Here is a 40802-nt window from a genome sequence, read left to right as displayed (position 1 = left end):
CCCAGGACGAGGACAACAAGGTCGCCATCCTCAAGGTCCTGTTCGCCAACCCGTCCACCGGCAAGGCGGTCATCCGCGAAGCCAACGCGGCTCTGAACGGCACCCCCGCCGACCGGACCGCGTTCCTGACCACCGGCCTCGCCAAGGCCCAGGACGAGGACAACAAGGTCGCCATCCTCAAGGTCCTGTTCGCCAACCCGTCCACCGGCAAGGCGGTCATCCGCGAAGCCAACGCGGCTCTGGACGGCACCCCCGCCGACCGGACCGCGTTCCTGAAGACGGGCCTGCGTCTCGCCCAGGCCGAGGACGACCGCGTGTCCGTCGTACGGATCCTGGCCCGCCCGGGCATCAGCGACGCGCTGCGCGTGGCGGCGGAGAAGGCACTGAACGGCACCCCGGAAGAGCTGCGGTACTTCCTCACGGTCGGCCAGTACCAGGTCTGACCGGTCGCGGCAGCCCCCCCGCCGGGGGGGCTGCCGCTCGGCCGTACGGTCAGATGCTGCGGACGAAGGCGGTGAAGGCCTCCTGGCCGACGGCGAACAGGGGCCCGTCGGGCCGCTTGGAGTCCCGCACGGCGACCCGGCAGGACTGGGCAGCCACCTCGACGCACTCGCCGCCGTTGGACCCGCTGTACGAGGCCTTGCGCCATGCGGCCGTGCCGAGGGGGGCGCACTCGACACACTTGCCGCCGGTGGTCCCGCTGTACGACGACTTACGCCACAGCGCGCCCGCCGGGTTCTGGTTGCTTCCCATAGCGTTCCTCCATTACGCGAGCGATCAGCGTGGCCGAGCGCTCTGGAGAGAGCGCCGCGGCTTGCAGCCGTGCGTAGCCGGCCGAACGCTCCTCGATCACTGATGGGTTGGCCGTCATATGCCCTTGGGCGTAGCCCTCCTGGTAGATCAAATCCGGGTCGCCGTCAAAGCGGAGGAGGGTGAACGACCCGAGCATTTCCAGTGTGCTGTCCAGCCGAGAAGGGCAACACCTGGATCTGCACCCACGGCTCGTCAAGGAAACTCAGGAGATGGGTGAGCTGGCTCCGCATGACCTCGCGACCGCCGACCTCCTGATGCAACACGGCCTCGGTGAGTACCACCCACAAGGCGGGCGGGTGCTCGCGTTTCAAGGCGCGCTGCCTATCCATGCGGGCCGCCACCAGCTCGTCGACCTTGCCAGGTCGGTCGACGCCGAGTAGGGCACGCGCGTAGGCCTCCGTCTGGAGAAGCCCGTGCACCAACTGGCACTGGAACGTGGAAATGAAGGTCGCCCGGGCCTCCATCTCCGCATAGGCCTGGAACCACGTCGGCAGCACACTCCGCAGGACCAGCCCCACCAGCCGGGAGAACGTCCCGTCCGTCCCCAGCGCCGCGTCCACCCGCTCCGAGAAGTCCCGGGTCGGCACCCGCTTCGTACACTCCACCTGGCCGATCAGGGAGCCCGTGCAGTAGATGATGTCGCCCAACTGCGCCTGTTTCAGGCCCGCGGCCTCTCTCAGCCGACGCAGTTCGTAGCCGTAGTAGTCCAGCGGAGAGGCGCTGGGGTCGAGGTCGCGGGCCAGGACCATCTAATGGTCACCCCCATACAGACGCATCGGATCAGCCGTAGCCGAGCGTATCGATGCCGACACGCAGCAGGATCGGGAATCCAGCAACCATGTGACACACCTCCGCCCCGCATCCGGGGACACCGGAACTGCGGGGCGGGGTGTCGCTCGGCGCGGGGTGGGGGGAGATCAACAGGCGCCGAGGTCCTTCCAGACGCCCCATTCACCGGTGGTGCCGGGCTCCTCGTTCTGCGTCCACCACTGGGCCTTCCACTTGTGGCCCTTGTGCGAGACCTCGTTGCCGCCGGTGTAGACCGTGCCCGCGACGTACGCCGGGGCGGTGCAGCCCGAGGGGGGCGGCGGGGTGGTCGGCGGCTGCGAGGTCGGCGGGGTCGTGGTCGGGGGCGGCGTGGTGGGCGGCTGCGTGGTGCCGCCGAGGGCGTCCGAGATCTGGTTCAGCAGCGTGGCGTTGGCATCCAGGCCGAGCAGCGAGTACATCATCGCGCCGGCGAGGCCGCGGCTCTTGCCGTAGTCGACGCGGGCCTGGATGGACTTCTGGTTCAGGCCGGTGAAGAACTCGCCGTCCTTGTAGAAGTACGAGGCCTTGGCCTGGTCGTCCCAGAAGGTCGTCGCCGCGTTGTCGACGATCCCGCCGAGCTCCTTGTAGTTGGCGATGCCGGCCTGCTGGCTGGTGGGCCGGGCGGCGGACGGGCCGGTCGCGCTCTGGGCGAGGCCGCCCGCGGTGCCCGCCGGGACGCCCTTCCAGCCGCGGTAGTAGAACTCGTAGCCCAGCGTCAGCTTGTTGGCGGGGAAGCCGCCCGCGATGCCGTAGGCCGCGTTCCCGTCGAGCCAGGAGTCGATGGCGTTCTTGATGCTGTACTTCTCGGTGCCCGGCGCGATCGGGTCGGTCGGGTCGGCCGCCGAGGGGTTCAGCGGGGACTGGTGGTACGTCGGCCCGTCGCCGTCCCAGGCGCCGTGCATGTCGTACGTCATGATGTTCGCGTAGTCGAGGTACGCGCCGATCTTGTTCGTCTCGATGTACTTGATCTTATCCTGGCCAGCCGGGAGGGCCGCGGTCAGCAGGTACTTCTTGCCGCCGTTGGCCGCACCGTACGCGTCGAGCTGCTCGCGGAACTCCTTGAGCAGCAGCGTGAAGTTCTGCTTGTCCTCGGGGGCGTAGTGGTTGCCGAGGTGGCCGCCGGGGGATCCCGGGTACTCCCAGTCGATGTCGATGCCGTCGAAGATCCCGGCCGCACTGCCCGCGCCGCCGTAGCCGCCCTCGACCGGCAGGTTGCCCTTGATGTACTGGTCGATGCAGGAGGACACGAGCTTCTTGCGGGAGGCGTCGGTCTTCGCGGCATCGCTGAAGTACTTGGAGTACGTCCAGCCGCCGACCGAAATGTTGATCTTGAGGTTCGGGTACTTGGCCTTCAGCTGCTTGAACTGGTTGAAGACGCCGACGATGGGCTGGTCCCACCTGTCGGCGACGCCGCTGACGCTGTCCGCCGCGCTGAAGGACTTCTGGTAGTCGGCGTACGAGTCGCCCGCCCCGTCCCCCGCGTTCGGGTTGTTGTCGTCGCCCGCCTCCTTGTTCGCCTCGAAGCAGGTGAGGTTGGTGGGGTGGATGTTGCCGAACGAGTAGTTGATGACATCCAACTTGCCCGCTATGCCGCGGGTGTCCAGGTGCTTCGGGTAGAAGGCGTTCCCGTACACGCTCCACTGGTCGTAGTACGCGATCTTGACGTTGCCGCCGCCGCCCGCCGCGGCGGCGGAGCCGGCGGCCTGGGCGGCGGGGAGCCCCGTGAAGCCGGCCAGCGCTCCGGCTGCCAGCGCGGCCGTGGCGGCGGCCGCGATGAGGGGTTTACGGATGTGCATGAACTGCCTCCGGGGGGTGGGAGGGAGAAGCAAGAGGTCGGGTGGGAGAAGTGATAGCGATCACTCCGGGCCCTAGTCAATGGTTTGGACCAAAGAAGGACTAGACCACTCGCCACGCAAACCCGCTCGTCAGAGACGTGAAAGCACAGCAGAAACCGCCCGCCACCCCGGGTGACGAGCGGTTTAAGGATGCCTTAGGCCATCCCCGCGCAAGCTTTCGGCAACAAACCAGCCGAAGTCCGCATCCGCGGACTCCGTCAGCTCAGCCCTCGCGCACCGGCATCCCGTACACATCTGCGATCAGTCCGTACGAGCGCACCCGGGCCGCCCCGCCGTGCGCGTTGGAGGTCAGCATCAGCTCGTCGGCACCCGTCCTCTTGGCCAGGCCGTCGAGGCCGGAGCGGACCTCGTCGGGAGTCCCGTGGACCACGTTCGCGAGCCAGCTGTCCACGAACTCCCGCTCCAGCGGGGAGAACGCGTACGCCGCCGCCTCCTCCGGCGTCGGGATCAGCCCCGGTCGGCCGCTGCGCAGCCGCAGCATGGACAGCGCGCCCGTGAGCACCTGCGCCCGGGCCTCCTCCGCGGTGTCGGCGGCCAGCGCCGAGACCCCGATCAGGGCGTACGGGGCGTCGAGGACGGCCGAGGGCCGGAAGCTCTGCCGGTAGAGGTCGAGGGCGGGCAGCGTCCCGGCCGCGGAGAAGTGGTGGGCGTACGCGAAGGGCAGGCCGAGCTCGCCCGCCAGGCGGGCGCTGAACCCGGAGGACCCGAGCAGCCACAGCGGCGGCCGCCCGGCGGGACCCTGCACCGGGCCCGGGACGGCGTGCACGCGGGCGTACGGATGCCCGTCGGGGAAGTCGTCGTCGAGGAACCGGGTGAGCTCCGCGAGCCGCCGCGGGAACTCGTCCGCGGCCTCGTCGAGCCGCCCGGGCCCGCGCAGCGCGGCGGCCGTGCGGCCGTCGGTGCCCGGCGCGCGGCCGAGCCCGAGGTCGATCCGGCCCGGGGCGAGCGCTTCCAGCGTGCCGAACTGCTCGGCGACGGCGAGCGGGGCGTGGTTGGGCAGCATGACGCCGCCCGAGCCGAGCCGGATCCGCGAGGTGTGGGCCGCCAGGTGGGCCAGGATCACGGCCGGGGAGGAGCTGGCGACCCCGGGCATGGAGTGGTGCTCCGCGACCCAGTGCCGGTGGTAGCCGCGGGACTCGGCGAGCCGCGCGATGTCGACGCTCGTACGCAAGGAGGCGTAGGCGGTGCTGCCGCTGCCCACGGTGACCAGGTCCAGCACCGAGAGCGGCACCGGGGCCAGTCCGCGCACGGCGCCGCGGACCGGGTCGGCGCCGCCGGCGTCCCTGCTCCCGCTCCGGTCGGCCTCCGCGGTGTCACTCATGGTCGCTCCCGTCTCCTGCCGCCCGTTCGGCGGCCGTACGAGAAAGCGAACCCGGGGCGGGGTCCGGGCATTCCCCGACTCCTCGGGATCACTCCCATGACCATATGCATGACCTTGGCATATGCCAGGCGGGTAGATCGAGGCGAAGGGACATGATTGAGCCATCAATCTCATCAACAGGCGCTCCACGTGGGCCTCTTGGTGGCTATCGTGGTAGGGCAAGCGGTAACAACCTGCTAGGGGGAAACCGTGGCGCTGAAGCCCGAGCCGACCGCGCCGTTCCACTCGGTGCAGTACGCCCTGCGCGTACTCGAAACGATCGCCCGCCACACCGGCGGTGTGACCGACGTACAGATCGCGCGCGAGACCGGGCTGCCCGCGGTCCATCTCGCCCCCATGCTCCTCATGCTGCGCCGGGAGGGGTACGTACTGCAGGTGACCGACGGCGCCTACGCCATAGGGGACTCGCTCGTCCTGCTCGGCTCGGGCATAGACAGGCAGCAGGCGCTCCAGAGCAAACTCCAGGAGACCCTCGACCGGCTCCGCGACTCGGTGGGCGCGGCGGTCTACATCAGCCGGTACGTCGACGGCGAGGTCAAGATCACGCAGTTCGCGGACAGCCCCCGTACGCCGAAGGTGCACGAGTGGGTCGACTTCCGCTCGGCGGCGCACGCCAGCGCGGTCGGCAAGTGCCTGCTGACCCAGCTCGACCAGAACGGCCGACGGGACCACCTGTCCCGGCACAAGATCGCCCGCCTTACGTCGAAGACGATCGTGAACGAGCGGATCCTCTTCTCCAAGCTCGACAGCCAGCCCGCCACGGTGCCCGTCCTCGACCTCCAGGAATACGCGGTCGGCACGGTCTGCGCGGCGGTTCCGATCACCGCCGGCGCCTCGGTGGGATGTCTGGCGCTGTCGATGCCGGTCGAGCACGCACACCGGCTGAGGGCCGCCGCGGACGCGCTGAACCGCAAGGCCGCACCGCTGCTGCTGTCCCTCACGCTGTGACCCGGAGGATCGGAATCCCAAGCACCCCGAGCCGGGGGCAGAGCCCGGAAAACACTTCGGGCGGCTCCCGGTGAACCGGAAACCGCCCGAAGGACAGGTGCGCCGCCAGGGACTCGAACCCCGGACCCGCTGATTAAGAGTCAGCTGCTCTAACCAACTGAGCTAGCGGCGCCTGCTGACAGAGAAAATACTACCTGGTCCCCGGGGGTGCTCAAAACCATCACCCGGGCCACCTTGATCAGCGCTCCAGGAGCGCCGCCCGGCCGTGTGCCGCATACGCCTGCAGGAGGCCGGACAGGGCCGCCCGGTCCAGCGGGCGGTAGCCCGCGGTGCCCGGCGGACGCCACCAGACCGGGTCCGTGCACCGGAAGCCGGACCGGCGCAGCGCCACCCGGTGGACCTTGTTCGTCGCCGTGGTCGGCAGGGAGTCCATGATCCGCAGGTAGCGCGGGGACATCTTGGTCCCCAGGTCCGGCTGGGCGGCGAGGAAGGCGCAGAAGGCGTCCGGGTCGAAGGCCGCCCCCTCCCGCAGGGCGATCGCCGCCATCACCTGATCACCGGCGGCCTCGTCCGGGACCGCGTAGACGGCGACCGAGGCCGCCGCGGGCCAGCGGGCGAGGATGTTCTCGATCACGGCGGCGGCGAGGTTCTCGCTGTCGACCCGCAGCCGGTCGTCGGTGCGGCCCGCGAAGTAGAGGAAGCCGTCGGCGTCGCGGAAGAAGAGGTCCCCCGTCCAGTACCACCCGGCCCGGGTGCGTTCGGCTTGCGCCTGCGGGTTGCGCCAGTAGCCCTCGAAGAGGCTGCGGCCCCGGTTGACCAGCTCTCCGATGGCCTCGGAGCCGTTGAGCAGGCGGCCGTCCGCGTCCAGGACGGCCGGCGGGCACTCCTGTCCCGTCTCCGGGTCGACCACCGCCAGGTCGTCGCCGGCGCCGGCCCGGCCGAGGGCGCCCGGCGGGGTGTCGGGGGTCCTCTGGACGGAGGCGCCCCCCTCGGTGGCCCCGTACCCCTCCACCAGCCGGACCCCGAAGCGCTCGGTGAAGCGCGCCGCGTCCACCGCCCCGGCCTCGGTGCCGAAGCCGAGCCGCAGGGTGTGCTCGCGGTCGTCGGGGCGGGGCTCGGTGGCCAGGAGGTACTGCACGGCCCGGCCGACGTAGGTGAAGTACGTCGCCCCGTACGCGCGTACGTCGTCCAGGAACGCGGAGGCCGAGAAGCGGCGGCGCAGCGCCACGGACGCACCCGCCGCGAGCGCGGGGAGCCAGTCGGCGATCACCGCGTTGCCGTGGAACAGCGGCATGCAGATGTAGTGCACGTCGTCCGGGGTGACCGAGAAGTGCCGGGCGAGCGAGTCCCCGGCGGCGGCCAGCCGGCCCTGGGAGCAGACGGCCGCCTTGGGGGCGCCGGTGGAGCCGGAGGTGAAGTAGAGGAGGAGGCGGGAGGCGGGCTCGGGGGCGCGGAGCACCGCCTCGCCGGGCTTGGCGGCGGCGTACGGGACGAGGAGGTCCGCGTACTCCGCGGTGTCGGTCACGAGGATCCGTACGCCCGGCAGGTACAGGCCGCGCAGCAGCGGCAGGTGGGCGCGCTCGGTGACCAGGATCCGGCAGTCGGTGTGCAGGATGTCGCGCGCCAGCTCGGGACCGCGCCGGGTGGGGTTGATCCCGGCGACGGCGGCCCCGGCGAGGGCCGCCGCGCCGAGCCAGAGCGGGAACTCCGGGGTGTTGTCGAGCAGCACCCCGATGTGCGGTTCGGCGTCCCGCGGCAGGAGGTCGACGAGCAGCGCGGCGCGGGCCGCAGCCTCCTGGGCGGCCCGGTGGTGGCTGAGGACGGCGGGGTGCGTGCCGCCGTGCTTCAGGCCGGGCCGGTGGTCGCCCCATTGGCGTGCGATGAGCTCCGCGACGGTTCCGGGTGTCGTCCGCATGCCGCCGGAGGGTAGCTGACGTACCGTCAGAACTGAACGTCGGAGCAGGCGTAGAAGGCGTTGCCGGTGTCGTTGATCGTCCAGACGGCCAGGATCATGTGCCGCCCGGTCTTGCCGCTCGGCATGGCACCTTGATGGACGGTCGTCATCGGGGGCCGGGCACCGTTGTAGGCGACCGTGAGGAAGGGCTGGGATTCGAGGGCGGCGCGGGTGAGGGGCTTGGTGGGGTCCCAGCCGTTCTTGGTGACGTAGTACCGGAAGTCGGTGGTGGAGTGGTTGGCGGTGAACTGCCAGCGGAAGCCGTAGCTCTGCCCGCTGGTCACCTTGGTGGTGGGCCAGGCGCCCCCGCGCGGGTCGTCGAGCTGCGCGAACTCGCTGTGCCCGCCGGAACAGATGTGCCCGTCGGCGGGTCCGGCGGCCGGGAAGCCCTTGAGGCCTTCGACGCTCTGCGGCTCCCACTGGATGGGCCCGCAGTCCGCGACCGTCTTGTTGGCGCAGAGCTTCTGGCGGCTGATGGGGGTGTCGGTGTAGCCGTGGCTGCTCGCGGTGGGGGCGCTGAGCAGGGTGAGCCCGGCGACGACGCCGAGGCCGAGGGCGGCGGCGCCGAACCGTCCGGGGCGACGGGACGGCAGGGGTATGGGCATGCGGACGGGCATGCGGATGGGACGCATGATGCTCCTTGAACGTGGGGGGAGTTCGGTGAGAGCGTGCGCACGCATGGGGATGGCTGCGGTCTAGACCAAGTCCCAGCGTATGGACGAGAGTTGGCCATGTCCATACCAATGAGGGAACGGGTGGTCCGGTCGGTTCCGGCCACCCGTTCCGCTCCTGTGCTGCTGTTCGGACCGTGCTCGGGCTGCTAGTCGGAACGCCCCGTGTAGAAGGCGACGGTGAGGTCCTTCACCAGAGCTTTGCGCTCGTAGTCGTCGAGCTCGACGAGCCCGCGCGTGGTCAGCCGATGGACGGTGTCGTCGACGGCGTCCACGATCGAGGTCAGCACCGTGTCCCGGTGCTTGGCGTCGATCGCGGCCACCCGGCGCCGCCGCATTGCCTCGGCGACCTCGGGGGCGTACTCGATCCGGGTCGGCTGCGCGGAGTACACCTCGATCCCGACCGCCTCGGTCTCGGCCGCGAGCATCCGGGTCAGCGCGTCGCCGACGGCCTCGGCGTCGCGCAGGGTGGGGGCGTCCTCGTGGAAGGCGTCGGCAGGGAGCTGGGACAGGACGCGGGCCATGGCCGATTCCACCTGCTCGGCGAGGTACCCCGTGTGGTTCGCGACCCCCAGGGTGGCCCTGGCGGTGTCCTTGACCTGCCAGACGACCTGGACGACCACCTGGAGGGCGAGCCCGCCCGCATCCACGGCGGGCATGGGCTCGCTGCGCCAGTGCCGCAGGCGCACGTCGACCCGGCGACGCAGGAGGAGGGGGCTGACCCAGGTCAGGCCGGTCCGCCGGACCGTGCCGCGGTAGCGGCCGAAGAGGGTGAGCACCCAGGCGTAGCCGGCCTTGCCGCGGCCGAGCCCGCCGAGGGCGAGGAGCGCCACGATGCCGAGGAAGGCGAGCGGGGGCCAGTGCGTGGGGCGCAGCCCCTCGTACGGGCGGGGGGTCGCGCCGAAGGCGGCCACGAAGGCGGCGGGGACGGCTCCGGCCCGCCAGAGCACGGCCAGGCAGCCGGCGAGGGCGAGCCCGCCGACGGCCACGGCGACCCAGCCCGGCAGCACGGGGCCGTAGTGCTCCCGCAGGCGGTCGTCGCCGCGGGGCGGCCGGCGGCCGGCGGCCGTACGGGGGGCCCATCCCTGCGGATGCGGCTTGCCCGACTTGGGCCGCTGCTTCTGCTTCTGCGTCGGCTTCGGCTTCGAGGTGGGCTTCGCCTTGTGGTGGCGGGGCTGGGGCTGCGCCTGCCCGAGGAAGGGCAGGTGCACCGGCACTTCGGTCACCGCGACCCCCCGGCCGGGCGCGGAGTGGGGGAGGTCCCCGGTGTCCTCGGCGCCGCCCTTGTCGATCACCCGGTCCATCGCCTGGGCCACGGCTCGGGCGACGGCCCCGGGGAGGCCGGGCCCCGGCACCTTCGCGGCCGGGGCGCCGTCGCGCGCAGGGTGCGCAACGGCTCCGCCGTCGTCTGCCGGGTGCGGGAGGTCCGGGGCGGCTGCCGTCGGTTCGGCGGCGGGCGCGAGGTCCGGGGCCGCCGTCGGCCCGGCGGCGGGCGGGGCCTCGGCGTCCACGGGGGCGGCGGCGGGCTCGTCCGCCGGGGACGCGGTCCGCTCCTCTGCCACCGGCTCCGGCGCCCCGCCCTGCTCGGGCTGCGGGACGACCTCGTCCACCGACACCCGTGCGGGCAGGCCGATGTGCACCACCGGCGGCGGGGCCGGGGTCTGCGCCGGGGCCGGGGTCTGCGCCGGGGAACCGGCCGGCGCGGCGGCCGTCACCGCCTCGGGCTGCGGACGCGCCCGGGCCGTGTCGACGGACACCCGCGCGGGGAGGCCGATGTGCACCGCCGGGGGCGGGGCCGTTGGCGCCGGCGACCCGGCCGCCGGGGTGTCGAGGGCCGCCTCGGGCTGCGGATGCGCCCGGCCCGCGTCCACCGCCGCCGGCTCCGGGTGGGGGGTGGGCAGCGCTGCCGGAGCCGGCTCCGGAGCACCGTCGCGGGCCGGCAGCACGGGCCCGGCAGGACCCGGCAACGGCTCCGGTACGTCGGCATGGGCCGGGTGCGGGATGTCGGCGAGGGCCAACGGCCCGGGATCCGCGAGCGGCTCCGGTGCGCCGGCGTGGCCCGCGTGCGGGACCTCCGCGGACGGGCGGGCCGGGCTCGCCGCCGCAGCCGCGTGGGCGGCGGGTCCGACCGCCACCGGCTCCGGCGCGGGTTCGCCGGTGCGCAGGCGCAGCGTGGCCGGTCCCTCGGACGGGCCGCCGTACGCCGGATGCGGGATGTCGAGCACCCCGGGCGGGCGGCCGTGCGGCAGGGCGGCGGCGGCCGCGGATGCCGGGGCCGGGGCGGGGGCGGGGGCGGGGAACAGTTCGCCGGTGGCCCGCGGGGCCGGAGCGGCCGGGGCAGGGGCCGGGGCGGGGTGTGCCGGGGGTGCCGGGGGTGCCGGGGGTGCCGGTGCCGGCGGGTCCGTCCGGGTCATGGCCGCCGCGGGGGGAATGCGGAGGGTGCCCGTCGTAGAGGTGGTGTGGGTGGGGAACATCGTTGCCTCCGTCATGCGAACAGCCGGCGCCAGGTTTCCGGGCCCGGGTAGCCGTTGGCCAAGGCGCCGCGCCAGCCCTGGGCGCGCTGGAAGGCCTCGACGTTGCGGCGGTCGGCCTCGCTCCAGCGGGACGCCGGACCGGACGTGTGGTTCTTGCCGAAGCCCTTCTTCGCCAACCGGCGGCCGAGGGCGGCGATGGACGGGTGGGACGAGCCCGGCCGGAACACCGAGACGCCCGGGTAGGCCGGCACCCCGGCGGGCCCCGGCGCGGCGTCCACCGTCGGGCGGATGTCGTTGCCCTTGTGCTCGGTCAGCAGCTGCCAGGTGTGCGGGCCCGGAATGCCGTCGGCTTCGGCGCCCGTCCAGCCCTGGGCGGTCTGGAAGGCCTGGGTCGCGAGCTGGTCGGCGTCCTTCCAGAGGGTGCTGGCGCCCTTGGGGTAGAAGCGCCGGCCGCCCCGGTCGATCAGCATCCGGCCCAGCTCGGCGACGTACGCGTTGTTCGCGCCGGGACCGAACTTCGCCGCCCCCGGGAAGGTGCTCGGCACCGCGGGCTTCGGGTCGGTGGCGGGGCCCTCCGGGACGAGCCCACCGGTCACCCCGTTGAACCGGTACGGCACGTACTTCGTCGCGTTGGTCCAGTAGCCGTAGGGCGCCGGCGCCTTGCGCGTGTTGGGGCGGGTCTGCTCGTAGGCGATGTAGGCCGTGCGCGTCTCGTCGGCCCATCCGCCGAAGAGGACGACGTGCGAGCCGTTGTTGGGGTTCGCCGGATTGTGGAAGAGCAGCATGTCGCCCGGCAACAGCTCATCCTTGGTGATCTTGGTGGCGAACTTGTCGAGGCTGCCGGTCCATTCGTTCGTCCCGAGGTTCCAGGCCATGGAGACGTAGCCGGAGCAGTCCTGCCGGTACCCGTCCGACCAGTACTCGGACATGCTGTACGGGACCTGCGCGTCCACCCACAGCTTCGCCCGGTTGATGATCGTCGTCCGGTCGATCCGCTTCACCGCGGAAGGCGCACCCGGCGCACCCGGCGGTCGCGCGTGCGGGGGGCGCCCGTGCAGGGGGGCTCGGCCGCCCTGGGGGGAGCCGGGGGCCTCCGGAGCGGGCAGGCCATGCCCGGACGGCCCCGGCCCGGACCCGACACCGCCCGAGTGCCCGGCCCCCTGCCCGCCACCCCCCGCCCCGCCACCGGATACCTGCCCGGCACCGGGGGGCGGGGGCGGGGCGGTGCCCGCGGCCGTGCCCGCGGCCTGGCCGGTGCCCGTACCCGGGGCCGGGGCCGGGGCCGTGCCCGTACCTGCTGCCGAGCCCGGCGCCGTGCTCGTTCCCGTACCCGAAGCCTGGCCCGTGCCCGTGCCCGTACCCGAAGCCTGGCCCGTGCCCGTGCCCGTGCCCGTGCCCGTGCCCGTGCCCGTACCCGAAGCCTGGCCCGTGCCCGTGCCCGTGCCCGTACCCATACCCGAAGCGTGGCCCGTGCCCGTGCCCGTGGCCGTACCCGAAGCCTGGCCCGTGCCCGTGCCCGGGGTCGGGGCCTGGCCGGCGACCGTACCTGGTGCCGACCCCGTGGCCTGGCCCGCGCCCGTAGCTCGACCCGCACCCGCACCCGCACCCGAAGTGTGGGCCGGAGCCTGGGCCGTGCCCGCACCTGCTGCCGAGGCCGGAGCCTGGTTCATGCCCACACCCGAAGGCGAAGTCCGGCCCGTGCCGGTGCTCGTACCCGGGGCTGCACCCCCGGTCTGGCCGGCGCCCCTACCCGGGCCCGGAGCCTGGGCCGTGCCCGCACCTGCTGCCGAGCCCGGAGCCTGGCCCGTACCCGGCCCCGTCCCCGCAGCCTGGCCCGTGCCCGGGGCAGCGCCGGCCTGGGCCGGGCCCGACGCCGTCCCCGCGCCCGGGGCCGGGGTCCGGACCGGGCGGTCGGGGTCGGGGCTCGCCGGGGCCGCGGCCGGGGCCGTATCGGCGCCCGAACCAGAACCAGGGACCGGGCTGGGGGTCGGGGTCGGGGCGGCGGCCGCCGGTGCGGCCGCGCCGCCGCCGCTGAGGACCACGCCCACCGCCGCCGCCAGAACCAGCGCCCGCCGGGCCCCGCGCGCCGCGGGGTGCCCGCCGTCTCGGAGCGGTATGGCCAGGGCACGGCGCCGCAGCGCACATCCCACGCACACGCAGTCGGGCGCGGGCTCGTACTCCTCGAAAACGGGCGTCGGCATCGGCATCGGCTGCGGCGCCGTCATCGGCACATGCACCGGAGGCTGCATCGTCATGCGGTTCCGTCCACTCCCCTGCTCGTCCACTGGTCAGGCGGGCCGCACATCTGGCGGGGCATCAGATTCGGCTCGGCCCAGACATATCGTGCACGATAAACCCCTCAAACATGGGTTAATCGGACAAGGCGGGCGCGGCTGGTCACGAGCACCACTCCACGTGGGGTAGAGTTTTCCTCGTCAGCAGGCGCCGCTAGCTCAGTTGGTTAGAGCAGCTGACTCTTAATCAGCGGGTCCGGGGTTCGAGTCCCTGGCGGCGCACAGACAAGAGGAAGCCCCTCGCAGCGAAAGCTGCGAGGGGCTTCTTCGTCATACGGGTGTACCGGCGTACCGGCATATAGCCGTACCGGTGTGTCGCCCTCTCGGCGAGTCGCCCGCCCGCGGGCGGGCCCCTCACACCGCCGTCGTGCCGGTCCGCCCGCCCACGTCCGTCCCGGCCGCCGTTCCCGTCAGGTACGCCGACACGACCACGTTCGCGGTGTAGGCCTTGGCCGCCTTGTCGTAGGTACCGCCGCAGGTCACCAGCCTCAGCTCGGCCCGGCCCTTGACCCGCGGCCCGTACGCCTTGTGGGGGTCGAAGCCCGCGCGCTCGTAGACCCGTACGTCCTCGATCGTGAACTCGGCGAGCGAGCCGTCCGCCCGGACCACCCGCACCCTCCCGCCCTTCTGCGCCGTGCTCAGCCCGTAGAAGACCGCCGGTTTGGAGGCGGTGTCCACGTGCCCGACCATCAGCGCCGTCCCGGCCTCGCCCGGCTTGGCCCCGTCACCCCACCAACCCACCGTGCCGGGCCGGTCGTACGGCGGCGGGTCGATCGCCCCCTGCCGGTCCAGACCGCGGGAGATCACCGGTGCCTGGATGCCCATGGACGGTACGTCCACCCGCACGGGCACCGACGCCTCCAGCGGGGGATGCGCCGCCGGCAGGCCCGGCGCGGGGATCGCCGTGCCGCCGGCCCGGCCCGCGAACGAGCCGGGCGGGACCTCGGTGATCTCGCGGCCCCACAACCACAGGCCGAGCACCAGCACCGACCAGGCGGCGAAGGTCAGCAGCCGGCCGGTGCCGGAGGACTTCGGTTCGTCCGAACCCGTCACCGCCGGGCCCTCCTCACTGACCGCTGCGGCGCCGGCGCAGGGTGAGCGCGCGTCCGGCCACCGCCAGGGTGGCGGCGGCGGCGAGGACGGCGCCGATCACGGTGTGCGGCAGGCCGGGGCCGTCACCCTCGTGGCTCTTCTTCGCGGCCGCCGCCTGCCCCTGCTCCTTCAGCTGCGCCAGCCGGGCCGACTCCGCGAGCTCGGCGGACATGCCGCCGCCGCCCGCGTGGACCGGCCCGACCGGGCTCTGGTGGGGGTGCGGGTCGGGGTCGGGCTTGGGACGGTCACGGTCGCGGTCGCGGTCGTGGTCTTGGTCGCGGTCTTCCTCGCGGTGGCGGACCACCTCGATGGAGCCGCGGACGCGGTCGTCCTCCCCGTCGCAGCGCACGCGGACGTCGTGCCGGCCCGGCTGGGCGTGCGAGCTGATCACCGCGTCGCCCCGCAGGGACCCGTCGCCGTCACGTCCGGAGGACAGGTGCACCTCCGAGACGAAGACGGAGGACTTGGCGGACGCCCATTTGCCTTCGCAGCCGCGGACGCGCAGTTTGACCTGCGCCCCCGGCTCGGCCTGGTGCGGCTCGGCCGAGACGCTGCCGCGGTTGTCCTCGGCGGCGAGGGCGGTGGGCGCGGACACGACGGCGAACGCCGTCAGGGCGACGGCCACCCCGCCGGCCCGGAAAGCGATCGGAACACTGCGCATTGGTGAACCTCCTCTCAAGGAGGTTCACGTGCGGTGCGGCGCTCCGCATCCGGAGCGCCGCCCGCTTGACCCGTTCGGATCAGACGAGATCGACCAGGTCAGCGATGGAGCTGACCGTCCTGGTGGGCCGGTAGGGGAACTTCTCGGTGTCCGCGGTCGTGGTGAGGCCGGTCAGCACGAGGAAGGTCTGCATGCCCGCCTCCAGTCCGGCCAGGACGTCGGTGTCCATCCGGTCACCGATCATGGCGCTGCTCTCGGAGTGCGCGCCGATGGCGTTCAGTCCGGTCCGCATCATCAGCGGGTTCGGCTTGCCCGCGAAGTACGGCTGCTTGCCGGTCGCCTTGGTGATCAGCGCGGCGACGGCGCCGGTGGCGGGCAGCGGGCCCTCGGTGGAGGGGCCCGTCTCGTCCGGGTTGGTGCAGATGAAACGGGCACCGCCGTTGATGAGGCGGACCGCCTTGGTCATCGCCTCGAAGCTGTACGTCCGGGTCTCGCCCAGGACCACGTAGTCGGGCTCGTGGTCGGTGAGGATGTAGCCGATGTCGTGCAGGGCGGTGGTCAGTCCGGCCTCGCCGATCACGTAGGCCGTGCCGCCCGGACGCTGGTCGTCGAGGAACTTGGCGGTGGCCAGGGCGGAGGTCCAGATGTTCTCGACGGGGACGTCGAGGCCCATCCGGCTGAGGCGGGCCTGGAGGTCGCGGGGGGTGTAGATGGAGTTGTTGGTCAGGACGAGGAAGGGCTTTCCGGACTCGCGCAGCCGCTTGATGAAGGCATCGGCGCCGGGGATGGGGGTGCCCTCGTGGATGAGGACCCCGTCCATGTCGGTGAGCCAGGATTCGATCGGCTTGCGCTCTGCCACGGGACTGTTCTCCGCTCTCGGTGACCGGACTTCTCTGGTCTGTACCACCCTATCGGGGTGGGGCCGCGGACGTCGGGGGCGTCCACAGCCCGGACTCCGAAGGGCCCGGCTCAGCCCGGTGCACGTCGTCCACGGTTCCAGTACCAGGTGTTGCTGCCGGTGTAACGGAAACGGATCCGGACGTCGGTGGCGCCGGGGTGGAGTCGTGGCTGCCGGTGTGCGTCTTGTCGTCCCACTCGTCGGAGTCGGCGAGCGGGACGGCGACGGCGACGGCGACGGCGAGCACGCACGGCAGGGGACGTTCGGGCCGGTGCGGTGGGCGCGAAGTCTTTCGCGCACCCCTGGGATGCCGGTCTCGTTCACCCCCGCTTGCAGGTTGGGGCGCAGGGCGTCGAAGGCGTCGTTGTCGTCGGGGGTTTCAGGGGGATGCTGTCGACGGCGGCGCCGTCGTCGTCGGCGCCGACCCGGGCGGGCGCGGTGGCCGCCACGTCGACGAACCCGGGTGGAATTCCTGCGCCCTTGGCGATGAAGAATTTGCCGTGTTCGAAGGTGCCGTGTTCCTGGACGGTCGAGCCGCCGTGGCCGCCCGCGTCGGTGGGGAAGACCGGGCCGTTCCGGTCGGTGGAGGTGAGGGGCTCCGGTCGGCTGCCGCGTGGGTGTTGAGCGTCGGCTCGGCGTTCTCGGTGCGGGCCGGGAAGTCCGGGTGGGCGGTGTGGTTCTTGCCGATGAAGGAGTTGCGCAGAGCGGTCAGACCCCGGGCCATCAGGCGTTCGTGTTCGGAGGTCGGCGGCGTCGACTCGGTCGAGGACCATGCCGTCCAGGCCGATGACAAGGACCTTGTCGGTGGAGGCCGGGATGGCCGTGGCGGAGGCCGTCGAAGCGGATGCCGCTCACCTGCCCGGCGAGTGCCTCGCGGTCGTGGGCACCGGTCTGGACCCCGGCCACGATGCCGGCGCCGGAGCGGCGGCTGCGCCCGCCCTCCGCTCGCGGCGCCCGTGCGCAGGAACGCCGCGTTGCCGAGGCGCTCGCCGTGTTCCGGAAACCCGGAGCGGACGGGCGAGCCGGGACGGTGGGGCGGCCTCTGTTCCTCCGGTCTGTTCCTCCCCCCGGGACTGTACGCAGGCGGGGTGTACGGAGATCAGCGGGCCGGAGATCAGCGGGCGCGAGAACAGCGGCGGGAGATCAGCGGGCGGGAGTGCGCCTGCTCAGGCGCCGGGCCCCGAGCACGAGCCCGCCGCCCGCGACGAGGGCGGTCACCGCGCTCGTCCCGTACGCCCAGGCGCGGTCGCGGGGACCGGTGTGCGCGAGGGAGCCCGCCGCGACCTCTTCCTGCGGGCCTTCGACGGTGAACCGGTAGCCGCCCGCTTCACCGACCCAGTCACCGTCGTCGGTGCGGCGCTGGACGAGGGCGGCGTCGGCGACCACCTCGCCGGCCGGGGCGTCGGAGGTGAAGGCGAGGTGGACCGTGACGGTCAGGGACCGCCCGGCGTCGACGGTGAAGCCGGGGAACGCCCCCCCGCCGTCGAAGACGGCGATGATCTCGTCGCGGTCGGTGTGCTCCAGGGTGGCCGGGAGGGCGCCCTCGGGGGTGTCGAACTCCATCCGCACGTGGGCGGGGCGCAGGGCGCGGGCGGTGTCCGTGAGCACGACGACGGGATGGATGTCGGTGCAGCGCGAGCCGGTGGTGTTGGTGAGGTCCAGCAACCAGGTCTGCGCCCCGCCGCCGGTCCGGTACACCTCGGGACCGCCCCGGATCCGCGCCCCGAGGGGGAACGCGCTGCTCTTGCCGTCGCCGCAGGTGGCCTGCGTACGAGAGGGCAGCGCGGGGGCGGGTGCGGGGTGGGCGCCGCCGCCGTTGTTGCCGATGTCGGCGGTGGTGGCGGTGGCGGTGGGGGCGGCGAGGGCGAGGAGGACGACGGAGAGGGCAAGGGCTTTGCTGCGCAGTCGCATGGCAGACCTTCGCTGCTCGCCGGACGGGACGATGGTCGGACAATCACCCCGACCTCCCGCGCACCCTCCCACGCCACCCCGCCCCCACCCCTCCCCGACGCACCCGACCCCGAGCTTTACGCCTGATCGGCCCACGCCCCAGCCCCGGAAAATCCAGCCCCGCCCCATCCGGCCGCGCCGGCGTTTGAGGCGCGGGGGTCCGGGGGCCGGCCCCCGGCAACGGCGCCGCACCCGAAGACCGCCGGGGCGAAGCCCGGGACCGGCAGAACGCAGCCCCGCCGGCGATTGAGGCGCGGGGTCAGCCCCCGGCCCGAAAAATCCAGCCCCGCCGGCGATGGAGGCGCGGGGTCCGGGGCCGGCCCCGGTTCTACCCCCCGCGTCCGAACAGCGGCGCGAGCACCAGCTCCGCCGCCCCCTCCGCCACCCCCACCCCCACCACCGCAACCCCCGGCAGGGGCCCGGCCCGCTCCGCCAGCACCCGCCTGACCCCCTCCGTGAACACCCCGGGACGCGCGTCCACCACCCGTCCGCCCAACAGCACCCGGTCCACGTCCAGCAGCGCCACCACGTTCGCCGCCCCCTCCCCCAGGATCCGGGCCGCCTCCGCGAAATCGCCCCGCGCCACCGCCTCCAGGCACAGCACCTCCGCGCACCCCCGCCGCCCGCACCTGCACAGTGGGCCGTCCAGCCTCAGCACCTGGTGCCCGAACTCCCCGGCCGCCGACCTGGCCCCCCGGTAGACCTCGCCGTCCAGGCGGAGCCCCGCGCCGAGTCCGGTGCCGAGGTGCAGGTACACCGAGGTGCCGCCCCCGACCGGCAGCGCGGCCACCGCATTGGTGTCCTTGTCCACCACCACTGGCACCGGCCCCGCCATCGGCACCGCCCCCGCCACCGCCGACAGCCGCCCGGCAAGGGCCTCCCTCAGCCGGAACCCCTCCCATTGCGGGAGCCCGGTCACCCGCCCCAGCACCCCGGTCCGCCAGTCGAGCGGTCCCGGCGCGGCCACGCCGACCCCCACCAGCGCCGCCCCCGCGTCACCGCTCACCTCCACGACCGCCCGCACGGCCGCCTCCACCACCGCTTCCGGACCCGCCGCCACGAAGTCCAGCCGGTCACGCCACTCCCCCACGACGCCACCCACGAGGTCCACCCGTACCGCCCGCAGCTCGTCGCGCTCCACCTGCACCCCGACCGCGTAGCGGGCCTGCGGCACCAGCCTCAGCAGGGTCCGCGGCTTGCCGCCGGTCGACGCGCCGCGCCCGGCGTCCGCGACCAGCCCCTCGGCGCGCAGCCGCGCCGTGATCTTGCTGACGGCCTGCGGCGTGAGCCCCGTCCGCTCGGCGAGCTCCCCCCGTCCCAGCCCCGCCGCCCCGGCGCCCCGCAGCAGGTCCAGGACCAGCGCGTCGTTGTGCCCCCGCAGCGCCGGCAGGTTCACGCCGCTCACGCCGCCACCGCTCTGACCGTTACCCCTGTCCACCTGCTCATTCTCCCTCCTCCTTGCAGTTGCGCAACACTGTTGCCAAAGTAATCACCATGAACTCCGCGCCGATGACCCCCACCACCCCCCTCCGTGTCGGCCTCGTCGGCTACGGCCTCGCCGGCTCCGTCTTCCACGCCCCGCTCGTCTCCGCCACCGCCGGACTGGTCCTGGACACGGTCGTCACCTCCGACCCGGGCCGGCAGGCGCAGGCCCGCGAGGCGTACCCGGACGTCCGGATCGCCGCGTCCGCGCAGGAGCTCTGGGACCGCAGCCCCGCCCTGGACCTCGTCGTCATCGCCTCGCCGAACAGGACGCACGTCCCGCTCGCCACCGCCGCCCTGACCGCCGGCATCCCGGTCGTCGTGGACAAGCCCCTCGCCGCCAGCGCCGCCGAGGCGCACGAACTGGCCGCACTCGCCGACCGGACCGAAACCTTCCTGTCCGTCTTCCAGAACCGCCGCTGGGACAACGATTTCCTCACCCTGCGCCGCCTCCTCGCCGACGGCGAACTCGGCGAGGTCCAGCGCTTCGAGTCCCGCTTCGAGCGCTGGCGCCCGCAGCTCAAGGGCGGCTGGCGCGAGTCCGGCGCCCCGGAGGAGGTCGGCGGCCTGCTGTACGACCTCGGCAGCCACGTGGTGGACCAAGCGCTGGTGCTGTTCGGCCCGGCCGTACGGGTGTACGCGGAGACCGACGTGCGCCGCCCCGGCGCGGAGGCGGACGACGACACGTTCATCGCCCTGACCCACGCGAACGGGGTCCGCTCCCACCTCTACGTCAGCGCGACCACCGCCCAACTCGGGCCGCGCTTCCGCGTGCTCGGCTCCCGGGCCGGCTACGTCAAGTACGGCCTCGACCCCCAGGAGGCGGCCCTGCGCGAGGGCCAGCGGCCGGGCGGGGACGCGGACGCCACGTGGGGCGTGGAGCCCGAGCACCTGTGGGGCCGGCTGGGCTCCGGCGAGTCCCCGCTGACCGGCGGCGGCACCCCGCTGCCGACGGTGCCGGGCAACTACCCGGCGTACTACGCGGCGGTGGCGAACGCGCTGCGCGCGGGCGGTCCGCCGCCGGTCGGCGCGCACGAGGCGGCGCAGTGCCTGGCCGTGCTGGAGGCGGCGCGGACCTCGTCCCGCGAGGGGATCACGGTGGATCTGAGCGACCGACGGACCACCTTGTCGTAAAACTGGGCGGTTTGCGGTCGCTTGACGATCTATCCTGCACAGACAGTTGATCATTCTGTGCGTGAAGAACGGACCGCCCCTGTGAAGTTGCCCCGGATCGCATCGGTCGTCGCCACGGCCGCGATGGCCCCGGCCGTCCTGCTCGCCTCACCGGCGTTCGCGGCTGACGCACCGTCGCCGTCCGTCCCGGCCGCTCCCGCTGCTCCTACCCCCGCTGCTCCCGGCGCTCCGGCCTCGCCCGACCAGCCCGCGGAGGACCCGCAGGCCGCGAAGGACCGGGCCGCGATCCGGGCCATCCTGGCGGACCCGGCGAGCGGACCCGGCGTACGGGAGGCGGCGGAGGCGGCGCTGAAGGGATCGGCCGCGGACATGCGGCACTTCCTGGAGGTGACCTGGGCGAAGAAGCAGCACGAGGACAACCTCGTCCTGGTCGCCCGGATCGGTCAGGCCGGCGGGAAGGCCGTGAAGAAGGCCGCCACGGACGCCATGCAGGTGGGCACGCCCGAGGCGATCAACGAGTTCCTGAAGAACGGGCAGCACGTGGCCCGCTTCGAGGACGACCGCGTCGAGATGGCCCGCATGCTCCCCGGGGCGGGCAAGGCGATCACGGAGGCGGTCAATCGCCTGCTGAGCAGCGGAACGCGCGAGCAGGTCCGCGAGTTCGTGGCGACGGGCCAGCACACGCTGCGGGCCGAGGACGACCGGGTCGCGGTGCTGGGCATGCTGAAGGACGCCGGACCGGGCCTGAAGGCAGCCGCCATCAAGCTCCTGGAGGGCAACCCCAGCCCGGCGGAGCTGCGTACGTTCGTCACGAAGACGCAGCACGAGCTGCGCGACGACGACAACAGCGTCCTGATCTGGGCGATGCTCGACAAGGCCGGCCCGGAGCTGCGGAAGGCGGCGATCGCTGCCATCAAGGGAACGGCCGCCGACCGGGTCGAGTTCCTCAAGACCGGCCAGTACGTGGCCCGGGACAAGGACAAGGCGGCCGAGGGCCGGACGGGCTCGGGCGGCGACAAGAACACCGACACGTCCGGTACCGGGCAGACGAAGGACACCGCCACCGCGAACGGCGGCACCTCAGCCTCCGGCGGCAAGAGCACCGGCAACGGAGCCGGCAACGGCAACCTGACGGCGGCGGGCGGCTCCGGCGCCCTCGCGAGCACGGGCGCCGCCCCCCAGCTCGCCCTGCTCGCGGGCGGCAGCGCCGCGGCTCTCGGGGTGGGCGCCGGCCTGGTGTTCACCTCCCGCCGCCGCCGCGCATCGGCCAACGGCTGACCGCAGCCGCACCCGCGGAGCCCGCGGCACGGGGATACCACGGGCGGGAGGGGGAGGGGCGGCGGGGCCGACGGCCCCGCCCCTCCCGCATCCCTCTCCGCACGAACTCCGGACGACTCCGGACGAACCCCGGGGCGAACCCCGGGCGGGCTCCGCTACGCGCTCTTGAACTCCTGGCGCTGGCGGCCGAGTCCCTCGATCTCCAGCTCCACGACATCGCCGGCGCGCAGGTACGGCTTCGGCTCCGGCCGGCCCATGGCCACGCCCGCCGGCGTACCGGTGACGATGACATCGCCGGGGTACAGGGTCATGAACTGGCTCAGGTACCGCACGACCTCGCCGACCGGGAAGATCTGGTCCGCGGTGTTGCCGTCCTGCTTGGGTTCGCCGTTGACCCACAGCTTCACGTCGAGGGTCTGCGGGTCCGCGATCTCGTCGGCGGTGACCAGCCACGGGCCGAGCGGGGTGAAGGTCTCGCTGTTCTTGCCCTTGTCCCAGGTGCCGCCGCGCTCGATCTGGAACTCCCGCTCCGAGACGTCGTTGACCAGCGTGTAGCCGCCGACGTGCGCGAGGCCCTCCTCGGCGGAGGACAGGTAGCGGGCGGTGCTGCCGATGACGACGCCGAGCTCGGCCTCCCAGTCGGTCTTCACGCTGCCGCGCGGGATGAGGACGGTGTCGTCCGGGCCGACGACGGTGTCGGCGGCCTTCAGGAAGAGGATGGGCTCGGCCGGCGGCTCCGCGCCGATCTCGGCGGCGTGCCCGAAGTAGTTCAGCCCGATGCCCACGATCTTGCCGATGCGGCCGATCGGCGCGCCGATCCGCAACCCCTCCGCGGCCAGGACCGGGAGCTGCCCCGAGGCCGCCGCGTCCCGCACCCGCGACAGCACGGACTCGTCGGCGAGCACGGCGCCGTCCACCTCCGTGATCAGGCCGGAGAGGTCGCGCAGGGTCCCGTCCTGGTCGAGCAGCGCGGGACGTTCCGCACCGACCGGTCCGACACGCAGCAGCTTCATGGGCATTCTCCCGTGGTCGAGGGTGGTCGGCCCACGGGCATGCCCCGGGCCGGACGATGGGTTGCGGCCATCGGAGGATTGGTTGATCCTCCAAGAAGTCCGGCCCGTCCGCAACACCCTGTTCACATCCTGGAACGCCAGCCTCCGCCGGCCGGCTGCACCGCCGCCCCGGCGCCCGGTCCGGCAGCCCGCTCCTTGCGGTACTGGAGCCAGGCCCGCTCCGCGACCGACCAGGCGGTGGTGGTCACCAGGTACAGCCCGGCGGCCAGCGGCACCACGGCAGCGGTGATCAGCGTCCCGAACGACAGCAGCGGGAGCACGCCGCCCAGCTTGCGCAGCATCTCCTGCTGCTCGGCGGTCACCGGGCCCCCGGGAACGGGAGCAGCACCCGGCCCGGCCAGGGCGGCCGCCCGCCGCCCGCGCACCGCACTCCACGCCGCGACCGCACCGATGGCCGCGAACAGCCCGAGGAACACCAGACCCTGGGCCCCGAGAACGCCTCCCTCCCCGAGCGCGTCGGCCCACCGGGCCCCCAGCGGCGCGGCGAACAACCGGTGCCCCAGCAGTTCGCCGGACGTGGAGAACGCCCGGTACATCACGAAGAACACCGGCAGCTGCAACAGCAGCGGCAGGCACCCCGCCACCGGGGTCGCACCGCGAAAGGCCGCACGGCTCAGCGGGTGCAGGGCAAGGCGCACCAGCACGGTGAACAGCACGATCGCGGCAGCGGTCGCGGACTCGGCCAGCACCGGCTCCAGAAGCCGGCCAAGCTCGGTAACAAGGTGGATGAAAACGGACACGCGGGCCCTCCGAGGGGTCTCGTCGAACGTCGAAGCAGATGCATTTCGGCGCGACGACCCGCGAGGGGCGAAACGGTGATCAGCAGTGAGCGAGCGGAAGGCGATGCGCCCCTACGCGGCCGTCAGGACGAGACGACCGGGCGCCCTGGGACGCGACCGGCCCGAGGCATCGGGATCGCGCTGCGGCAGGAACGCCGTGCGCTGCTCGCGATCGCGGAGGGCGGTGCGTATTCGGTGCGGCGGCACGGGCCGTACGAGCCGGGCGGCCAGGGCGGCGGCGCCCACGGCGACGGTCGCGGCAAGGGCGACCACGACGGCGCCCAGTCCGCCTTCTCCGGCGAACAGCAGCCCGAGCAGGCCCCCGAGCAGCACGAGGGAGCCGATGACCGCCACCATGCGCGCCATCCATGCCCGACCCATGCGGACCACCCCCTCTCGCCCACTCAACGGCGGGTCACCGCTTCAAAGTTCCCCAGACCACGAGCCGGTACCGGGAGGTGTACTCGGGCGTGCAGGTGGTGAGCGTGATGTAGGCGCCGGCTTCGCCGTACCCGTACTCCGGCCCGGCCGTACTGCTCGGCACCGGGGCGATCACCCCGGTGTCCCGCGCGCCCGTCTGCGCCAGCGCCTTGCCCACCACGTACACGTACCGCCGGCCCCGTACCTCCACGATCAGCTCGTCGCCGGCCCGCAGCCGGTTGATGTACCGGAAGGGCTCCCCGTGGGTGTTCCGGTGCCCGGCGAGCGCGAAGTTCCCCTCCTCCCCGGGCTGCGCGGTCCCGTTGTCCAGCACGGCCCGCTTGTCGACGCCCTGCGCGACGGGCACGACGACCCCGAGCCGCGGGATGCGCAGCACGGCGTAGGCGGCCGAACCGGGGCCCCGGGAGGCCGGGGGCGCCCCGGAGCCCGCCACCGGATCAGCGGCCCGGGACGGGGACGGCCCGGCAGGAGACCCGGAAGAGAACGGCTCGGGAAGAGCCGGATCCGAAGGAGAGGACGAGGCCGCATCGGGAAGGGGCGCGCCCTCCAAACGGGCCACCTCGTGCCGGGCGGCGACACGCGCCTGCCGGTTCGTCCACCACACCTGGTGCACCACCAGCAACAACACCACCACCCCCACGGTGACGGCGAGTTCGGCGGCGGCCCACAGCATCCCCGCCAGACGCGCCCGGCGCCCGCGCCGGGCACCCGCCTGCACCACCACACGCATGTGATCCCGCACGGGCGGCACCTTAAGACCTCCCCCCTCAGCAGACCAGGGCCAGTACCGTGTGACCCATGCGCCCCGACACGCCTGCCGAGCACATCGCCGAAGCCGAGCGCCTGATCCGCACGGCGACCCGCTACCCCGAGGACCAGGAGCCCTTGCTCCTCCAGGCCGCGGCCCACCTCGAACTGGCCGACTCCCGGGACCGCGCCAGCGCGCTGTACGACCAGCTCCTCGCCGGCTCCCCCGCCAACCCCCACCTCATCAAGGCCCTCCAGGCCGCGAACCTGTGGGAGTACGGCCACGAGCCCGAGGCCCGTGCCCTGATCCAGGGCATCCGCGCGGCGGCGCCCACGGACCCGGCCCCCTGGGCGGTCATCGCGGAAGCCCTCGAAGCACACGACGAGCTGACCGACTCGGAGGAGTGCTTCACCCAGGCCGCCACCCTCCTGATCACCGACAGCACCCCCCTCACCCAGGCCACCACGGCCCTGCTGACGGGCCGGCACCGCGTACGCCGCCTGCTCGGACTCCCGCACGACGAGTGGGACATGGTGGCCGACACCCGCCACATCGGCCCGATCCCGCTGGACGAGCTCCACGACCCGAAGCGCATCTGGGCCCTCGGCTCCGACGACCCGGCCGAGCTCCGCGCCGAGATCGCCCGCCTCCGCGCCGAACTGGGCGACCGCCGCGCCGCCCTCTCCCGCCCCTTCCCGGTGGCCATCCTCCACTGGCCCCAGCGCGAACTGGCCGAGCTCCTGACCAGCTACCCGACCCTGGCCTCGGAGTACCCCTCGCACGAGGCCCACCTCCGGGAGATCGAAAGCGCCCTCCGCGCCCTGGCCGCCTCGGGCACGACGAACCTGGGCATCGTCACCGCCAGCGTCCCCTCGTACGAAGCCTTCGCGGCCTCGGAGAAAACCTCCCCGGCCTCCCCCTCCCTGCTCCCGGAATACGCCACGACCCTGGCCGCCCGCGGCAAAGCCACCCCCTGGCCCCCGTCCCCCACCTCCCCCTGCTGGTGCACCTCGGGCAAGCCGTACGCCGAGTGCCACGGCGCCGCCTGACGGCCCGTCGAGGGCGCCCGGGGGACGGCCGGCCGGCGCGATCTCACTCGCCGGGCAGGCCTTCCCCCGCCCGGGGGCTTTCGATCTCTCGCTCCCCTGCGGCCCGCCCGCTTGCCGGCGCACGGTCTCGGCGGGCAACACCGCGACGGCCGGTCACGACTGCGATGACCCGCGCTGCCGCCTCCTCCACCGTCTCGTGCTCCCACACCCGGACGGACAGCCATCCGGACTCGGCCAGCCGGAGGTCCGTGTTCTGATCGCGGGCGCGGTTCCCCTCGATCTTCACCCGCCAGAAGTCCGCATTGCGGCGCGGCCACGTTGCATGCTCGGGGCACCCGTGCCAGAAGCAGCCGTCCACGAAGACGGCGACGCGCGCCGGCCCGAACACGATGTCGGCCTCTCGGCGCACACCCTTCACGGGGCGGCGGTGTACCCGATACCGCAAGCCTGCCGCGTGCAGCGCCCGACGCAGGGCCACCTCGATCCCGGTGTCCCTGCTCTTCTGTCGGCTCATGCGCGCGCGAACGTCGGCAGTGCTCTCAAGAGGTTCCACACCGTCATTGTGACGCCACGGGAAGCTCCAGTTGGACGTGGCCGCGGGCCCGGGCTGTGGGTGGGGACGGGCGTGTGGTGGTGAGGGTGAGGAGGGTGCGGAGGGCCGTGATGACCTCTTGGGGGGTGTCGCGGACCATCGACGGGGTCGCGCTGACCACCAGGATGCCGTGGGCCTCCAGGCGCAGGCGGCGGCGGAGGGTGGCGTGCCAGGAGTCGCGGGTGTAGTGGTACTCCGCCGAGTCGATCTCCAGGGCCACGCCCTCGTCGGGCCAGTAGGCGTCCGGGCTGGCCAGGAAGGTGCCGTCCGGGGTGTAGAGGCGGGCGTTCCACAGCGGGGTCGGCAGGTCCGTCGCCGTCAGGGTGTCGCGGGCCCGGGCTTCGGCGATCGAGCGGACCCCCGCGACCAGTTCCGCCGCGGCCGCGCGGATCGCCGGGCGGGTCAGCAGGCGGGCCGCGCGGAGTTCCGCGTGGAGGTCCTGCGGGTGGCACCAGCCCGCCTGGACCACATGGGCCAGGGTCGAGCGGATCAGGGCCGGGTCCTCGGCCCGGGAGGCGAAGTCGGCCGCCGCGCGCACCGGGCGGGTGCTCGGGATGCCGCAGACGGTGATGGTGCGCGGCCAGCGGGAGGTGACCAGCGGGCGGACCTGCGGGGTGGCGGCGAGCCGGCGCGGGGCCCGGATCAGGACGTCCGCCGGGGTGTGCGGGGCGTCGCGGATACCGAGCAGGGCGAGGGCGGCGCCGCCCGTGAGCAGGGCCGTGTCGCCGGCCAGGGGGTCCGCGGTGGGCTCGGCGGCGTACAGGACCGCGGCGAGGGCGCGTTGGCGGTGGTCCGGGGGCCCGGTCTGGAGGAGGTAGACCCTCGGGAGCAGGCGCTGCCAGGGGCCGCCCGGGCGGGCCCGGGAGGTGATGGTGGCGTCGGGGACGCCGGAGGCGGTGAGTTGGTGGCGGGTGGCCAGGTTGAGTTGCCTGCGGGCGGTGGCGGGCGCCGAGTGGACCGCCGTCCGTTGTGTTCCGGGTCGGGTGGCCCGGGTGGTGGGCCGGGTGGCGGGGCGGGTGGCCCGGATGGCGGGCCGGGTGGTGGGCCTCGTGCTGGTTCCCGTCCTCGTGCCGGCGCTGGTCCCGGGCGTCGTGCCGGTTCGGGTCGTGTTGCCGGTCCTCGTGCCGGCGCTGGTCCCGGTCCGGTCGGTCGTCGGGGTGGGGGTGCGTGCCTGCCGCGGGTTCGTGATCATGGTGGGCGTTATGCCCGGTCCCCGGGGGCGGATACACGCCCCGGGGCCGGCTTTCGAAGCGGGCCCTCCCGGCTACCGCTCCTCGCGGCCCGGGTGGTCCGGCGACAGGAGGACGATCACGGCCGTCTGCATGCCCGGCAGGGCCATCACCTCGTGCCAGCCCAGGCGGCGGTACGTCGCCACCGTGTCCGCGGCCAGCCGGGAGGTCAGCAGCCACGCCCGGCGGTCCGGGGCGTCCGCCGTGATCTCGGTGAGCAGGGTCCGGCCGGTGCCGTGGCCGCGCGCGTACGGGCGTACGGCGAGCTCGTCGATCTCCAGGGCACCGCTCAGCAGCTCCCGTACGCGCTCCGGTCCGAGCTGCGCCGCGACCTGGGCGTACGCACGGTCCTTGGGGAAGGTCGCCGGGGTGAGCCACCCCGTGGCGAAGCCGTCGATGCCCGCCGCGGACTGGGCGAGGGCCGTACGGAAGCCGGGGCGCCGGGAGTCGGCCTGCAGGCGGACCGCGAACTGGCGAATGGTTTCTTCGTCCTCGTTCCACGGCGGGGCGGAGAAGACGTCGGCATAGGCGTCGACCAGTTCGTCCGCAAGGTCGAGGACGGCCCGTCCGTAGCAGATCACGATGTCCGAGCTCCTCGTTTTTCCCGTTTGGGGTGGGAGAGTGAATGTATGCCCCTCCGGTTCCCGGAGCACGTATCGCACGGATCCGGCGAGTGTGCGACAAATCCCCTCCGCGCGTTCCGTGTCGGGGGCCCGGGGACGCGCGTTGAGCAGCCCGTGTACGGATTCGACAGACTGCTGCGGGCGGTCGGCGGCTGCGCCCTCGCCTTCCTTCTCGTCCTGGGAGTGGTGGCGCTGCTGCCGCGCCCCGTCCAGGACGCCGTACCGGATGCCGTGATCGGCGGGGCCGTGCTCGTCCTCGGGGCGCTGGGTGCCCGGCGGGCGGTCAAGCCGCCGCGTTAGCCTCGTCGTACGGAGATCCCGTGCAGAACGAGACAGACGAGACAGACGAGACAGGAGTGGGTATGGCCCACGTACCGAGTTCCGCAGTGGCCGCCGCCGGACTGGTCGGCGGATACGCCGTCGCCCGGTGGACCGGGAAGCGCCCGCTGGGCGGCGTCGTCCTCGGCGCGGCCGGCCTCGCCGCCGGGCGCCAGTGGCACCGGCGCGGCGGCGCCCCCGCGGCCGCCGGGCTCGGCGCGCTCTACCTCGCCGGCTTCGCGGGCGCGCACCCGCTGGCCAAGAAGGTCGGGGCCTGGCCGGCCGTCCTCGGGGCGGCGGCCGTGGTGGCGACGGCGTCCTGGTTCGCCGCCGACGCGCGCTGCCCGCGCTCCGGCGGCGGCTACGCCCCGAGCGCCTGCGACACCGAGTAGATCAGCAGCCCGGCCAGGGCGCCGACCACCGTGCCGTTGATGCGGATGAACTGCAGGTCCCGCCCGATGTGGGCCTCGATCTTCCGCGACGTGTGCTCGGCGTCCCACCCGGCCACGGTCTCGGTGATCAGCGAGGTGATCTCGGTGCGGTAGGTGGTCACGACGTACACCGTCGCGCCCTCGATCCAGCCCTCCACCTTCCGCTGGAGCCGGCCGTCGGTCGCCAGCCGCGCCCCCAGCGAGATCAGCGAGGAGCGGACCCGCAGCCGCAGCTCGCTCTGCTCGTCCTCCGCCGCCGAGATGATCATCGACCGGATGGCGGTCCAGGCGGAGGCGATCACGTCCTGGACCTCCTCCCGCTCCAGGATCTCGGACTTCAGGCGCTCCACCCGGGCCCGGGTGTCGGTGTCCGCCTGGAGGTCGGCGGCGAAGTCCCTGAGGAAGCGGTCCACCGCGCCGCGCGCCGGGTGCTCCGGCATGTCGCGCATCTCGCCGAGGAAGCGCAGCAGCTCCTTGTAGACGCGCTCGCCGACCTTGCGGTCCACGAAACGCGGGGTCCAGCCGGGGGCGCCGCCCTGGACCGCGCCCATGACGGACTCCGCGTGCGTCACAAGCCAGTCGTACGCCTTGGCGCAGACGAGGTCCACGACCTTGCGGTGACCGCCGTCCGCAACGACCCTCTCCAGGGTCTTGCCGATCCCCGGGGCGATCTCCGCGCTCTCCGCACGCCGGGTGATGGCCTCACCCACGACGGCCTGCACATCGGAGTCCCGCAGCACGGTGAGGGCTCCGCGCAGCGCCGTGGCCAGCTCGGCGGTGACCCGGTCGGCGTGGGCCGGCTCGGCCAGCCAGGCGCCGAGGCGGCCGCCGATGCCGAGGGCGTGGAGGCGGGCGCGCACGACGTCGGAGGAGAGGAAGTTCTCGCCGACGAACTCGCCGAGGGAGATCCCGAGCTGGTCCTTCTTGGTCGGGATGATCGCGGTGTGCGGGATGGGCAGGCCGAGGGGGCGCCGGAACAGGGCGGTGACGGCGAACCAGTCCGCGAGCGCGCCGACCATGCCGGCCTCGGCGGCGGCCCGGACGTAACCGGCCCAGGCGCCCGCGCCGGTGTGCTCGGCCCAGGTCGCGAGGACGTACACCAGCGCGACCAGGACCAGCAGGCTGGTGGCGGTCGCCTTCATCCGGCGGACGCCGCGTTGGCGCTCCTCGTCGGCCGCGCTGAACACGAAGCGGGTGCCGCTGCCTCCGGCGGTGGTGCGGTTGTCCACGTGCTCCTGCCTTCCCCCGGGCGCCGGGTTTGTCTGCATAGCATCCGACTCCCGGGACGGCCGCGAAGTTCCCGGCACGCCGTTTCGCTTGCCTCGATGCCTCGATGCCTCGATGCCGCGAGACCTCGCTGCCTCAATGAGTACGGGGGCCTGCGGCCACAGCGCGCCCGGACCGGCCACGGCCCCTCCCCCCACCAGTGCCCCGCCCCGCCGCTCCGAAGCCCCCGGGGCCCGGGGCCCGGGCCCGCTACAGCTCCTTGCGCAGGTCCGGGCCGTGCCCCAGGTGCTTCGGGAGCTTCGAGGACTTCGGCGGCTTCGGGAGCTTCGGGGGCTTGACCCGGACCTCCACGCCGCCCCAGAACGCGAAGCCCGTCACCACGACGCGCGGGGCGCCCGGGGTCGTCGGGCCCTGCGATTCCCGTTGGTCGAAGGCGCCCATGAAGCCGAAGCCGCGGACGTCGACCTCCACCCCCGGCGGCACCGTGATCTCGATGCCGCCCATGATCGCGACACAGTTGATCACCACCTCGCGCTCCGCGAACCGCGCCTCCCGCAGGTCCAGCTCGCCGCCGCCCCAGAAGGCCACCGCGTTGAAACGGGCGGGCACCGTCCATCCGCCCTTGCGCTGGAAGCCGGACATGACCGCGACCGCCGTCGCGGACGCCCCCGGGACACCCCCGCCGCCGATCCGGCCCCGCCAGGCCTCCGCAGCACCCCCCGGCCCCGCGCCCGGCGACGGCACCCCGGCCGGAGCGGCGCTCGCCGTCGGGAGGTCACGGGTCAGCGGTTCCAGGTCCCCGTAGGTGCGCGACGTATACGCCGCCTCCAGCCGCTCCTCGAACTCCTCCATGTCGAGCCGGCCTTCGGCGACGGCGTCCCGCAGACGCTCCACCACCCGTTCGCGGTCGGCGTCCGACGCCCTCAGCTCCGGCAACGGCTTCTCCGGCCGTTCGTCAGTCATGCCGACCAGCCTATGCAGCCGCGCACGGGAGTTGTAGGACTTGACCCCGGCTCCGACCCCGGCCCCGACCCTGATTTATCCCCACCACCGTGGGGGAATCCCCCGGGGGAACCCCCGTGAGGGAACCGCCCGGGACCCCCGCGGGACCCCCGCCGACCCCCCTCAGCCCCGGCCCGCGTACATCCGCGCGATCACGTCCTCGATGTCCGGTTCCCGGATCGACAGGTCCAGCAGCGGATACCGCGCCGCCACCTCCGCCACCAGGGGCGCCGCCGGGGAGCCTGCCGGAAAGGCCAGCCACTGGCGCGGGCCCTCCACCTTCACCACCCGCGCCCCCGCCACGCTGATCGGCGCGAGCTCGCGTTCCAGGTCCAGCACCAGGGTGCGTTCGCTCTCCCCCACCGCTCCCGCACCGTGCAGACCGTCCACGGTGCCGTCGTACATCAGCCGCCCATGGTCGATCACCATCACCCGCTCACACAACTGCTCGATGTCCTGGAGGTCATGGGTGGTGAGCAGCACCGTCGTCCCGAGTTCCGCGTTCAACTGCCGCAGGAAGCCCCGCACCTTCGCCTTGCTCACCACGTCGAGCCCGATCGTCGGCTCGTCCAGGTACAGGACGTCCGGATCGTGCAGCAGCGCCGCCGCGATGTCCCCGCGCATCCGCTGGCCCAGCGACAGCTGCCGTACCGGCACGTCGAGCAACTCCCCCAGGTCCAGCCGGTCCACGCAGCGCTCCAGGTTCTCGCGGAACCTCGTCTGCGGGATCCGGTACATCCGCCGCATCAGCCCGTACGAGTCCTTCAGCGGCAGGTCCCACCACAGCGTGGTGCGCTGCCCGAACACGACCCCGATCCGGTGCGCCAGCCGCATCCGCTCGCGCGCCGGGTCGATGCCCGCGACCCGCAGCCGGCCCCCGCTCGGCGTCAGGATCCCGGTCAGCATCTTGATGGTGGTCGACTTGCCGGCACCGTTGGGCCCGATGTAGCCGACCACCTCGCCCCGCGCCACCTCGAAGCTGATCCCGTCCACGGCCCTGACCTGCCGCTTCTCCCGGCGCACCAGCCCCACTCGGCGGCGCACCTCGAAGACCTTCTCGACCCCGTCCAGCGAGATCAGCGCATCCCTGCCCACAACGGCTCAGCTCCCCGTGCTCCGGTACGTACGAAGACCCGCCCGCCACGCCAGCGAAGCGGGCACGAACACCGCGAGGGCGACCAGCGGGCTCAGGTACGCCACCCACTCCGGCAGTCCCAGCGGATCGGGCCGCCCCAGCAGGTGCAGTGCGGGCAGCCAGTTGACGAACGCCAGCGGTACGAGGAAGGTGACCGCGCGCACCAGCTCCTTCCCGAACACCGTCGGCGGGTACTGGAGCATCGTGTTGCCCCCGTACGTGAAGGAGTTCTGCACCTCCGCCGCGTCACCGGCAATGAACTGGAACGCGGCCCCCGCCACCATCACCGCACCGAAGATCCCCGCCCCGGCGATGACCATCACGGGCACCAGCAGCACCTTCCCCGCCGTCCAGTCGACGTCGACCGCCGACAGCGCCCAGCCCAGCACGGCCAGCCCCTGCCCGGTGCGCCCGAGCCGGCGCAGGGCGAAGCGGTCCGCCGCGATCTGGGCCAGGACGGGGACGGGGCGCACCAGCATGGTGTCGAGCGAGCCGTCCCGCACCCGGACCCCGACCCGGGAGGTGTTGCCGAGCAGCAGGTCGGCGAGGCCCAGCGAGGCCGAGGAGGAGCCGTAGAGCAGGGCGATCTCGGGCAGCGTGAAGCCGCCGAGGACCTCCACGTGCGAGAACATGATGAAGATCGCGACGAAGTCGAGCAGCGTCAGCGCCGCGTTCCCCGTCATGGACAGGAAGAAGGACATCCGGTAGGTCATCGTGGAGCGGATCCACATGGCGACGATGAGCCCGTAGCCGCGCAACCCCTCCACGACACGGTTGCGTTCGGGCACGAGGAGCGGCTCCGCCGGCCTCCCCGGCACAAGCCCCGGGGCCGGCTCCCCGGCCCCCGCCTGCACCGCGAGACCCGCCTGCACCGCGAGACCCGCCTCTGCCTCTGCCTCCGCCTCAGCCACCCTGGACCACCACCTTCCGGGTCGCGGCCGCCTGCACCAGCCGCCCCAGGCCCAGCAGGACGAGCGCCCAACCGGCCTGGAAGCCCAGCGCCCGCACCACCCCCGCGGGCCCGCCCTGCGCGTACTTGCCCATCAACACGTCCAGCGGCACCTGGAGCATCGCCGCCCACGGAAGCACCCGTACGAACTCCCCGAAGCCCCCCGGGAACACCGTCAACGGCAGCAGCACACCGGAGAAGAAGATCGTGACGACGTTGGCCATCATGTTGACCCCGGCTCCGTCCATCAGCCAGAACGCGGCCAACGCCAGCAGGTAGCGCACCGCGAAACCGACCACGAGTCCGAGCAGAACCGACACCAGGAACAGCAGCCAGCGCACCGGATCGGCGGGCAGCGCCAGCCGGAACGCCAGCGCCCCGGCCAGCAGCGGCACCACCCCGCGGCCCACCAGCTGGAAGGCGGACCGCCCGAGGTCGGCCGCCAGCCACCACAGTTGGAGGTCGGCCGGCCGGTACAGGTCGACGGCGATGTCCCCCGTGCGGATGCGCTCCTGCATCTCCTCCTGGAAGCCGCCGCCGATCAGCCCGCCCGCCGCGAGCAGCGACTGGCTCACCCAAACGAAGGTCAGCGCCTCGGCCTGGTCGTAGCCGCCCAGCCCGGGGCGCTCGTCCCACAGGGCGACGAACGTGTAGGCGAGGATGAAGCCGAAGACGGTGTTGGTGAAGACGCCCGCGGCCGTCGCGGTCCCGTAGGCGGCGTAGCGCCGGAACCCGCCGACGCCGACGGCCAGATAGAGGCGGCCCTGCTGCGCGGCTGCCCGTACCGTTCTCCGGCGCACCGTATCCCTCCGTTTCCCGGATCGTTCCTACGAGGACCAAAGCGCGCGAGCTTAGTGCGGAGGGGCGATCCACGCGACCGAATTACGCCCGTCCGGCGCGTAATGGGCGGTCATCAGGTAGACACCATGGGGTACAGACGTGGATGTTTCGCACGGCGTCGAGGAGCTTGGGCGATGAGCGACCAGTCACCACCACCTGGCTGGACGCCTCGTGACCCGGACACCCCCGGGCAGCCGGCCGGCCCACCGCCCGCCACGGGAACCGGACAGACCGGACGGAACGGCCGGACCGGAAAGGCCGGGCGCAAGCGGACCGGCTGGCGCCGCTTCCTCCCCACCTGGCGCCTGCTCGTCGGCACCTTCCTGCTGCTCGTCCTGCTCATCGGCGGCGCCCTCGTCGCGGGCTACCTCCTGGTCGACATCCCGTCCGCCAACTCCGCGGCCATCGCCCAATCCAACCTGTACCTCTACTCCGACGGCACCGAGCTCGCCCGCGACGGCGAGGTCGACCGGGTCAACGTCCCGCTCTCACAGGTCCCGCGCACCGTGCAGGAAGCCGTACTGGCCGCCGAAGACCGGGACTTCTACTCGGAACGCGCCGTCGACCCCAAAGCCATGGTCCGCGCCGCCTGGAACACGCTGTCCGGCAAGGGCAAGCAGTCCGGCTCGACCATCACCCAGCAGTACGTCAAGAACTACTACCTGGGCCAGGAACAGACGATCAAGCGCAAGGTCAAAGAGTTCTTCATCTCGATCAAACTCGGGCGCGAGAAGTCGAAGCAGTACATCCTTGAGGGCTACCTCAACACCAGTTACTTCGGCCGCAACGCCTACGGCATCCAGGCCGCCGCCCAGGCCTACTACGGCAAGGACGCCGGCAAACTCACCACCGCCGAGGGCGCCTACCTCGCCACCCTCCTCAACTCCCCCAGCGCCTTCGACGTCGTCTCCCACCCGCAGAGCCGCGAACGCGCGCTCGCCCGCTGGAACTACGTACTCGACGGAATGGTCAAGAAGCAGTGGCTGAGCGCCCCCGAGCGCGCCGCCACCACCTTCCCCGAACCCGGCAAAGTGCGCCCGGCCGCGGGCCTCTCCGGCCAGCGCGGTTACCTCGTCGAAGCCATCAAGGACTACATCACCGAACGCAAGGTCCTCGACGAGACCACCCTCGCCGAAGGCGGTTACCGCATCACCACCACCATCGACAAGCGCCGCCAGAACGCCTTCGTCGAGGCCGTCAACGACAAGATGGCCGCCAAACTCGACCCCGAGGCGCGCAAGGCCGACCGCTTCGTGCGGGCCGGAGGCGTTTCCATCGACCCGGCCACCGGCAAGGTCGTCGCCCTCTACGGAGGCATCGACTACACCAAGCAGTACGTCAACAACGCCACCCGGCACGACTACCAGGTGGCCTCCACCTTCAAACCGTTCGTCTTCGCGGCCGCCGTCGAGAACGACTCCCGCACCCAGGACGGCCGCCCGATCACCCCCCACACCCTCTACAACGGCGACAACAAACGCCGCGTCGTCGGCACCCGCACCCCGTACGCCCCCGAGAACGAAGGCAACCAGTCGTACGGGGACATCACCGTCACCACCGCCACCGACCTCTCCGTCAACGCCGTCTTCGCCCAGATGGTGGTCGACGTCGGCACCGCCAAGGTCAAGGAAACCGCCGTCGCCCTCGGCATCCCCGAGAACACCCCGAACTTCGTCGCGGGCCCCGCCATGGCGCTCGGCACCATGCAGGCCAGCGTCCTCGACATGACCCAGGCGTACGCGACCCTCGCCGACCACGGCCGCCACACCCCGTACACCTTCGTGGAAAAGATCAACAAGGGCGGCGCGGACCTCCGCCTGCCCGACCGGACCCCGCGCCAGGCCGTCAGCCGCGAAGCCGCCGACACCACCACGTCCATGCTGGTCAGCGTCGTCGACAACGGCACCGGTACGGCGGCCCTGGCGGCGGGCCGCCCGGCCGCGGGCAAGACCGGCACCGGCGAACTCGACCGCTCGGCCTGGTTCGCCGCCTACACCCCGGACCTGGTCACCGTCGTCGCCATGATGGGCCAGGACCCCGACACCGGCACCCTGGAGTCCCTGTACGAGGCGCTCGGCGAAGCCCGCATCGGAGGCGGCGGCTACCCGGCCCGGATCTGGGCCCAGTACACGAAGACGGCCCTCGAAGGCACCGACCCCGTCGACTTCGACTTGGAACTCCAGCCGGGCGCGGTCGCCTCCCCGCCGCCGTTCACGCCGAACAACCCCGAACAGCCGCCGGGCAGCACCCCGCTCCCGCCGGTCCGGCCGTCCCCGCCGGGGCGGCCCCACCGCCCCGGCCGGCCGAGCCCGCCGGTGGAGGAGCAGGACCAGGAGGGCGAGACCGAAGGCGGCCAGGACCAGGGCGGGCAGACCACCGGAGGCGAGAGCCCCGGGGGCGGCACCGACACGGGCACCACTGCCGGCAGGACCGGCGGCACCACGACCGGCACCATCGCCGGCACCAGCTCCGGGACGACGGCCGGCGCCCTCGGCGGCGTCACCGGAGGCGTCACCGGCGGCCGCCGCCCCCGCCCCCCGTCCGAGTACCTGGAGTGACCCCCGCACCCCCCGCACCGCCCGCACCTACCAGGGGCGGCGACCCGGTCACGGCGGTGGGATGAACTTCATACCGATCGACCAGCCGACTTCGAGCAGTCCTGCGACGAGGAGAAGAACCCAGGCCATGACAGGCACCTCCGGAACGAGAGCGGAACGGGGTGCGTCGTCTTGTCGTCCAGCCGCGGCCACCCGGTACGGCGCGTCTCGTCGGGGTTCCCCACCACCGTAGCAACACACGAAGAAAGGGGCCGGTGACAGGCGTCACCGACCCCTCTCCGCGCAGCAACAGCAGGTCAGGTCAGAGCAGGTCAGAGGTACAGCCCGGTGGAGTCCACGGACCCCTCCAGCCGCTCCGCGGCCACGGCGTGCAGGTCCCGCTCGCGCATCAGCACGTACGTCGCCCCGCGGACCTCGACCTCGGCCCGGTCCTCGGGGTCGTACAGCACCCGGTCACCCGGCTCCACACTGCGCACGTTCTGCCCGACCGCGACCACCTCGGCCCAGGCCAGCCGCTTGCCCACGGCAGCGGTCGCCGGGATCAGGATGCCGCCGCCCGAGCGTCGCTCGCCCTCGGGCGTATCGGACTTCACGAGCACACGGTCGTGCAGCATGCGGATGGGCAGCTTGTCGTGGCTGGTGGTGTTGGTGTTCTCGCTCACGCTCCGAACCTACCCGCCCCCGCCGCGCCCCTACGCCGCAGGGTCATCAGCGCTTGCGCCGCGCCGACAGCACGATCAGCCCGACCAGACCCACCGCCACGAGCGCGACCGGCACGATCCGCTCGGGGCGCGGGGTGCCGTCCTCGTGCCGGAAGCCGTCCTTCACGTCCGTGACGAGGCGATTCACGGCGACGACCGCCCGCCCGGCGGTGTGGTCGACCGTGGAGGCGACCCGCGCCTTCGCGTCCCCGACGATCGTCTTGGGGTGCATCCGCACCCCGATCTCGTCGAGCGTCTCGGCGAGCTGGTCACGGCGGCGGACGATGTCCGCCTCGATCTGTGCGGGGGTCCTGGCTTCCGACACCGCGCTGCCTCCGTCGTCGTGGTGGTGGTCATGGGGGGCGTGTTCCGCCATGCACAGTCTGTCAGCTTAGTCTCGTGGCGTATCGATCCCCTCCCGAGGAGACCAGCGATGAGTGAGCGACTCCAGCCGGGCGACAGCGCCCCCGCCTTCACCCTGCCCGACGCGGACGGCAACGAGGTCTCGCTCGCCGACCACAAGGGCCGCAAGGTGATCGTGTACTTCTACCCCGCCGCACTGACGCCGGGCTGCACGAAGCAGGCCTGCGACTTCACGGACAACCTGGCCGTGCTGGCCCAGGCCGGCTACGAGGTCATCGGCGTCTCCCCGGACAAGCCGGAGAAGCTGGCGAAGTTCCGCGAACAGGAGCACCTGAAGGTCACTCTGGTCGCCGACCCGGAGAAGAAGGTGCTGGAGGCCTACGGGGCGTACGGCGAGAAGAAGCTGTACGGCAAGACGGTGACCGGGGTCATCCGCTCGACGGTCATCGTGGACGAGGAGGGCAAGGTCGAGCGCGCCCTCTACAACGTCAAGGCGACGGGCCACGTAGCCAAGGTCATCAAGGACCTCGGCATCTGACGACACGGTCGACGGCGACTGGAGCGACGGCCGGCGCGAGAGCCTGCGGCTGCCTGCCGTGCCCCAACTGCCATGTCATCACCAGCACCTGGCGGCGGGGCGGACGGCAGGCGGTGCCCGCACAGTAGACTGGGCGGGCACCAGCGCGTGCGCCCGTACTCCAACTGGCCAGAGAGAATGGCTTTAGGTGCCATGTGTTGTCGGTTCGAGTCCGACCGGGCGTACGAAAGAAGCGCCTGCTGCCTTCGACCGAAGGCAGCAGGCGCTTCCCTTTGATCAGTCCACCAGTGCCCGGATGAACGGCACCAGCGCGCGGAAGGCCTTGCCGCGGTGGGAGATCGCGTTCTTCTCCGCCGGGGTCAGTTCCGCGCAGGTGCGGGTGTCGCCCTCCGGCTGGAGGATGGGGTCGTAGCCGAAGCCGCCCGTGCCGGTCGGGGTGTGGCGGAGGGTGCCGGGGAGGCGGCCCTCGACCACGCGTTCGGTGCCGTCCGGGAGGGCCAGGGCCGCCGCGCACGCGAAGTGGGCGCCGCGGTGGACGTCGTCGATGTCGGAGAGCTGGGCCAGCAGGAGGTCCAGGTTCGCCTTGTCGTCGCCGTGGGTGCCCGCCCAGCGGGCCGAGAAGATGCCGGGGGCGCCGTTCAGGACGTCCACGCACAGGCCGGAGTCGTCGGCGATGGCCGGCAGGCCGGTGGCGCGGGCCAGGGCGTGGGCCTTGAGCAGGGCGTTCTCGGCGAAGGTGACGCCCGTTTCCTTGACGTCCGGGATCTCGGGGTACGCGTCCGCGCCGACCAGCTCGTACGGCAGGCCGGCGTCGGACAGGATGGCGCGGAGCTCGGAGACTTTACCCGCGTTGCGGGTGGCGAGGATCAGGCGGCGGCTGCTGGTCATGGGGCCCATTATTCCGGCCTGTCCGTCGCGCCCGGCGCTCAGCCCGGGGTGCAGACCTTCGACAGTTCCTTCGCCGCGTCGGCGACGGGCGTGATGTCGGGGGTGTTGTTGCCGCTGTCGATCGAGGTGCGGACGTTCTTGACGGCCGTGTTCATGGAGTCGATCGCCTTGCCGAGATCGGTGTTGTCCGTCTGGTCGCCGATCTTCTTGAGGTTCGCCTCGATCTGGTTCAGCGCGTTCTGCGCGTCCTGCGGGCTGTTGCCCGCGTTCGAGACCGCCTGCTGGAGGTCGTTGGCGCCGTCCGTGATCGCCACCGCCGTGTTCGCGCAGTCCATCGCCGTGGAGATCGCGTCGCAGGAGGTGAGGGCCGGGACGGTCAGGACGGCCGCCACGGCCACGGCGGCTATGCGGAGCTTCATTCGGGTCCCCCCAGAAGGTTTCGGGTACGTGGACGGGCGCACGGCTGTGACGCCGTGCGCCCGTGTCTGCGGAGACGCCGTGGCGCCCGCAGCGGTTGCTACAGCTGGAGCGCTCCGCGCTGGATGGCCTCCAGGTCGGCGCAGCCGCCGGCGGCCAGGTCGAGGAGGGCGTTGAGTTCCTTGCGGTCGAAGGGCTCCCCCTCGGCGGTGCCCTGGACCTCGACGAAGCGGCCGTCGCCGGTGCAGACCACGTTCATGTCGGTCTCGGCGCGGACGTCCTCCTCGTAGCAGAGGTCGAGGAGGGGGACGCCGTCGACGATGCCGACGCTGACGGCGGCGACGGTGCCGGTGAGCGGCTTGCGGCCGGCCTTGATGAGCTTCTTCTGCTGGCCCCAGGCGATGGCGTCGGCGAGGGCGACGTAGGCGCCGGTGATGGCGGCGGTGCGGGTGCCGCCGTCGGCCTGGAGGACGTCGCAGTCCAGGACGATGGTGTTCTCGCCGAGGGCCTTGTAGTCGATGACGGCGCGCAGGGAGCGGCCGATGAGACGGGAGATCTCGTGCGTGCGGCCGCCGATCTTGCCGCGTACGGATTCGCGGTCGCCGCGGGTGTTGGTGGAGCGGGGGAGCATCGAGTACTCGGAGGTGACCCAGCCTTCGCCGCTGCCCTTGCGCCAGCGCGGGACGCCTTCGGTGAAGGAGGCGGTGCAGAAGACCTTGGTGTCGCCGAAGGCGATGAGGACGGAGCCCTCTGCGTGCTTGCTCCATCCGCGTTCGATGGTGACCGGGCGGAGCTGTTCGGGCGTGCGGCCGTCGATGCGAGACATGCTCCGAGCCTAGTCGGTGTGCGGGATCGCGCGGACGGGGGAACGCGAAGACCCCGTCCGGGTGCGGGTTTCCGGGACGGGGTCTGGGCGTGGGCGTGGTGGAGCCGGTGTGCTCAGGTCACATCATGTCTTCGATGTCGGCGGCGATCGGGTCGGCGTCGGTGCCGATGACGACCTGGACGGCGGTGCCCATCTTGACGACGCCGTGGGCGCCGGCGGCCTTCAGGGCGGCCTCGTCGACCAGGTCGGGGTTGACGACCTCGGTGCGCAGGCGGGTGATGCAGCCCTCGACCTCTTCGATGTTGTCGATGCCGCCGAGCCCTGCGACGATCTTCTCAGCCTTGGTGGCCATGTGTTTCTCCCTGAGTTCTCCGAGACCGAC

Annotated in this window: 38 protein-coding genes, 3 tRNA genes, 3 pseudogenes and 1 riboswitch; of the genes and pseudogenes, 11 read left to right on the top strand and 33 right to left on the bottom strand. The window is 72.8% G+C overall.

Features of this window, described 5'->3' with window-relative positions; all coding sequences use genetic code 11:
* Nucleotides 1-443, top strand: a 443-nt coding sequence (locus AC0666_RS04110; RefSeq protein WP_478707050.1) for an ALF repeat-containing protein, incomplete at its 5' end; no start/stop codon positions are given.
* Nucleotides 444-492: 49 nt separating this feature from the next.
* On the opposite strand, the gene AC0666_RS04105 is transcribed toward AC0666_RS04110, so the two are convergent.
* The 4 genes and pseudogenes from AC0666_RS04105 to AC0666_RS04090 form a co-directional block, all read right to left on the bottom strand.
* Nucleotides 493-753 (bottom strand): DUF397 domain-containing protein, encoded by a 261-nt coding sequence (locus tag AC0666_RS04105; protein WP_478707049.1) that lies wholly within the window; start codon nt 751-753, stop codon nt 493-495.
* Nucleotides 713-1562 (bottom strand): annotated as a pseudogene (locus tag AC0666_RS04100) (helix-turn-helix domain-containing protein). Before AC0666_RS04100 ends, AC0666_RS04105 begins: the two are co-directional and overlap by 41 nt.
* Nucleotides 1563-1730: 168 nt before the next feature.
* The gene (locus AC0666_RS04095) at nt 1731-3416 is read right to left on the bottom strand and encodes a glycosyl hydrolase family 18 protein (protein ID WP_478707048.1); all 1686 of its coding nucleotides are present in this window, start codon (nt 3414-3416) and stop codon (nt 1731-1733) included.
* Nucleotides 3417-3678: 262 nt separating this feature from the next.
* Nucleotides 3679-4797 (bottom strand): LLM class flavin-dependent oxidoreductase, encoded by a 1119-nt coding sequence (locus AC0666_RS04090; RefSeq protein ID WP_468968237.1) that lies wholly within the window; start codon nt 4795-4797, stop codon nt 3679-3681.
* A gap of 249 nt (nt 4798-5046) precedes the next feature.
* On the opposite strand from AC0666_RS04090, the gene AC0666_RS04085 reads away from it, so the two are divergent.
* Nucleotides 5047-5805, top strand: a complete 759-nt coding sequence (locus tag AC0666_RS04085) for an IclR family transcriptional regulator (RefSeq protein ID WP_468968239.1) — start codon at nt 5047-5049, stop codon at nt 5803-5805.
* 98 nt (nt 5806-5903) lie between these two features.
* Here the strand turns inward: AC0666_RS04085 and AC0666_RS04080 are convergent.
* The 5 genes from AC0666_RS04080 to AC0666_RS04060 all read right to left on the bottom strand — a co-directional run bounded on the left by AC0666_RS04080 (nt 5904) and on the right by AC0666_RS04060 (nt 11905).
* Nucleotides 5904-5977: transfer RNA gene (locus tag AC0666_RS04080), tRNA-Lys, on the bottom strand.
* Between the two features lie 66 nt (nt 5978-6043).
* Entirely contained in the window at nt 6044-7720 is a 1677-nt protein-coding gene (locus tag AC0666_RS04075) for an AMP-binding protein (RefSeq protein WP_478707047.1), read from the bottom strand.
* Between the two features lie 26 nt (nt 7721-7746).
* Nucleotides 7747-8364, bottom strand: a complete 618-nt coding sequence (locus AC0666_RS04070) for a lytic polysaccharide monooxygenase auxiliary activity family 9 protein (RefSeq protein ID WP_468968541.1) — start codon at nt 8362-8364, stop codon at nt 7747-7749.
* A 215-nt stretch (nt 8365-8579) separates the two neighbouring features.
* On the bottom strand, nt 8580-10904 hold the full coding sequence (locus AC0666_RS04065) for an SPFH domain-containing protein (protein WP_478707046.1): 2325 nt from the start codon (nt 10902-10904) through the stop codon (nt 8580-8582).
* Nucleotides 10905-10915: 11 nt separating this feature from the next.
* Nucleotides 10916-11905 (bottom strand): peptidoglycan-binding protein, encoded by a 990-nt coding sequence (locus AC0666_RS04060; RefSeq protein WP_468968246.1) that lies wholly within the window; start codon nt 11903-11905, stop codon nt 10916-10918.
* A gap of 1441 nt (nt 11906-13346) precedes the next feature.
* Here AC0666_RS04060 and AC0666_RS04055 point away from each other — a divergent pair.
* Nucleotides 13347-13420, top strand: a tRNA-Lys gene (locus AC0666_RS04055).
* A gap of 132 nt (nt 13421-13552) precedes the next feature.
* On the opposite strand, the gene AC0666_RS04050 is transcribed toward AC0666_RS04055, so the two are convergent.
* The 5 genes from AC0666_RS04050 to AC0666_RS04030 form a co-directional block, all read right to left on the bottom strand.
* Nucleotides 13553-14251 (bottom strand): class F sortase, encoded by a 699-nt coding sequence (locus AC0666_RS04050; RefSeq protein WP_478707045.1) that lies wholly within the window; start codon nt 14249-14251, stop codon nt 13553-13555.
* A gap of 13 nt (nt 14252-14264) precedes the next feature.
* Entirely contained in the window at nt 14265-14951 is a 687-nt protein-coding gene (locus tag AC0666_RS04045; protein ID WP_468968251.1) for a hypothetical protein, read from the bottom strand.
* 79 nt (nt 14952-15030) lie between these two features.
* Complete coding sequence (locus AC0666_RS04040) at nt 15031-15810, bottom strand: HAD-IIA family hydrolase (protein WP_468582820.1); 780 nt, start codon at nt 15808-15810, stop codon at nt 15031-15033.
* A gap of 1182 nt (nt 15811-16992) precedes the next feature.
* Nucleotides 16993-17760, bottom strand: coding sequence for a hypothetical protein (locus tag AC0666_RS04035; protein ID WP_468968256.1), 768 nt, complete (start codon nt 17758-17760; stop codon nt 16993-16995).
* A gap of 367 nt (nt 17761-18127) precedes the next feature.
* Nucleotides 18128-19237 (bottom strand): ROK family transcriptional regulator, encoded by a 1110-nt coding sequence (locus AC0666_RS04030; RefSeq protein WP_478707044.1) that lies wholly within the window; start codon nt 19235-19237, stop codon nt 18128-18130.
* A gap of 56 nt (nt 19238-19293) precedes the next feature.
* Between AC0666_RS04030 and AC0666_RS04025 the strand changes: the two genes are divergently transcribed.
* Together AC0666_RS04025 and AC0666_RS04020 are read left to right on the top strand one after the other, a co-directional pair.
* The gene (locus AC0666_RS04025; RefSeq protein ID WP_478707043.1) at nt 19294-20415 is read left to right on the top strand and encodes a Gfo/Idh/MocA family oxidoreductase; all 1122 of its coding nucleotides are present in this window, start codon (nt 19294-19296) and stop codon (nt 20413-20415) included.
* 81 nt (nt 20416-20496) lie between these two features.
* Nucleotides 20497-21693 carry an ALF repeat-containing protein gene (locus AC0666_RS04020; protein WP_478707042.1) on the top strand — a complete coding sequence of 399 codons (1197 nt, stop codon included), beginning with the start codon at nt 20497-20499 and terminating at the stop codon, nt 21691-21693.
* Nucleotides 21694-21848: 155 nt separating this feature from the next.
* Here AC0666_RS04020 and AC0666_RS04015 read toward each other — a convergent pair whose 3' ends face one another.
* The 4 genes from AC0666_RS04015 to AC0666_RS04000 form a co-directional block, all read right to left on the bottom strand.
* Nucleotides 21849-22706: a fumarylacetoacetate hydrolase family protein gene (locus AC0666_RS04015; RefSeq protein ID WP_478707041.1), complete on the bottom strand. Its 858-nt coding sequence runs from the start codon at nt 22704-22706 to the stop codon at nt 21849-21851.
* A gap of 122 nt (nt 22707-22828) precedes the next feature.
* On the bottom strand, nt 22829-23506 hold the full coding sequence (locus tag AC0666_RS04010) for a YidC/Oxa1 family membrane protein insertase (protein WP_478707040.1): 678 nt from the start codon (nt 23504-23506) through the stop codon (nt 22829-22831).
* Between the two features lie 111 nt (nt 23507-23617).
* Nucleotides 23618-23926 (bottom strand): DUF6412 domain-containing protein, encoded by a 309-nt coding sequence (locus AC0666_RS04005; protein ID WP_361725972.1) that lies wholly within the window; start codon nt 23924-23926, stop codon nt 23618-23620.
* 34 nt (nt 23927-23960) lie between these two features.
* Nucleotides 23961-24728: a class E sortase gene (locus AC0666_RS04000; protein WP_478707039.1), complete on the bottom strand. Its 768-nt coding sequence runs from the start codon at nt 24726-24728 to the stop codon at nt 23961-23963.
* Nucleotides 24729-24784: 56 nt separating this feature from the next.
* Between AC0666_RS04000 and AC0666_RS03995 the strand changes: the two genes are divergently transcribed.
* Nucleotides 24785-25783 carry an SEC-C metal-binding domain-containing protein gene (locus AC0666_RS03995; RefSeq protein WP_478707038.1) on the top strand — a complete coding sequence of 333 codons (999 nt, stop codon included), beginning with the start codon at nt 24785-24787 and terminating at the stop codon, nt 25781-25783.
* Nucleotides 25784-25826: 43 nt separating this feature from the next.
* On the opposite strand, the gene AC0666_RS03990 is transcribed toward AC0666_RS03995, so the two are convergent.
* From AC0666_RS03990 to AC0666_RS03980, 3 genes are all read right to left on the bottom strand, one after another.
* A complete protein-coding gene (locus AC0666_RS03990; RefSeq protein ID WP_478707037.1) occupies nt 25827-26336 on the bottom strand; it encodes a very short patch repair endonuclease in 510 nt (169 codons plus the stop codon).
* A 4-nt stretch (nt 26337-26340) separates the two neighbouring features.
* Nucleotides 26341-27567, bottom strand: a complete 1227-nt coding sequence (locus AC0666_RS03985; RefSeq protein WP_478707036.1) for a hypothetical protein — start codon at nt 27565-27567, stop codon at nt 26341-26343.
* Between the two features lie 72 nt (nt 27568-27639).
* On the bottom strand, nt 27640-28185 hold the full coding sequence (locus AC0666_RS03980) for a GNAT family N-acetyltransferase (RefSeq protein WP_478707035.1): 546 nt from the start codon (nt 28183-28185) through the stop codon (nt 27640-27642).
* A gap of 156 nt (nt 28186-28341) precedes the next feature.
* On the opposite strand from AC0666_RS03980, the gene AC0666_RS03975 reads away from it, so the two are divergent.
* Nucleotides 28342-28527, top strand: a complete 186-nt coding sequence (locus AC0666_RS03975; RefSeq protein ID WP_361722448.1) for a hypothetical protein — start codon at nt 28342-28344, stop codon at nt 28525-28527.
* A gap of 62 nt (nt 28528-28589) precedes the next feature.
* Nucleotides 28590-28937 (top strand): hypothetical protein, encoded by a 348-nt coding sequence (locus tag AC0666_RS03970; protein ID WP_478707034.1) that lies wholly within the window; start codon nt 28590-28592, stop codon nt 28935-28937.
* Here the strand turns inward: AC0666_RS03970 and AC0666_RS03965 are convergent.
* The 5 genes from AC0666_RS03965 to AC0666_RS03945 form a co-directional block, all read right to left on the bottom strand.
* Nucleotides 28907-30244, bottom strand: a complete 1338-nt coding sequence (locus AC0666_RS03965; RefSeq protein ID WP_468582797.1) for a DUF445 domain-containing protein — start codon at nt 30242-30244, stop codon at nt 28907-28909. The genes AC0666_RS03970 and AC0666_RS03965 overlap by 31 nt on opposite strands.
* A 208-nt stretch (nt 30245-30452) precedes the next feature.
* Nucleotides 30453-31166: a DUF1707 SHOCT-like domain-containing protein gene (locus AC0666_RS03960; RefSeq protein ID WP_468968301.1), complete on the bottom strand. Its 714-nt coding sequence runs from the start codon at nt 31164-31166 to the stop codon at nt 30453-30455.
* Nucleotides 31167-31328: 162 nt separating this feature from the next.
* Nucleotides 31329-32300, bottom strand: coding sequence for an ABC transporter ATP-binding protein (locus tag AC0666_RS03955; RefSeq protein WP_468582794.1), 972 nt, complete (start codon nt 32298-32300; stop codon nt 31329-31331).
* Nucleotides 32301-32306: 6 nt separating this feature from the next.
* Entirely contained in the window at nt 32307-33071 is a 765-nt protein-coding gene (locus AC0666_RS03950; RefSeq protein ID WP_468968547.1) for an ABC transporter permease, read from the bottom strand.
* A gap of 172 nt (nt 33072-33243) precedes the next feature.
* Nucleotides 33244-34089, bottom strand: coding sequence for an ABC transporter permease (locus tag AC0666_RS03945; RefSeq protein WP_468968306.1), 846 nt, complete (start codon nt 34087-34089; stop codon nt 33244-33246).
* Between the two features lie 174 nt (nt 34090-34263).
* Here AC0666_RS03945 and AC0666_RS03940 point away from each other — a divergent pair, with 174 nt between their 5' ends.
* Nucleotides 34264-36687 carry a transglycosylase domain-containing protein gene (locus AC0666_RS03940; RefSeq protein ID WP_478707033.1) on the top strand — a complete coding sequence of 808 codons (2424 nt, stop codon included), beginning with the start codon at nt 34264-34266 and terminating at the stop codon, nt 36685-36687.
* Between the two features lie 63 nt (nt 36688-36750).
* On the opposite strand, the pseudogene AC0666_RS03935 reads toward AC0666_RS03940, so the two are convergent.
* The 3 genes and pseudogenes from AC0666_RS03935 to AC0666_RS03925 all read right to left on the bottom strand — a co-directional run.
* Nucleotides 36751-36816: pseudogene (locus AC0666_RS03935) on the bottom strand (DMT family transporter); the annotation flags it as partial.
* 31 nt (nt 36817-36847) lie between these two features.
* A riboswitch (guanidine-III (ykkC-III) riboswitch) is annotated at nt 36848-36925 on the bottom strand.
* 73 nt (nt 36926-36998) lie between these two features.
* A complete protein-coding gene (locus tag AC0666_RS03930) occupies nt 36999-37301 on the bottom strand; it encodes a GroES family chaperonin (protein WP_468583092.1) in 303 nt (100 codons plus the stop codon).
* A gap of 94 nt (nt 37302-37395) precedes the next feature.
* Nucleotides 37396-37713 (bottom strand): DUF3618 domain-containing protein, encoded by a 318-nt coding sequence (locus AC0666_RS03925; protein WP_468968550.1) that lies wholly within the window; start codon nt 37711-37713, stop codon nt 37396-37398.
* Between the two features lie 108 nt (nt 37714-37821).
* Here AC0666_RS03925 and bcp point away from each other — a divergent pair, with 108 nt between their 5' ends.
* Both bcp and AC0666_RS03915 read left to right on the top strand, forming a co-directional pair.
* Nucleotides 37822-38289 carry a thioredoxin-dependent thiol peroxidase gene (gene bcp, locus AC0666_RS03920; RefSeq protein ID WP_468968311.1) on the top strand — a complete coding sequence of 156 codons (468 nt, stop codon included), beginning with the start codon at nt 37822-37824 and terminating at the stop codon, nt 38287-38289.
* Nucleotides 38290-38438: 149 nt separating this feature from the next.
* Nucleotides 38439-38513, top strand: a tRNA-Leu gene (locus AC0666_RS03915).
* 52 nt (nt 38514-38565) lie between these two features.
* On the opposite strand, the gene rdgB is transcribed toward AC0666_RS03915, so the two are convergent.
* From rdgB to AC0666_RS03895, 4 genes and pseudogenes are all read right to left on the bottom strand, one after another.
* A complete protein-coding gene (rdgB, locus tag AC0666_RS03910; protein WP_468968314.1) occupies nt 38566-39177 on the bottom strand; it encodes an RdgB/HAM1 family non-canonical purine NTP pyrophosphatase in 612 nt (203 codons plus the stop codon).
* A 38-nt stretch (nt 39178-39215) separates the two neighbouring features.
* Nucleotides 39216-39596 (bottom strand): hypothetical protein, encoded by a 381-nt coding sequence (locus tag AC0666_RS03905; protein ID WP_361722418.1) that lies wholly within the window; start codon nt 39594-39596, stop codon nt 39216-39218.
* Nucleotides 39597-39694: 98 nt separating this feature from the next.
* Complete coding sequence (gene rph, locus AC0666_RS03900) at nt 39695-40420, bottom strand: ribonuclease PH (protein ID WP_361722415.1); 726 nt, start codon at nt 40418-40420, stop codon at nt 39695-39697.
* A 118-nt stretch (nt 40421-40538) separates the two neighbouring features.
* Nucleotides 40539-40775, bottom strand: a pseudogene (locus AC0666_RS03895) (PTS sugar transporter subunit IIB); the annotation flags it as partial.
* Nucleotides 40776-40802 lie beyond the last annotated feature (27 nt).

This window comes from Streptomyces sp. NPDC043680 (genome assembly GCF_056436685.1).
Note: the sequence above shows the minus strand (reverse complement) of the source record. Positions and strands in the feature narration are given on the sequence as shown.

What these genes read in the sequence shown, in the direction of transcription:
- AC0666_RS04105 (WP_478707049.1), bottom strand. Translation starts at nt 753, where the DNA reads ATGGGAAGCAACCAGAACCCGGCGGGCGCGCTGTGGCGTAAGTCGTCG.
- AC0666_RS04095 (WP_478707048.1), bottom strand. Translation starts at nt 3,416, where the DNA reads ATGCACATCCGTAAACCCCTCATCGCGGCCGCCGCCACGGCCGCGCTG.
- AC0666_RS04090 (WP_468968237.1), bottom strand. Translation starts at nt 4,797, where the DNA reads ATGAGTGACACCGCGGAGGCCGACCGGAGCGGGAGCAGGGACGCCGGC.
- AC0666_RS04075 (WP_478707047.1), bottom strand. Translation starts at nt 7,720, where the DNA reads ATGCGGACGACACCCGGAACCGTCGCGGAGCTCATCGCACGCCAATGG.
- AC0666_RS04070 (WP_468968541.1), bottom strand. Translation starts at nt 8,364, where the DNA reads ATGCCCATACCCCTGCCGTCCCGTCGCCCCGGACGGTTCGGCGCCGCC.
- AC0666_RS04065 (WP_478707046.1), bottom strand. Translation starts at nt 10,904, where the DNA reads ATGTTCCCCACCCACACCACCTCTACGACGGGCACCCTCCGCATTCCC.
- AC0666_RS04045 (WP_468968251.1), bottom strand. Translation starts at nt 14,951, where the DNA reads ATGCGCAGTGTTCCGATCGCTTTCCGGGCCGGCGGGGTGGCCGTCGCC.
- AC0666_RS04035 (WP_468968256.1), bottom strand. Translation starts at nt 17,760, where the DNA reads ATGCGACTGCGCAGCAAAGCCCTTGCCCTCTCCGTCGTCCTCCTCGCC.
- AC0666_RS04025 (WP_478707043.1), top strand. Translation starts at nt 19,294, where the DNA reads ATGAACTCCGCGCCGATGACCCCCACCACCCCCCTCCGTGTCGGCCTC.
- AC0666_RS04015 (WP_478707041.1), bottom strand. Translation starts at nt 22,706, where the DNA reads ATGAAGCTGCTGCGTGTCGGACCGGTCGGTGCGGAACGTCCCGCGCTG.
- AC0666_RS04005 (WP_361725972.1), bottom strand. Translation starts at nt 23,926, where the DNA reads ATGGGTCGGGCATGGATGGCGCGCATGGTGGCGGTCATCGGCTCCCTC.
- AC0666_RS03995 (WP_478707038.1), top strand. Translation starts at nt 24,785, where the DNA reads ATGCGCCCCGACACGCCTGCCGAGCACATCGCCGAAGCCGAGCGCCTG.
- AC0666_RS03985 (WP_478707036.1), bottom strand. Translation starts at nt 27,567, where the DNA reads ATGATCACGAACCCGCGGCAGGCACGCACCCCCACCCCGACGACCGAC.
- AC0666_RS03970 (WP_478707034.1), top strand. Translation starts at nt 28,590, where the DNA reads ATGGCCCACGTACCGAGTTCCGCAGTGGCCGCCGCCGGACTGGTCGGC.
- AC0666_RS03965 (WP_468582797.1), bottom strand. Translation starts at nt 30,244, where the DNA reads ATGCAGACAAACCCGGCGCCCGGGGGAAGGCAGGAGCACGTGGACAAC.
- AC0666_RS03960 (WP_468968301.1), bottom strand. Translation starts at nt 31,166, where the DNA reads ATGACTGACGAACGGCCGGAGAAGCCGTTGCCGGAGCTGAGGGCGTCG.
- AC0666_RS03950 (WP_468968547.1), bottom strand. Translation starts at nt 33,071, where the DNA reads ATGTGGATCCGCTCCACGATGACCTACCGGATGTCCTTCTTCCTGTCC.
- AC0666_RS03940 (WP_478707033.1), top strand. Translation starts at nt 34,264, where the DNA reads ATGAGCGACCAGTCACCACCACCTGGCTGGACGCCTCGTGACCCGGAC.
- AC0666_RS03930 (WP_468583092.1), bottom strand. Translation starts at nt 37,301, where the DNA reads ATGCTGCACGACCGTGTGCTCGTGAAGTCCGATACGCCCGAGGGCGAG.
- bcp (WP_468968311.1), top strand. Translation starts at nt 37,822, where the DNA reads ATGAGTGAGCGACTCCAGCCGGGCGACAGCGCCCCCGCCTTCACCCTG.
- rdgB (WP_468968314.1), bottom strand. Translation starts at nt 39,177, where the DNA reads ATGACCAGCAGCCGCCGCCTGATCCTCGCCACCCGCAACGCGGGTAAA.
- AC0666_RS03905 (WP_361722418.1), bottom strand. Translation starts at nt 39,596, where the DNA reads ATGAAGCTCCGCATAGCCGCCGTGGCCGTGGCGGCCGTCCTGACCGTC.
- rph (WP_361722415.1), bottom strand. Translation starts at nt 40,420, where the DNA reads ATGTCTCGCATCGACGGCCGCACGCCCGAACAGCTCCGCCCGGTCACC.